Annotated in this window: 58 protein-coding genes and 2 tRNA genes (1 of these 60 only partly in view); 24 read left to right on the top strand and 36 right to left on the bottom strand. The window is 62.7% G+C overall.

Annotated elements, in window-relative coordinates; genetic code table 11:
• The 5 genes from AC5ZGW_RS25110 to AC5ZGW_RS25090 all read right to left on the bottom strand — a co-directional run.
• A protein-coding gene (locus tag AC5ZGW_RS25110) for a xanthine dehydrogenase family protein molybdopterin-binding subunit (protein WP_130225639.1) crosses the window boundary here: on the bottom strand, window positions 1–577 show its start. 1,700 nt of this gene lie to the left of the window's left edge; 577 of the gene's 2,277 nt are visible here — the first part of the coding sequence; the start codon lies at window positions 575–577; its stop codon lies off the left edge, out of view.
• Entirely contained in the window at window positions 574–1,062 is a 489-nt protein-coding gene (locus tag AC5ZGW_RS25105) for a (2Fe-2S)-binding protein (RefSeq protein WP_130225640.1), read from the bottom strand. Before AC5ZGW_RS25105 ends, AC5ZGW_RS25110 begins: the two co-directional genes overlap by 4 nt.
• Window positions 1,055–3,370, bottom strand: a complete 2,316-nt coding sequence (locus tag AC5ZGW_RS25100) for a xanthine dehydrogenase family protein molybdopterin-binding subunit (RefSeq protein ID WP_130225641.1) — start codon at window positions 3,368–3,370, stop codon at window positions 1,055–1,057. Before AC5ZGW_RS25100 ends, AC5ZGW_RS25105 begins: the two co-directional genes overlap by 8 nt.
• Entirely contained in the window at window positions 3,367–4,221 is an 855-nt protein-coding gene (locus tag AC5ZGW_RS25095; RefSeq protein ID WP_130225642.1) for an FAD binding domain-containing protein, read from the bottom strand. The genes AC5ZGW_RS25100 and AC5ZGW_RS25095 overlap by 4 nt, the downstream gene beginning before the upstream one ends.
• Window positions 4,222–4,387: 166 nt before the next feature.
• Window positions 4,388–5,062 (bottom strand): cysteine hydrolase family protein, encoded by a 675-nt coding sequence (locus AC5ZGW_RS25090; protein WP_130225643.1) that lies wholly within the window; start codon window positions 5,060–5,062, stop codon window positions 4,388–4,390.
• A 399-nt stretch (window positions 5,063–5,461) separates the two neighbouring features.
• On the opposite strand from AC5ZGW_RS25090, the gene AC5ZGW_RS25085 reads away from it, so the two are divergent.
• The 4 genes from AC5ZGW_RS25085 to AC5ZGW_RS25070 are packed head-to-tail and all read left to right on the top strand — an operon-like array spanning window position 5,462 to window position 10,096.
• Window positions 5,462–6,541, top strand: coding sequence for a BMP family ABC transporter substrate-binding protein (locus AC5ZGW_RS25085; protein WP_130225644.1), 1,080 nt, complete (start codon window positions 5,462–5,464; stop codon window positions 6,539–6,541).
• A gap of 16 nt (window positions 6,542–6,557) precedes the next feature.
• Window positions 6,558–8,060, top strand: coding sequence for an ABC transporter ATP-binding protein (locus tag AC5ZGW_RS25080; protein WP_130225645.1), 1,503 nt, complete (start codon window positions 6,558–6,560; stop codon window positions 8,058–8,060).
• Window positions 8,061–8,082: 22 nt separating this feature from the next.
• Window positions 8,083–9,150 carry an ABC transporter permease gene (locus tag AC5ZGW_RS25075; protein ID WP_463327882.1) on the top strand — a complete coding sequence of 356 codons (1,068 nt, stop codon included), beginning with the start codon at window positions 8,083–8,085 and terminating at the stop codon, window positions 9,148–9,150.
• Window positions 9,151–9,160: 10 nt separating this feature from the next.
• Entirely contained in the window at window positions 9,161–10,096 is a 936-nt protein-coding gene (locus tag AC5ZGW_RS25070) for an ABC transporter permease (RefSeq protein WP_207231011.1), read from the top strand.
• Between the two features lie 107 nt (window positions 10,097–10,203).
• Here the strand turns inward: AC5ZGW_RS25070 and cutA are convergent, their stop codons facing one another.
• From cutA to AC5ZGW_RS25045, 5 genes are all read right to left on the bottom strand, one after another.
• Window positions 10,204–12,597: an aerobic carbon-monoxide dehydrogenase large subunit gene (gene cutA / locus AC5ZGW_RS25065; protein ID WP_130225647.1), complete on the bottom strand. Its 2,394-nt coding sequence runs from the start codon at window positions 12,595–12,597 to the stop codon at window positions 10,204–10,206.
• Entirely contained in the window at window positions 12,597–13,124 is a 528-nt protein-coding gene (locus tag AC5ZGW_RS25060) for a (2Fe-2S)-binding protein (RefSeq protein WP_245474688.1), read from the bottom strand. Before AC5ZGW_RS25060 ends, cutA begins: the two co-directional genes overlap by 1 nt.
• Entirely contained in the window at window positions 13,124–14,002 is an 879-nt protein-coding gene (locus tag AC5ZGW_RS25055; protein ID WP_130225648.1) for an FAD binding domain-containing protein, read from the bottom strand. The genes AC5ZGW_RS25060 and AC5ZGW_RS25055 overlap by 1 nt, the downstream gene beginning before the upstream one ends.
• A 138-nt stretch (window positions 14,003–14,140) precedes the next feature.
• Window positions 14,141–14,905: an alpha/beta fold hydrolase gene (locus AC5ZGW_RS25050; RefSeq protein ID WP_130225649.1), complete on the bottom strand. Its 765-nt coding sequence runs from the start codon at window positions 14,903–14,905 to the stop codon at window positions 14,141–14,143.
• Between the two features lie 15 nt (window positions 14,906–14,920).
• Complete coding sequence (locus AC5ZGW_RS25045; protein ID WP_130225650.1) at window positions 14,921–15,892, bottom strand: isopenicillin N synthase family dioxygenase; 972 nt, start codon at window positions 15,890–15,892, stop codon at window positions 14,921–14,923.
• 355 nt (window positions 15,893–16,247) lie between these two features.
• Between AC5ZGW_RS25045 and AC5ZGW_RS25040 the strand changes: the two genes are divergently transcribed.
• The gene (locus AC5ZGW_RS25040; RefSeq protein ID WP_130225651.1) at window positions 16,248–16,625 is read left to right on the top strand and encodes a BA14K family protein; all 378 of its coding nucleotides are present in this window, start codon (window positions 16,248–16,250) and stop codon (window positions 16,623–16,625) included.
• Window positions 16,626–16,693: 68 nt separating this feature from the next.
• On the opposite strand, the gene AC5ZGW_RS25035 is transcribed toward AC5ZGW_RS25040, so the two are convergent.
• From AC5ZGW_RS25035 to AC5ZGW_RS25020, 4 genes are all read right to left on the bottom strand, one after another.
• The gene (locus AC5ZGW_RS25035) at window positions 16,694–16,906 is read right to left on the bottom strand and encodes a hypothetical protein (RefSeq protein WP_028163304.1); all 213 of its coding nucleotides are present in this window, start codon (window positions 16,904–16,906) and stop codon (window positions 16,694–16,696) included.
• Between the two features lie 206 nt (window positions 16,907–17,112).
• The gene (locus AC5ZGW_RS25030) at window positions 17,113–17,277 is read right to left on the bottom strand and encodes a hypothetical protein (protein ID WP_165435189.1); all 165 of its coding nucleotides are present in this window, start codon (window positions 17,275–17,277) and stop codon (window positions 17,113–17,115) included.
• 119 nt (window positions 17,278–17,396) lie between these two features.
• Window positions 17,397–17,570, bottom strand: coding sequence for a hypothetical protein (locus AC5ZGW_RS25025; protein ID WP_155255129.1), 174 nt, complete (start codon window positions 17,568–17,570; stop codon window positions 17,397–17,399).
• 66 nt (window positions 17,571–17,636) lie between these two features.
• Window positions 17,637–18,083: a baeRF12 domain-containing protein gene (locus AC5ZGW_RS25020; RefSeq protein ID WP_130225652.1), complete on the bottom strand. Its 447-nt coding sequence runs from the start codon at window positions 18,081–18,083 to the stop codon at window positions 17,637–17,639.
• Between AC5ZGW_RS25020 and AC5ZGW_RS25015 the strand changes: the two genes are divergently transcribed.
• Window positions 18,060–18,509 carry a hypothetical protein gene (locus tag AC5ZGW_RS25015; RefSeq protein WP_245474689.1) on the top strand — a complete coding sequence of 150 codons (450 nt, stop codon included), beginning with the start codon at window positions 18,060–18,062 and terminating at the stop codon, window positions 18,507–18,509. The two genes, AC5ZGW_RS25020 and AC5ZGW_RS25015, sit on opposite strands and share 24 nt — an antisense overlap.
• A gap of 37 nt (window positions 18,510–18,546) precedes the next feature.
• Here AC5ZGW_RS25015 and AC5ZGW_RS25010 read toward each other — a convergent pair whose 3' ends face one another.
• The 5 genes from AC5ZGW_RS25010 to AC5ZGW_RS24990 form a co-directional block, all read right to left on the bottom strand.
• On the bottom strand, window positions 18,547–19,497 hold the full coding sequence (locus tag AC5ZGW_RS25010; RefSeq protein ID WP_130225653.1) for a c-type cytochrome: 951 nt from the start codon (window positions 19,495–19,497) through the stop codon (window positions 18,547–18,549).
• Window positions 19,498–19,657: 160 nt separating this feature from the next.
• On the bottom strand, window positions 19,658–20,935 hold the full coding sequence (locus tag AC5ZGW_RS25005) for a cystathionine gamma-synthase family protein (RefSeq protein WP_130225654.1): 1,278 nt from the start codon (window positions 20,933–20,935) through the stop codon (window positions 19,658–19,660).
• Window positions 20,936–21,099: 164 nt separating this feature from the next.
• Window positions 21,100–21,870 carry an SDR family NAD(P)-dependent oxidoreductase gene (locus AC5ZGW_RS25000; protein ID WP_130225655.1) on the bottom strand — a complete coding sequence of 257 codons (771 nt, stop codon included), beginning with the start codon at window positions 21,868–21,870 and terminating at the stop codon, window positions 21,100–21,102.
• A 49-nt stretch (window positions 21,871–21,919) separates the two neighbouring features.
• Entirely contained in the window at window positions 21,920–23,413 is a 1,494-nt protein-coding gene (locus AC5ZGW_RS24995; RefSeq protein WP_207231012.1) for an aldehyde dehydrogenase, read from the bottom strand.
• A 121-nt stretch (window positions 23,414–23,534) separates the two neighbouring features.
• Entirely contained in the window at window positions 23,535–24,755 is a 1,221-nt protein-coding gene (locus tag AC5ZGW_RS24990) for an ABC transporter substrate-binding protein (RefSeq protein WP_130225657.1), read from the bottom strand.
• 287 nt (window positions 24,756–25,042) lie between these two features.
• Between AC5ZGW_RS24990 and AC5ZGW_RS24985 the strand changes: the two genes are divergently transcribed.
• A complete protein-coding gene (locus tag AC5ZGW_RS24985) occupies window positions 25,043–25,786 on the top strand; it encodes an IclR family transcriptional regulator (RefSeq protein ID WP_130225658.1) in 744 nt (247 codons plus the stop codon).
• 16 nt (window positions 25,787–25,802) lie between these two features.
• Here the strand turns inward: AC5ZGW_RS24985 and AC5ZGW_RS24980 are convergent, their stop codons facing one another.
• From AC5ZGW_RS24980 to AC5ZGW_RS24970, 3 genes are read right to left on the bottom strand one after another with little or no spacing between them, the layout of a single operon-like run.
• Window positions 25,803–27,035 (bottom strand): c-type cytochrome, encoded by a 1,233-nt coding sequence (locus AC5ZGW_RS24980; protein ID WP_130225659.1) that lies wholly within the window; start codon window positions 27,033–27,035, stop codon window positions 25,803–25,805.
• A complete protein-coding gene (locus tag AC5ZGW_RS24975) occupies window positions 27,028–28,806 on the bottom strand; it encodes a GMC family oxidoreductase (protein ID WP_130225660.1) in 1,779 nt (592 codons plus the stop codon). The genes AC5ZGW_RS24980 and AC5ZGW_RS24975 overlap by 8 nt, the downstream gene beginning before the upstream one ends.
• 10 nt (window positions 28,807–28,816) lie before the next feature.
• Window positions 28,817–29,545: a gluconate 2-dehydrogenase subunit 3 family protein gene (locus AC5ZGW_RS24970; RefSeq protein WP_130225661.1), complete on the bottom strand. Its 729-nt coding sequence runs from the start codon at window positions 29,543–29,545 to the stop codon at window positions 28,817–28,819.
• A 119-nt stretch (window positions 29,546–29,664) separates the two neighbouring features.
• Here AC5ZGW_RS24970 and AC5ZGW_RS24965 point away from each other — a divergent pair, with 119 nt between their 5' ends.
• The gene (locus AC5ZGW_RS24965) at window positions 29,665–29,886 is read left to right on the top strand and encodes a hypothetical protein (RefSeq protein ID WP_130225662.1); all 222 of its coding nucleotides are present in this window, start codon (window positions 29,665–29,667) and stop codon (window positions 29,884–29,886) included.
• A 124-nt stretch (window positions 29,887–30,010) separates the two neighbouring features.
• Here AC5ZGW_RS24965 and AC5ZGW_RS24960 read toward each other — a convergent pair whose 3' ends face one another.
• Window positions 30,011–30,508, bottom strand: coding sequence for a winged helix-turn-helix transcriptional regulator (locus AC5ZGW_RS24960; protein WP_130225663.1), 498 nt, complete (start codon window positions 30,506–30,508; stop codon window positions 30,011–30,013).
• A gap of 222 nt (window positions 30,509–30,730) precedes the next feature.
• On the opposite strand from AC5ZGW_RS24960, the gene AC5ZGW_RS24955 reads away from it, so the two are divergent.
• The 4 genes from AC5ZGW_RS24955 to AC5ZGW_RS24940 are packed head-to-tail and all read left to right on the top strand — an operon-like array spanning window position 30,731 to window position 35,115.
• Window positions 30,731–31,369 carry a hypothetical protein gene (locus tag AC5ZGW_RS24955; RefSeq protein ID WP_130225664.1) on the top strand — a complete coding sequence of 213 codons (639 nt, stop codon included), beginning with the start codon at window positions 30,731–30,733 and terminating at the stop codon, window positions 31,367–31,369.
• Between the two features lie 37 nt (window positions 31,370–31,406).
• Window positions 31,407–31,889, top strand: coding sequence for a (2Fe-2S)-binding protein (locus AC5ZGW_RS24950; RefSeq protein WP_130225665.1), 483 nt, complete (start codon window positions 31,407–31,409; stop codon window positions 31,887–31,889).
• A 5-nt stretch (window positions 31,890–31,894) separates the two neighbouring features.
• Window positions 31,895–34,264 (top strand): xanthine dehydrogenase family protein molybdopterin-binding subunit, encoded by a 2,370-nt coding sequence (locus AC5ZGW_RS24945; RefSeq protein WP_130225666.1) that lies wholly within the window; start codon window positions 31,895–31,897, stop codon window positions 34,262–34,264.
• Window positions 34,261–35,115 (top strand): FAD binding domain-containing protein, encoded by an 855-nt coding sequence (locus AC5ZGW_RS24940; protein WP_130225667.1) that lies wholly within the window; start codon window positions 34,261–34,263, stop codon window positions 35,113–35,115. Before AC5ZGW_RS24945 ends, AC5ZGW_RS24940 begins: the two co-directional genes overlap by 4 nt.
• Here AC5ZGW_RS24940 and AC5ZGW_RS24935 read toward each other — a convergent pair.
• The 5 genes from AC5ZGW_RS24935 to AC5ZGW_RS24915 all read right to left on the bottom strand — a co-directional run bounded on the left by AC5ZGW_RS24935 (window position 35,095) and on the right by AC5ZGW_RS24915 (window position 40,163).
• Window positions 35,095–35,598: a winged helix-turn-helix transcriptional regulator gene (locus tag AC5ZGW_RS24935; RefSeq protein ID WP_130225668.1), complete on the bottom strand. Its 504-nt coding sequence runs from the start codon at window positions 35,596–35,598 to the stop codon at window positions 35,095–35,097. The genes AC5ZGW_RS24940 and AC5ZGW_RS24935 overlap by 21 nt on opposite strands.
• 136 nt (window positions 35,599–35,734) lie before the next feature.
• Window positions 35,735–37,000 (bottom strand): CaiB/BaiF CoA transferase family protein, encoded by a 1,266-nt coding sequence (locus AC5ZGW_RS24930; protein ID WP_463327886.1) that lies wholly within the window; start codon window positions 36,998–37,000, stop codon window positions 35,735–35,737.
• Window position 37,001: 1 nt separating this feature from the next.
• Window positions 37,002–37,799, bottom strand: coding sequence for an enoyl-CoA hydratase/isomerase family protein (locus tag AC5ZGW_RS24925; protein ID WP_245475072.1), 798 nt, complete (start codon window positions 37,797–37,799; stop codon window positions 37,002–37,004).
• A 156-nt stretch (window positions 37,800–37,955) separates the two neighbouring features.
• A complete protein-coding gene (locus tag AC5ZGW_RS24920; protein WP_165435570.1) occupies window positions 37,956–38,858 on the bottom strand; it encodes a glycosyltransferase family 9 protein in 903 nt (300 codons plus the stop codon).
• 360 nt (window positions 38,859–39,218) lie between these two features.
• Window positions 39,219–40,163: a LysR family transcriptional regulator gene (locus AC5ZGW_RS24915; protein WP_130229863.1), complete on the bottom strand. Its 945-nt coding sequence runs from the start codon at window positions 40,161–40,163 to the stop codon at window positions 39,219–39,221.
• A 152-nt stretch (window positions 40,164–40,315) separates the two neighbouring features.
• On the opposite strand from AC5ZGW_RS24915, the gene AC5ZGW_RS24910 reads away from it, so the two are divergent.
• Both AC5ZGW_RS24910 and AC5ZGW_RS24905 read left to right on the top strand, forming a co-directional pair.
• On the top strand, window positions 40,316–41,419 hold the full coding sequence (locus tag AC5ZGW_RS24910) for an oxidoreductase (RefSeq protein WP_130229862.1): 1,104 nt from the start codon (window positions 40,316–40,318) through the stop codon (window positions 41,417–41,419).
• A 265-nt stretch (window positions 41,420–41,684) separates the two neighbouring features.
• Window positions 41,685–42,872, top strand: a complete 1,188-nt coding sequence (locus AC5ZGW_RS24905; RefSeq protein ID WP_165435569.1) for an amidohydrolase family protein — start codon at window positions 41,685–41,687, stop codon at window positions 42,870–42,872.
• Between the two features lie 194 nt (window positions 42,873–43,066).
• On the opposite strand, the gene AC5ZGW_RS24900 is transcribed toward AC5ZGW_RS24905, so the two are convergent.
• Window positions 43,067–43,152: transfer RNA gene (locus tag AC5ZGW_RS24900), tRNA-Tyr, on the bottom strand.
• Window positions 43,153–43,358: 206 nt separating this feature from the next.
• On the opposite strand from AC5ZGW_RS24900, the gene rlmB reads away from it, so the two are divergent.
• Window positions 43,359–44,183 (top strand): 23S rRNA (guanosine(2251)-2'-O)-methyltransferase RlmB, encoded by an 825-nt coding sequence (gene rlmB / locus AC5ZGW_RS24895; RefSeq protein ID WP_207231145.1) that lies wholly within the window; start codon window positions 43,359–43,361, stop codon window positions 44,181–44,183.
• An 88-nt stretch (window positions 44,184–44,271) separates the two neighbouring features.
• Here the strand turns inward: rlmB and AC5ZGW_RS24890 are convergent, their stop codons facing one another.
• From AC5ZGW_RS24890 to AC5ZGW_RS24880, 3 genes are all read right to left on the bottom strand, one after another.
• The gene (locus AC5ZGW_RS24890; protein ID WP_130229859.1) at window positions 44,272–44,712 is read right to left on the bottom strand and encodes a hypothetical protein; all 441 of its coding nucleotides are present in this window, start codon (window positions 44,710–44,712) and stop codon (window positions 44,272–44,274) included.
• Window positions 44,713–44,835: 123 nt separating this feature from the next.
• Window positions 44,836–45,312: a hypothetical protein gene (locus AC5ZGW_RS24885; protein ID WP_130229858.1), complete on the bottom strand. Its 477-nt coding sequence runs from the start codon at window positions 45,310–45,312 to the stop codon at window positions 44,836–44,838.
• Between the two features lie 160 nt (window positions 45,313–45,472).
• Window positions 45,473–46,168: a HoxN/HupN/NixA family nickel/cobalt transporter gene (locus tag AC5ZGW_RS24880; RefSeq protein WP_130229857.1), complete on the bottom strand. Its 696-nt coding sequence runs from the start codon at window positions 46,166–46,168 to the stop codon at window positions 45,473–45,475.
• A 216-nt stretch (window positions 46,169–46,384) separates the two neighbouring features.
• Here AC5ZGW_RS24880 and AC5ZGW_RS24875 point away from each other — a divergent pair, with 216 nt between their 5' ends.
• The 8 genes from AC5ZGW_RS24875 to AC5ZGW_RS24840 all read left to right on the top strand — a co-directional run bounded on the left by AC5ZGW_RS24875 (window position 46,385) and on the right by AC5ZGW_RS24840 (window position 50,698).
• A complete protein-coding gene (locus tag AC5ZGW_RS24875) occupies window positions 46,385–46,831 on the top strand; it encodes a hypothetical protein (RefSeq protein ID WP_130229856.1) in 447 nt (148 codons plus the stop codon).
• A gap of 123 nt (window positions 46,832–46,954) precedes the next feature.
• Window positions 46,955–47,029, top strand: a tRNA-Thr gene (locus tag AC5ZGW_RS24870).
• A 92-nt stretch (window positions 47,030–47,121) separates the two neighbouring features.
• Window positions 47,122–47,274, top strand: a complete 153-nt coding sequence (locus AC5ZGW_RS24865; RefSeq protein WP_165435568.1) for a hypothetical protein — start codon at window positions 47,122–47,124, stop codon at window positions 47,272–47,274.
• Window positions 47,275–47,318: 44 nt separating this feature from the next.
• A complete protein-coding gene (locus AC5ZGW_RS24860) occupies window positions 47,319–47,510 on the top strand; it encodes a hypothetical protein (RefSeq protein ID WP_130229855.1) in 192 nt (63 codons plus the stop codon).
• Between the two features lie 86 nt (window positions 47,511–47,596).
• A complete protein-coding gene (locus tag AC5ZGW_RS24855; protein WP_130229854.1) occupies window positions 47,597–48,802 on the top strand; it encodes an acyltransferase family protein in 1,206 nt (401 codons plus the stop codon).
• Window positions 48,756–49,466, top strand: a complete 711-nt coding sequence (locus AC5ZGW_RS24850) for an SGNH hydrolase domain-containing protein (protein ID WP_130229853.1) — start codon at window positions 48,756–48,758, stop codon at window positions 49,464–49,466. Before AC5ZGW_RS24855 ends, AC5ZGW_RS24850 begins: the two co-directional genes overlap by 47 nt.
• 153 nt (window positions 49,467–49,619) lie before the next feature.
• Window positions 49,620–50,045: a hypothetical protein gene (locus AC5ZGW_RS24845; protein ID WP_496113974.1), complete on the top strand. Its 426-nt coding sequence runs from the start codon at window positions 49,620–49,622 to the stop codon at window positions 50,043–50,045.
• 353 nt (window positions 50,046–50,398) lie between these two features.
• A complete protein-coding gene (locus AC5ZGW_RS24840; RefSeq protein WP_051396658.1) occupies window positions 50,399–50,698 on the top strand; it encodes a hypothetical protein in 300 nt (99 codons plus the stop codon).
• On the opposite strand, the gene AC5ZGW_RS24835 is transcribed toward AC5ZGW_RS24840, so the two are convergent.
• From AC5ZGW_RS24835 to AC5ZGW_RS24820, 4 genes are all read right to left on the bottom strand, one after another.
• Window positions 50,675–50,914 (bottom strand): hypothetical protein, encoded by a 240-nt coding sequence (locus tag AC5ZGW_RS24835; protein WP_028163280.1) that lies wholly within the window; start codon window positions 50,912–50,914, stop codon window positions 50,675–50,677. The two genes, AC5ZGW_RS24840 and AC5ZGW_RS24835, sit on opposite strands and share 24 nt — an antisense overlap.
• A gap of 151 nt (window positions 50,915–51,065) precedes the next feature.
• A complete protein-coding gene (locus tag AC5ZGW_RS24830; protein ID WP_130231596.1) occupies window positions 51,066–51,782 on the bottom strand; it encodes an outer membrane protein in 717 nt (238 codons plus the stop codon).
• 264 nt (window positions 51,783–52,046) lie between these two features.
• Entirely contained in the window at window positions 52,047–52,475 is a 429-nt protein-coding gene (locus AC5ZGW_RS24825; RefSeq protein WP_028163278.1) for a hypothetical protein, read from the bottom strand.
• Between the two features lie 211 nt (window positions 52,476–52,686).
• The gene (locus AC5ZGW_RS24820; protein WP_196237249.1) at window positions 52,687–52,965 is read right to left on the bottom strand and encodes a His-rich protein BRANT; all 279 of its coding nucleotides are present in this window, start codon (window positions 52,963–52,965) and stop codon (window positions 52,687–52,689) included.
• Window positions 52,966–53,262: 297 nt separating this feature from the next.
• Here AC5ZGW_RS24820 and AC5ZGW_RS24815 point away from each other — a divergent pair, with 297 nt between their 5' ends.
• Complete coding sequence (locus AC5ZGW_RS24815) at window positions 53,263–53,799, top strand: tetratricopeptide repeat protein (protein WP_130231594.1); 537 nt, start codon at window positions 53,263–53,265, stop codon at window positions 53,797–53,799.
• Window positions 53,800–54,447 lie beyond the last annotated feature (648 nt).

Here is a 54,447-nt window from a genome sequence, read left to right as displayed (position 1 = left end):
TCTCCATCGGCACACCGGTGTGGCGCCCGATCTTCACCTCCAGTTCGACGACTATGTGCGCGCCGGCAAAGGCCGCGTCGAGATCACCATAGCCGCGGCGGATCACCGCCGGCTCGGACATCAATCCGGGGTGAACATCGGGCATGAACGCCACGGGCTCGGCAGTGGCATCGAGCTGCGGCTCCAGTTCCTCGATATCGCAAAACACCAGATCGGCCGCATCCTCGGCGACATAGGGATCGACAGCAACGACCACGGCCACGGGCTCGCCGACATAACGCACATAGTCGCGCGCCAGCACGAATTGCCGGTAGGGCGCGAGCCGCTCCAGCCCCATCTGGCGGAAATCGATCGGCGGCAGGTGGTCGAGGTCGACGATGGTCCAGATCGCGACGACGCCCTCGAGCGCAGTGGCCTCTTCGGTCTCGACGCCGAGAATGCGGCCGAAAGCGACCGGCGAGCGCACCACGCGCATGTGAAGCTGGCTGGGCCAGTTGCAGTCGGCGGCGAACGCGCCCTGGCCCATCAGCAGCGGACGGTCCTCGATCCGCCGGAGCGAGCGGCCAACAAAGCTCATGCCCGCGTTCTCGCCCGCATTTCGCGCGCGGCCAGCCGCACCGCCTTGACGATGTTCTGATAGCCGGTGCAGCGGCAAAGATTCGATGACAGCACGTCCTTGATGTCGTCGTCGGACATATCCGGATTTTCCTGCAGCGCGCCGGCGGCGAGCATCAGGAAACCCGGGGTGCAGAAGCCGCATTGCAAACCGTGATTTTCCCAGAACGCCTGCTGCAGCGGATGCAGCGTCTCGCCGTCGGCCAGTCCCTCGACGGTCTGCACCGTCTTGCCCTCGGCCTGCACGCCGAACATCAGGCAGGAGCGGACCGGCTTGTCGTTCACCAGCACGGTGCAGGCACCGCAGACGCCGTGCTCGCAGCCGAGATGCGTGCCCGTCAATCCGCAATCGTCACGCAGGACGTCGGCAAGGCTCCGTCGCGGCTCGATCGATACCGCGTAAGTCTTGCCGTTCACGGCAAGGGTGATGTCGCGCTTGTCAGGCATAGCTCGCAACTCCAGCCTGGCGCAGCGCCTCGCGGACGCGCTGCGGGGTTGCAGGCAGTTCGAACAGTTCGATGCCGAAAGGCGCCAGCGCGTCGCAGATCGCGTTGACGATCGCCGCCGGCGCGCCGATCGCCCCGCCCTCGCCGACGCCCTTCGCCTTGGTCACGCTCTCGGGCGAGACGGTTTCCATGTGCATGATCTCGATCTCCGGAATCTCCGCCGCGGTCGGCGGCAGATAATCGGCAAAGGACGCGGTCAGGAGATTGCCGGTGTCGTCGTAGACGATCTCCTCGAACAGCGCATTCGCAATCCCCTGCGCGACGCCTCCGGTGATCTGGCCGTCGACGATCATCGGATTGATCAGGACGCCGGCGTCCTCGGCGACGAGAAAGCGCTCGATGCTGACGCCGCCGGTCTCGATGTCGACCTCGACAAAAGCGATGTGGCAGGCATTGGAGAATGTGCCGCCGGGATCGTAGACCGCGCTCTCATGCAGTCCGGGCAATAGCCCCTTGAAGCGATGGCTCTGGTGATAGGCAGCCCGCGCCAGCGCACCGATCTCCATGGCCTGGTTGGAATGGCTGACCCGTGCCCAACCGTCTTTCAACTCGATGTTGTCCGGTGACGTTTCCATCAGCGTTGCCGCGATCGTCTTGAGCTTCACCGCAACCTTCCCCGCCGCGAGCTTCGATGCGCCGCCGGCGATCACCATCGAACGGCTGGCGAAGGTGCCCCAGCCATAGGGCGTCGCGTCGGTATCGCCCGAGATGATCCGGATGCGCTGCGGCTCGATGCCGAGCTCGTCGGACACCAGTTGCGCGAGGCTGGTCTTCAGGCCCTGACCATGCGGCGACGAGCCGATGCGCAGTACGACATCGCCGGAAGGGTCCATGCTGCAATCGACGATCTCATAGCCGGGCACGATCTCCATGCCCCGCGCGGCATAAGCCGGCGTGCCGTAGCCGGTGCGTTCGCTGAACACGGAAAGGCCGACGCCGAGATAGCGTCCGCGCTCGCGCATCGCGGCCTGCCGTTCGCGGAACGCCGGCAGGTCGGCAGCATCGAGCGCCACCTCCATCGCCTGCAGATAGCTTCCTTCATCATAGACAAGGCCGGTCGGCGAGCGATGCGGGAACGTCTTGATCAGGTTGCGGCGGCGGATCTCGGCGGCATCGATGCCGAGCCGTTTCGCTGCGACATCCATCATCCGCTCCATGGAGAAGGTCAGCGTCGGCCGCGACACGCCGCGATACGGCGCCATCATGCAGGTGTTGGTGGTCACGCCGCGCGAGCGGACGCCGTATTCGGCGAAATCATATGGGCCCGGCAGTTCGGCAAAAGCCATCAATGGCTCGACGCCGCAGGTCACGGGATAGCAGGAGAACGCGCCGATGTTGGAACGCAAATCCGCATCCAGCCCAAGCAGCCTGCCGTCCCCGGCAAAGGCCCCGCGCAGGCTGAAGGCCTGATCGCGGCCATGGGCGGAGGCGAGCAGGTTTTCGCGGCGATCTTCGATCCAGGCGACGCTCCGCTTTAGCTTTCGCGCCAGCCACACCAGCACGACATATTCGGGGAATAGCGACATCTTCTGCCCGAAGCCGCCGCCGACATCTGGCGCGATCACGCGCAAATCCGACTCTGGCATGCCGAGCGTGTCGGCGATGCCGGTTCTGAGCATATGCGGCATCTGCACCGACGCGGTTAGCGTGACGCGTCCCGACGCGGCATCATATTCGGCGAGCCCGCCACGGTTCTCCATTGGCGCCGCCGATTGCCGGTGCGAGCGCACGTCCAGCGTGACGATCTCGGCGGCATCCGCAAAGGCCTTATCGAGTCCTTGCGTCCTCATGCGCCCTTCGACCAGCACATTGGATGCAGCTTCGGGATGCACCGGCGTTGCATCGGGGGCCAGCGCGGCCTCGAAATCGATGATCGCATCCGCGACGTCGATATCGACGAACACCTGCTCGGCGATATCTTCCGCTAGCGCCGGATCGTCGGCGACGACGACCGCGATCGCCTGCCCGCAGAAGCTGACGCGATCGACCGGCAGTATGGGCTGGCCGATCGCGACGTAATCGGGCCGATGCAGAATGGGGCGGATCGGCTTCACGTCGGCAAGGTCCCGCCCGGTGAAGATGATTCCATCCGATGGAATCTCAATATCGACGATCGTCCCGCGCGCCACCGGACTGCGCACGAAGCAGACGGCAGCCGCCTTGCTCGCACGATCGGCCACATAGCTGCCGCCGCCTTTCAATAGCGCCGGATCTTCCAGCCGTGGCAGCCGTCGGCCGATCCAGTTCATGCCAGCGCCTCGGTCAATGCGCGCTTGACAGAAGCGGCGATCAGATCGCGCCGATATTCGGGAGACGCATGAATGTCTCCGCTCGGCTCGATCATGCCGCGCGCCTCGCGGGCGATACTGTCGATGACATCAGAGGACGCGGACTTCCCGACAAGCTGATCTTCCAGCGCCCCAAGGCGGATCGCGCGATCGGCGACACCGCCGACGCCTAGCCGGGCCTCCCGGATCGTACTGCCTTCAACCCTGGCCGCCGCCACCGCCATCCCGAGCGCAAAGTCGCCGGCCCGTCGCGAGAACTCGTAGAAGCCCACGCGCCAATCCGGCGTCATGATTGGAAGGCGGATTTCGGTCAGGATTTCGTCGGGTTCGAGCGCGGTCGTGAACGTGCCGTGGAAGAAATCGCTTGCGGCAATCCCCCGTTCGCCGCGCGCGCTCCTTGCGACCATCTCGGCGCGAAGGGTCGTGGCGACCAGGCACCATTCCGAGGCGGGATCGGCGTGCGACAGGCTTCCCGCAAAGGTGCCGCGCTGGCGGATCGGATAATGCGCGATGTGACGCACGACCTTTGCCAGGAGCGCGCCGAGCGGCCCCTCGACCACCGGCCGATGGAACGCGGCGTGCCGCGTCAGCGCACCGATCTTCAACTGACCGGCGTCCGCGCGCAGGTGATCCAATTCGTCGAGGTCGTTGATATCGATGAGGATAGCGGGCCGCGCCAGGCGGAAATTCATCGCCGGAACCAGGCTCTGGCCGCCGGCCAGGATCTTGCAATCGTCCTTATGTGTCGCGAGCAGCGCAAGCGCTTCGCCGAGACTTGCCGGCCTGAGATAGTCGAACGCTGCAGCCTTCACATTTCAACCTTGCTCAATTTTATTTAGTCTGATTAACATGCCCCCATTGCGGTGTCTACTGTTCGGGACGGTTGTCTGCATGGGTTGGTCCAGGGCCGAGGGGCAAAAGCGCAGAGCGGCCGGCGGCCGCGCTTTCGCTTCTCCCGATGCGCCGGGTGGTTTCAACTCAACGGGCGCGCCATTCCGCAAGCAGGTCGGCGGCGTCAGTGACGACGCCAAGATGCAACGACACCATCTTCAGCGCGGCGTCTTCCATCTCCTCGTTGGTACCGCGCACGAGATCGCGCAGCACGACAACGCGATAGCTGAGATTGCTGGCGTCGAACGCTGCGTTGAGGATGCAACAATCTGTCATGCCCCCGTCGAGCACCACGGTGCGGACGTTCATCTGCCGCAGCAGGAAATCAAGATCGGTGGCGAAGAACGGCGACAGCCGTTTCTTGCCGGCGACGACGAGGTCTTGCGGCTCCACATGGGTGACGAATTCAGTCCAGCGCGAGCCTTCGATCGCGTGCGCATCGGAGTTGGGGATCGCGCCGACATAGAGCGGAAAGGTGCGCCGCCATGCCGACGGAATGCCGGCGATGTCGTCGACCCCGCCCTTGCGCAGCACCGACTTGACGTGGATCACCGGCACGCCGATCGCGCGCGCGGCGGCATGGAACTGATCGATCGGCACCACGATCTCTCGCGCGCGCGGCGCGGGACAAGGACAATCCGGCGTATCGGCGAGATGTCCCTGGTGCATGTCGACGGAGATGATCGCGGTCCGCGAGGCCTGCGTGAAATCCTCGAACCCCTGCGGCAGCTCGCGCTTCGCACCGTACACATAAGCCTTCATCATTTCTCCTATCGCCGAAGCAGTTTTCCGTTCCGCGCCAACGCACGCATCGATCACAGCGCATCGGCGCTCGCCAAGCAATATTCAAGCCGCGACGAGGCGCTCGCGCAAACGCGCCAACATCAATCACACACCAATTTTCGGTTGCGCCTTGCGCGTGACCAGATGCCGCCGGGCAACACACTGGAATGTGCGGGCCGAAAGCAAGCTCGCTTCGCTCATTCCTGCGCGCGACGGCACGCGGTCGCGCGGCGAAGAGAATGCAAGGGGGACTGCCCATCGATTGGCTCGACGGTGACTAAACAATTGGCGTGCTATTTTTTCCAACAATGCGAAGATTTTTTCGGAACCCGTCCTGAACGGTCGACAAATTTTCGCACATCGAGAGGATTTTGCGTGATGCGCTGGACTACAATCCCTGTTCTTGCCGCTGCCCTGACAGGCGGCGCGGCAGCCGCCTATGCCGCCGGGTTCACACTCCCGGCGCCGGCCAAGATTGCGTTCCTCTATTTCGCCGAGAAGAGCGATGGCGGCTGGACGCAAGCCTATGACGAGGCGCGCCCGAAGATCGAGAAGGACGTCGGCATGCAGATTCCCTTCGTCGAAAATGTGCCTGAAGTTGCAGGACAGATCACGCCGGCTGCGGAGCGTTTCATCCAGCGCGGCTACAATGTGATCATCGGCACCGCGTTCGGCTATTCCGACACCTTCAAGGAGCTGTCGCAGAAATATCCGAAAGTCGCGTTCCTCAACGGCTCCGGCACCACCAACGGCCCGAACCTCGAGTCCTTCTACGGCCGCACCTATGAGAGCCAGTATCTTTGCGGCATGATCGCGGGTGCGATGTCGAAGTCCGGCAAGCTCGGATTCGTCGCTGCGCATCCGATCGGCCCGGTGAACTGGACCATCAATGCCTATGAATTAGGCGCGCAGAAGATGAATCCGAAGGCCACTGTGACCGTGGTCTTCACCGGCGCCTGGAACGATCCGGTCAAGGAACGCGCCGCGGCGCAGGCGATGGCCGACCAGGGCATCGACGTGATCGGCCAGCACGTCGACACCCCGACGCCGCAGATCGTCGCGCAAGAGCGCGGCATCTACGGCACCGGCCATCACCGCGATCTCCGCGAGTTCGCGCCGAAGGCAACGCTGTGCTCCTCGGCCTGGACCTGGGAAAAATTCCTCGGGCCCGAACTGAAGAAGATCGCGGCGGGCAATTGGGAGCCCAATCCCTACGGCGCCTTCCCCGGCATCAAGGATGGCGGCACCGACATCGCCTGCTGCAACAGCGTTGTGCCGAAGGACGTCGTCGACAAGGTGATGGCCGAGCGCGACGCCATCATCGCCGGCAAGCAGATCTTCGCCGGTCCGATCAAGGACACGGCCGGCACCGTCCGCGTCGCCGAGGGCAAGTCGCTCGACGATGCCGGCTTCTGGAAGATGGACTGGTTCGTCCCTGGTGTCATCACTCAGAAATAGGCGAGCATAGCTTCTGATGAATGCGGCCCTGCAACTTGCCGGGATCAGGAAATCCTTTGACGGGGCTCTGGCTCTCGATGGCGCGTCCTTCGAGAGCCGCTCCGGCGAGGTCCATGCCCTGCTCGGCGAAAACGGCGCCGGCAAATCGTCGCTGATGAACGTCGCCGCCGGTCTCTACGCGCCGGATGCTGGATCGATCTCCATCAATGGTGCACCGATCTCGCTGAGCGGACCCGCTTCGGCCCGCTCTCACGGGATCGGCATGGTGCACCAACACTTCAAGCTGGTCAGACCTTTCACCGTGGCCGAGAACGTGCTGCTCGCCAATCCGAAGGCCCATTTTGCTTCCGGCCTGCGCGACATCCGCGACGCCATCAAGAAGCAGGTCGATGCGCTCAAATTCTCCATCGATCCCGATCGCCGCATCGACACCATGACGGTGGCCGAGCAGCAGCAGGCCGAGATCGTCAAGGTGCTGGTCGGCGGCGCCAGGATCCTGATCCTCGACGAGCCGACCGCGGTGCTGACCGACGCCGAAGCTATCGGCCTGCTCGAGATCGTGCAGCGGCTGGCCCGATCCGGCACCGCGGTCGTGCTGGTGACGCACAAGCTGCAGGACGTGAAGCGCTACGCCGATGTCGTGACCATCATGCGCGGCGGCAAGACAGTCGCGACCCTCGATCCGCGCCATTCGACCGCGGAAGAATTGACCGAGCTCACGGTGGGCCAGACCTCGGCGCTCCCGGAGCGAACGCCGCACCAGGGTGGTCCGACCCGGCTCAATGTCGGCGCCCTCACCTATACGCGCGCCGACGGCCGCACCATGCTGAACAACACGAGCTTCTATGTCCGCGCCGGCGAGATCTACGGCATCGCCGGCGTCAGCGGCAACGGCCAGGCCGAGCTTGCGGAAGCGCTGATCGGCGCGATCGAGCCCTCCTTGGGCGAGATCTGGGTCGATGGCGCCGGCGACATCAGTCGTGCCGGCCAGGCCAAGCGGCGCGAAGCTGCGATCGCCGTGATCCCCGCCGACCGCTATGCCTATGCGCTCGCCGGCAGCCTGCCGATCCAGGACAATCTCGCGGTGGCGCAGATCCGCTCCGGGCGCTACGGCAGCGTTGTCAGGCTCGATCGTGCCGCGATGCGCCGCGACGCCATCGCGGCGGTGAAGGACTACGATGTGCAGGGCGTGCGCAGCGTCAAGCAGAAGGCCTCGCTGCTGTCCGGCGGAAATGCGCAGAAGCTCGTTATCGCCCGCGAATTCAGCCGCGAGCCTGATGTCGTGGTCGCGCACAGCCCGAGCCGCGGGCTCGATGCGCGCGCCTGTGCCGCTGTGCACCAGCGCCTGATCGCGGCGCGCGAACGCGGCGCCGCCATCGTGCTGATCAGTGAGGACCTCGACGAGATATTAAGCCTCTCCGACCGCATCGGAGTGATGACCCGCGGCGCGATCGTCGCCGAATTCGAACGCCCTGCGGACCGCCAGGCGATTGGCCGGGCCATGGTCGACCATGCATGACATCTTGCGCCGAGCCGAACCATTGACCCCCGCACCCCCGCGCGGCCTCGGCCGCCTCACGCTCGACGTGCGCCAGAACCTGCCGGCATGGAAACAGGCGGTGTTCGTCGGATCATCGCTGATCCTCGGCCTCGCGATCTCGGTCGCGATCCTCGCGGTGGCCGGCATCCCGCCGCTGACGCTCGCGAGCGAACTTGCCGGCGTGCTCACGGCGGAGAACCTGCGCGGCGTCCTGATCCAGGCTGCGCCGCTGATCCTGGTCGGCTTAGGGGCCAGCCTCGCCTTCCGCATCGGCTTCTGGAATCTCGGCATTGAAGGCCAGATGATCTTCGGCGGCATCTTTGCCGCCGCGATCTCGATCTATGACATCGGCCCGCCGGCCACGCGGCTGATCCTGATGGGAATGGCTGCAGCGCTCGGCGGCGCGCTCTGGGTGCTGCTGGTCGTGTTCCTCAAGCTGCGCTTCCGGGTCAACGAGATCATCGCGACGCTGCTGCTCAATTACGTGGCGATATATTTCCTGTTCCACCTGCTCTACGGCGCCTGGCAGGACTCCAAAACCGCGTTTCCACAATCGACCCCGTTCCGTCCCTTCGAGCGGCTGACCGATATCGGTTATGGCGTCAACAGCGGATTATTGATCGCGATCGCGGGCGTGCTCGCGGCCGGCTGGATGATCCATCTCAGCCGCATCGGCTTCTACACCCGCTTCATCAGCGCCAATCCGAAAATGGCGAAAGTCGTCGGCGTTCCCGTACAGACGGCGACGATCTGGATCATCGCGATCTCCGGCGCCTGCTCAGGTCTTGCCGGCTTCGTCAATGTCGCCAGCCAGGAAGGCCGGCTCACGCAATCCTTCGCCAACGGCTACGTGTTCTCCGGCGTGCTGATCGCGTTCCTCTCGCGCAACGATCCGATCGTGGTCGCTGTCGTTGGCTTCCTGATCGCGGTGCTCTTCATCACCGGCCAGACGCTGCAGGTATTCTACCAGATCCCCTTCACCATGGTGCAGATGATCGAGGCGATCATCGTCATGGCGGTCGCGTCGTCGGAATTCCTGATCCGCCACCGCATCCGCTGGATACGTTGAGAGGACCACTGTGATTGATTTCCTCATCAACTGGCTGGCCAACGCTCCCGTCACGGCGGTCCCCTACGCGCTTGCGGCGCTCGGCCTGATCATCGCCGAGCGTTCCGGCGTATTGAACCTCACCGCGGAGGGCTTGATGCTGGTCGGCGCGCTCGCCGGCGCCGGCACCTGCCTCATGCTCGGCGGCTATCCGGCGGTGGCGCTGGTTGCCGCGATGGTGGCGGCGAGCGTGGTCTCGCTGCTGTTCGCGGTGCTGGTGGTGGTGCTGCGCATCAACCAGGTGATCGCGGGCCTGTCAGTCGTGTTCTTCTGCCAGGGCTTTACAGGCCTCGTCGGCACGCTGGCGAAATGGCAGAACAAGCAACTGACGGGGCTGGCTCCGCTGAAGATCTGGCCGCTCTCGGAAATCCCCGGCATCGGGCGGATATTGTTCCAGCAGGATCCGATCGTCTATCTCACCATCCTCATCTTCTTCGCCGTCAACTTCCTCTTGTTCCGTACCATGCTGGGCTTGCGGATTCGTTCCGTCGGCGAGAACCCGGGCGCTGCAGACGCCGCCGGCGTCAACGTCACGCTGCATCGGATCTTTGCGATCGTCGCCGGCTCCTCACTGATTGGCCTCGCCGGCGGCTACATCTCGGTCGTCAGCGTCAAGCTGTGGGTGACCGGGATGACCGGCGGCCGCGGCTGGATCGCGGTGGCGCTGGTCGTGTTCGCGCGCTGGGCGCCGTGGCCCGCGCTCGCAGGCGCGCTTCTGTTCGGCTGCATCGAGGCGCTGATCCCGCAGATCGCGGCGGCTGGCATCCGCGTGCCGCAATATCTGATGCTGATGACGCCATATCTTGCGACCATCGCCGTCATGATCTGGGTCGGCACCAAGGATTCCGGCATCACGCAGGAGCCCGGCGCGCTGGGCCAGCCGCATGTGCGCGAGGAGCGGCGGTAGCCGTCTCGCGCCTGTCTTTCCACGTCATTGCGAGCGTAGCGAAGCAATCCATGTCTCCACAAGCGGTGAGATGGATTGCTTCGCTGCGCTCGCAATGACGGCGGGCGTCAATATCCAGCAGTTTCCAGCGCGTGTGAGATCATGTTCGGCGACAGCGGCACGTGGTGAAACTTCAGCGTACCGAATGGACGCAGCGCGTCCTCCACGCCTGATGCGACGACAGCGCCGACCGCGATGCAGCCGGCCTCGCCGACGCCCTTGACGCCGAGCGGATTCAGCGGCGTCGGCGTCTCCAGGTGCAGGATCGAGACATTGGGAATCTCGGTCGCGTAAGGCACCAGGAAATCCATCAGGCTGGCATTGGCGAGATTGCCGTCGGCCTGGTAGTCGAGATGTTCATAGAGCGCACCGCCGATCCCCTGCGCGATGCCGCCGAGCACCTGCCCCTCCACGATCATCGGATTGATCATGTTGCCGCAATCGTGGATGCAGACGTACTTCCTGATCTTCACGGTGCACAGGCCCGGGTCGACCTCGATGATCGCGCCGTGCACGCCATAGGCCCAGGTGGATTGGGATGGACTGTAATAGTCGGTGGCCTCCAGTCCCGGCGCCTGGCCGTCCGCGAGCGGCGGCCCGTCATGCTTGCTCGCCGGCGCGAACTGCGTTGCCGCCTGCGCCGCCTTGTTGAAGGCGTAACGCAGCGGATTGCTCGCGGTCGCGATCGCCGCCAGCGGCGCAAAGCGGTTCGAGCCTTTCACCCAGGCCGCAGAATCGCGCAGCTCGATCTGGTCGGGGTCGACGTCGAGCATGTTGGCAGCGGCTTCGATCACCTTCTTGCGCACGGTGAGCGCGGTCTTGTGGATCGCGTTGCCGCTGACAACGGCGGCGCGGCTGGCAAAGGTCGCCACGCCCCAGTCGAACGCCTTGGTGTCGCCCTCGACCACGATAACGTCCTGCGGACTGACGCCGAGCTGATCGGCGACGATCTGCGCGAACACCGTGTCGTGCCCCTGCCCCTGCGTGCTGAGGCCGGTGTTGACGTAGACCTTGCCGGTGATCGGGTGGATCTTGACGTGGCCTCCCTCGTAAGGACCGAGCCCCGTGCCCTCGACGTAGCAGGCGAGCCCGAGCCCGAGATAACGTCCCTCGGCGCGCGCCTTCGCCTGCTCGGCGGCGAAACTTTCCGTGCCAAGCTCGGCTGCGGCCATCGCCAGCGCCTTGCCATACTGGCCGCTGTCGAGCGTCACCTTGAGCCCGTCGGCGAACAGCAGCCCCTCGCGCTCATAGGGAAATTCCTTCTCGGCGATCAAGTTGCGGCGGCGGATCTCGAAACGGTCGAGCCCGAGTTCCTCGGCGAGCTGATCCATCGCGCGCTCGATCGCAAAGCACGCCTGCGGCCGGCCGCAGCCGCGATAGGGCGTCACCTGCACCGTCGGCGTATAGACCGCCTTGAACTCCACGAAGATGTTGGGGATGCGGTACGGCCCCGCGATCGAGGTGGAGGCGACCTGCGCCACCGCGATGCCATAGGGAATGAAGGCGCCGGTGTCGTGCAGGAAGAAATCGCGAAGGCCGATCACTTCACCGGTCCTGAGCGCGGCGAGCTCGATCGTGTGGATCTGCGTCCGCTCCTGCGAGGAACCCAGGAAGTTCTCGCGGCGATCCTCGATATATTTCACGGGGCGCCCGAGCCGCATCGCCGCCATCGGCACCAGGAGTTCGTCCGGATAGAACAGCAGCACCTTCTGCCCGAAGCCGCCGCCGACGTCAGGCGCGATGACGCGGACCTTGTCCTCATCGAGCTCGAACACGGATGCAAGCCCGCCGCGCACCGAGATCGGCGCCTGTGTGCCGTCCCACACTGTGAGTTCACCGGATACCGCATCCCAGCGCGCCGCGACCGCGCGGCACTCCATCGGGGCCGCCGTCGAGCGATCGACTTGCACGGTGATCTTGGTAGTGTGCTCGGCACGGGCAAAGGCGTCGTCCGGATTGCCGCTGATCTGGATGAAATGCGCCGCCAGATTGTTCGGCACGTCGGCATGCACAAGCGGCGTGTCGTCGGTCAGCGCCTTCGCCAGGTCCATCTCGACTGGCAGTGGTTCGTACTCGACCTCGATCAGTGCTGCAGCATCTTCGGCGGTATAGCGATCGACGGCGACCACCATTGCCACGGTCTGCCCGACATAGTGGACATCGCCGCGCGCTAGCGGACGCTGGGTCTTCGGATTCTTCATCGAGGGATGCGGAATCAATAGCGGCATCTCGACATCGAGAGTGCCGATATCGTCGCTGGTATAGATAGCCGCGACGCCCGGATGGCACTTCGCTGCCGATGCGTCGATGGAGACGATCCGCGCCCGCGCATGCGGGCTGCGCAGGAAAGCGACGTGCAGCGCGTCCGGCAGCGGAATGTCGTCGACGAAGGCCCCCTCGCCCCGCAGCAGCTTGGGATCGATGTTGCGCTCGACGCGCGCTCCGAACTGGCGTGTCGACATCAGGCCCGTCCGAGCAGCTCAGCGGCACGGCGCACCGCGGCGATGATGTTGAGATAGCCAGTGCAACGGCAGAGATTGCCCGAGAGCAAATCCCTGATGCCTTCGTCGGTGAGATCAAGCTTTCCCGGCTCCTCGAAGCGGGCGACGATGTTCATCACCATGCCGGGCGTGCAATAGCCGCATTGCAGGCCATGGCACTCCTTGAACGCCTGCTGCACCGGATGCAGCGTGCCGTCAGCCGATGCGACCGACTCGATGGTGCGGATATCGTAACCATTCGCCTGCACCGCCAACGTCAGGCAGGAGCGGCCGGCCCTGCCGTTAAGGAGCACCGTGCAGCAGCCGCAGACGCCGTGCTCACAGCCGACATGGGTGCCGGTCAGCCTCAGCTCGTGCCGCAGGAAGTCGCTCAGCAGCAAGCGGACGCTGACGCTGCGACTGACGGCCTCGCCGTTGACCGTCATCGACACGTCGACCTCGGCATCGGCGGAGCGGTCCGGAATCGCGGCCTTCATCGTTCGCGCCATCAGGCGGTCTCCATCTGCGTGGCACGTTGCGCGGCTGTCGTCACGATCCTGCGGATCAGCGTGCCGAGCGCCCTGCGGCGATAGGTTTGGGACACATGTATCTCGTCGGGCTGTGTCACGGCCGCACCGGAGGCCGCCACCGCGGCGTCGAGATCGGACGCACCGAGCGCGGTGCCTGTGAGGATATTCTCCGCCTCCTTCAAGCGCACTGGCGTATCCGCGATGCCGCACGCCGCAAGCTGCACGCGCGACGCATGGCCGCGATCGTCAAGCGACAGCACGCAGCCGACGCCGGCAATTGCGTAGTCGCCGTGACGCCGGGTCACCTCGTCGAAGGCCCATCCGGCGCCTTTCGGCAGCACCGGAAAGCGCGCCTCGGTGATGATCTCGTCCCGCTCTCGGGCCGTGGTGAGGAACGACTGAAAGAAATCCTCGGCCGCAATCTCGCGCCACCCCGACGGCCCCTGCGCGATCACGGAGCCGCCGAGCAGCACCAGCAGCATCGGCATTTCGGCGGAGGGATCGGCGTGGCAAAGGCTGCCAACCAGCGTGCCGCGGTTGCGGATCGGCACATGGGCAACATGCTGCATGACCTCAGCGACCAGCGGATTGACGCCCGCGACGCCCGCATCGAGTTCGAATTCGCGGTGGCGGGTCATCGCCTTCACGACAATGACGTCGGCGCCGACCTCGATGCCGCGGAGATCAGCCACATGCTGGATATCCACCAGCGTGGATGGATTAGCGGCACGAAAATTCATCGCGGGCAACAATGTCTGCCCGCCGGCGAGCACGACCGCGTCGGGATCGCCGGCCAGAATGCTGATTACCGCTTCGATTGATGCTGGCGCCTGATAGCCAAAGATGGAGGGCTTCATCTGATCTCTTCAGCTCGCCAAAACTGCGGTCAGGATAGGTGGCGCGAAAATGCTGTCAACGAAGTGAAATGAGCACCATTTGCCCACAAATGAAGCATCGATCTGGCCCCCGCGATTGAATCGCGGTCGCGAGATCAGTCACAGCGTGCGGGCGTGCGCGGCAACCGCCTTCATAAATAGTGCAACGAGCTCATCCGGCTGCGAGAGCTGCGGCGCGTGGTCGCTGTCGAGGCCGTAGACTTCGAGGCACGGCGACAATTCCTGCATCTTCCGCTGCAGTGGCAGGTGCACCGAGCGATCCTCGCGCGCCTCGATATAGACGCGCGGCACGGTGCCGAAGCGCTCGCCCGACAGCTTCAGTTGCGAGCGGCGGCCGCCTTCAGGCTGCGGCGTCAGGCGACGCGCGGCGGCCTCCGCCAACTCGCGATCCGCCTTCTGGTAGAACACCTCGACCGCGGAGGCCGGATCGATACGCGACAAGAGACCTGCCTCATCATAGGTGACACGCGCATGCGCGCCGCGCATCCATGGCTCCAGATAGCGCTCGTAGAACTGCAGCACGGACATCCCGTCAGGCAGCATGAACGCACAGAGGAAGATCGCGAGCGCGATCCGTTCCGGGCGCAATTCGCAGGCCTGCGCGGCCGCGGTGCCGCCCATGCTGTGCCCGACCATGATGATCGGACCTTCGGTCGTGTCGATGATGTCGACAACATGCGCGGCGTAGCGCTCGAGATTGACCTCCTCGGGCGGTAGCGGGTTGTGGCCGTTGCCCGGCAGGTCGACGGCAACAGCCTCGTGCCCGAGCGCCTTCAGGCGCGGGACGATGGTCTCCCAGGCCCAGGCGCCCTGCCAGGCGCCGTGGATCAGGATGAAGGTGTAGCGCGGGGTTGGAGCGGTCATGGCGGCGACGACAGACTACTTGTAGGTCCGCTTGTACATCGCGCGCATATGCTCCTCGACCGTTACAGGGGGGTATTTCGGCTGTTCATCCGGTGCAAGGCAGGTCGGGATGCATTCGACCTTGTGGGCGTAATTGCCGGTGTAGAAGAACGGCACCGAATAGCGCTCGTGGCCTGATACGTTGACCACGCGATGCAGCGTCGAGCGGTATTTGTCGTTGGTCCAGCGCGCGATCATGTCGCCGAGATTGACGACATAGGTGCCGGGCACCGGGTCGGCGTGGATCCAGCCGCCGGTGGCCTGGTCCCAGACCTGCAGGCCGCCGATATCGCCCTGGCGCAACAGCGTCAGCCCGCCGAAATCGGTGTGCGCGCCGGCGCCCTTCTGATCCGGATTGCCGCCAGCAGGCTGCGGCGGATAGTGCAGCAGCCGCACAGTCGCCATCGCGTCAGTGCAATAGCCTTTGAAATAATCCTCAGGAAGATCGAGCGACAGCGCGATGCCGCCCATCATGCGGGCCGACAGATCCAGCATCACGTTGAGATAGGCTTCCATCACCGGCTTGAAGTTCGGCCGCGACGATGGCCACTGGTTGGCGCCATGATTGAACATGCCGGCGAGCACGCGCGGATCATCAGGCGCATGCTCAGGCCCGACATAATAGCCCTCCTTCAGATCGGGCGGCGCACCGGGCTCCAACGTCTGGCCCTGCAGCGGCTCGTAACCGCGATTGGCCTTCGAGCGTGACTTGTCAACCTCGGCCTTTGTCTCGGGCGATAGATCGAAGAACGCAGCAGCCTCGGCGAAGACGTCGGCGACGAGCTTTTCATCGACGTCATGGTTCGAGATATAAAAGAAGCCGTTGTACAGACAGGCGGCGCGCAGCTTGGCGGCAACCGCTTTGCGATCCGACAGGTTTGGCGACGACAGGCCGGAGATATCGATCACCGGCAGACTGGACTGCGAAACCCGTGCCGCTTCGAGCATGTTGGTTACCCTCCTTCGCGCGGCCGCCTCACGACCATGAAGCGCTTCCCTCGTCCGCTTCTAGGTAGCGCGGCGAGCGCGATCACGCGCGCTGAAAGTTTCGGCAAAAATTGGCGCTTTCGGCTCAAAAAAGCATCCGAAGGCGAATCGGATTACACGACAGAGATGCAACGGAGCCCTTCATATTCGCACGTGAGGGCCGACTGATCTTGTGATGACCGCAGGGGCGGAATCTTGTAGTGGGAGTTAACGCTTCGCTGGCTCTCTGTCGTCGCGAGCGGGAAGTCCCCGGGAACCGTTCGGCAGCACGGCCGTTGTGTTCCCAACCAAACAAGAAAAGGAGCAAGCCGTGAACATGCGTAGGATTTTCTTGATGGCCGCCGCCACAGCGCTGACGATATCGGCATCCCTACCTGTTCGAGCCGCGCCCATGACGACGTCCCCCGTGGCACAAGAGTCTTCGGTACAGCAGGTGCAATACCGTCGCTACCATGGTGGTCCCGGATACCGCCACTACGGTTACCGCGGCGGGTATGGACATGGACGTGGATACGGAACCGGCGCCGCGGTGCTTGGCGGACTCGCCGCCGGCGCCATCATCGGCGGTGCCATTGCATCCAGCCAGGCACAGGCGGCAAACGCCCAAGCTTACTGCGCGCAGCGCTTCCGCTCCTATGATCCCGCCTCAGGCACCTATCTCGGCACCGACGGCTACCGTCATCCCTGCCCGTAACGAGTCCTAGCCGAGCGCAAGCGTCATTCCAGGATGCGTGCGCAGCACGCAGCCCGGTATCTCCCTGCCTACGACGGAAAGTCGGCCGGCTTCACCTCCAGCCGATCGGCGTGCAGGGTCCAATCACGAACCCCGTGTATCTCGCAGAATTTCTGCTTGGCGGCGTCTACTGCTTGCGCGTCGTCCGGCACGTCGAGATCCACCGTGCATTGGCAGACATCGCCGACCTGGCCGTTCTCACCGAGCACATTTTTGTAGAATCGGGCAATGAAGCGCGCCATCCGCGTAGCTCCTCTTTTCCTCTGCTAGCTGAACCAGCCCGCGAGGCCCCGCGTTGATCTCGCGCAAGTCGAATAGGCGATGAGCTGATTTGAAATTGCAACGCAGATCTCCACCCAAGAGCGGAACCATCGGACGCGGTCTTCCATGCCCAAACTTTCCGCAGCAGCGCCAAAGCGCGATGTGATTTTCGGAAAATTGCGTTGGATCAGGACGGTTTGCGATCCGCTCGGGTGGAACGCAGCAGCCCCTCCTTCGCTTCCTCATCCGCCAACAGCTTGAGAACGACGTCGCGCTCCGCCTCGCTGATGTGCGGATCGTTCAGCTTCTTCCTGAACAGCGCGAGATTCTGATTGTGAATGAATTTCTCCACGGGACCAACCTCCATCCGCGGAATTCGAGCATCACAACAATTGTTGCGTCTTACCGCATGGAGGTCTGAGAGACCAGACGATTTCGAGCGACGCTTAGCCACACTGCATCACATGCACATCACTCCTCGAATGCCGGCGAGGCCGGCGCATCAGGGGAATCGCGTTCGACCGGCTCATTCTCGCCGAGCGGCTCATCGCGCTCGACATCAACCTGATCCTGATCGATCAAGCCGGGCGCTTCATCGGCCTGATCAGCCGGTTCGGCGCCCCGCTTCCGAGGAACAGCGGACATCATTGTCTCCCGCAGAGACGCGTGAGAACACGTTATGCGTCAAGATCGGCGGGCATCGCCCGCGGATCATCCAACCAGATGCCTTTCGATTTCGCCGACAGGATGCTTGGTGAGATCCTTGTCGAACTCGGCCAGGATATGCCGTTTCACGTCAGCATGAAAGGCAACTCGAAGCTCTGCCAGGGTTCGCGGCGGGGCCACGACGACGAGGGCCTTTGCCTTGCCGCTGCGGATGACCTGCTCGGCGGCGGCCGCCACCTGTCGCGCGAACCGATGCTCTTCGAGATCATGCCAGTCTACCGGCTCGACCGTACTTCGCTGCCCCGAACCGGGCTTCCTCGTGCGTCCGGGCCGCTCGCTGCCCTGATCATGGGTCGAGGAATTTTGCTGCTCAAAGACCTGCTCGGTCTTCAGATTGGGGAATTTCTCATCGCCTTCGTTGCGGAGGAACAGCGCTTTCCGCCCGTCGCCCACGAATACGATGGCGTCATGCGGAATCTTGAGTTTAGCCATGATGAACCTCCGGTACCTGTCTTCAATCTGCCGAACGGCGCGGAACGAGGCCGTAGCCGCGCACAATTCAACAACGACGACAGGCTATCTCGGAGCTTTTCTCCGCCGTTTGTTCTGGATCAAACCATCCGGATAGATCGCGCGCCATATGACGGTACCGGCCGTGGGGGCATTTCGCCTCCGCGGGCCCAAAACCTTGCGTTAGATCAAATCGTCCGATTCCAGATCTTCGACAAAGAGCGGATGAGACATTTCATCTTCGTCTGCCCCAATACCCATCTCAACGTTCAGCACAGCCTGGACGAGGATGATAATACCGATCAGAACGAATTCACGGCGGTAAGCTGCCCTGCCTGCACGCGACTGCATTTTCTCAGCCGCAAGACCGGCCAACTACTGGGCGCGGATTCAACCCCGAAAAGCTAGCCGTCATTCTAAGGATGCGAGCGCCGCACGGAATTGTTCAGGCTGCGGGCAGATGCGTCAGATACTCATAGACAGCGCGAAGGTCTTCATCTTCCATCCTGCCGATCGGCTGCCACGGCATCCGATTGCCGAGGGTGTGACCGTTCGGATCGACACCAGTGCGCATGGTGGCGACGAATTCCTGGAATTTCCACTCCTTGACGACATTGAGATCGGGCCCTAGCGGGGCGAGCTGGCCGGGTTTGCCACCGGTCAGATCTTTGCCATGGCATTCGCGGCAGTCCTGATACGAGATGAGATATTCGCCGTATCGTGACGTGGGGCCTTTTGGTGGCGCGGTCACATGGTCTGTTGAGACGGGCTTGCCTGCTGGCAGCATGCCAGCGCCCAACATCGCGATGCCCAGCATCGTGAGACGATCGGCCGGATTTCTCGTCTTTTCTCCTGCAGCAGGCAGACTGCGGAGATAGGCAATCACCGCTTTGGTGTCCGCGTCGCTCAGCTTTCCGGCGTTGGTGTAGGACATGATGACCAGCCAATCCCCTTCGGGAGCGACCCCGTTGCGAATGGCGCGGAAAATATCGCCGTCCGACCACCGGCTTAATTGCCCGACCGGTGTGAGGTTGGCGGCTATAAACGAACCGATCGGCAACGAGATATCCTTACCGAGATCCGCGCCGCCGGTGAGCGTGTCGGTCCTGGTATGGCAGCCGCTGCAAAAGCTGTCCGCGATCGTCTGGCCGCGCCGGATTTGCTCCGCGGTCCCTGCAACCTTCACGTCCACGCTTGGCGCGCTGCGCGCGTGCAGCTTGAACAGCCCGATGGTCAGCAGCACGCTGATCGAGAAAGCAATGACGGAAGCCAAAGCCGCCAAACCTGCTCCGCCCCATTTGACAATTGGTTTCTTCGATCGCCAGTTACGAATACCTGAGCATGCCAGCAATCCCGCTATGACGATCAACGCCGCAGGCTCGAGCCATTCGAACATTCTGTATTGCCCCCAAATCAATGCGTTCGACGATGAAATGTCGACCGCTGCAGACGCTATGGGGCGCGCGATACGAAATAATTTCGAGACCGGCCTATCGCGTTACAGGTGTAACGTGCACGGCATCGCGGTTGAGCCAGCGCCTCCCGTTGCGTCGCACCTATGCCGCGATCAAAGCTTGCGCGATATCCGCGATCAGATCGGAAGGATGCTCGATGCCAACAGACAACCGGATCGTGGAGTCGAGCACGCCTATCCTTTGACGGATGTCGGACGGGACGCCCGAGTGGGTCATGGTTGCGGGATGGCTTGCAAGCGACTCGGTGCCGCCCAGGCTCACCGCCAGTTTCAGGATTTTTAGCGCATTCAGGAATTTGAAAGCAGCCGTCTGGCCGCCGACAATATCGAATGAAAACGTGGAGCCTGCTCCGCTGCATTGCCTCGCGAACAGACGGCCGGCCGCGGAATCCTCGGCGTGGTGGGCAAGATAATGGACGCGCTCCACTTTGGGATGATCGCGCAGATAATCCGCCACAAGGTGCGCATTTCTGTCAGCCTTTTCCATCCGCAGGCTCAGGGTTTCGAGCGACCGGCTGATCATCCAGCAGGAATGGGCATCCAGTTGGGTGCCGATGGCGCCTCGCAACGCCCTGATGTCCTTCATCAGGGCCTTTGAGCCGAGCGCAGCACCGGCGATCAGGTCGGAATGGCCTCCGACATATTTGGTCAGCGAGTACAGGGAGAGATCAGCACCATGCTCGATCGGCCGCTGAAACAACGGCCCGAGCAGCGTATTGTCGCATGCGACGATCGGCGTGTGGCCCTGGACCTCGCCGATCAGCTCGGCGATACGGCGGATCATCGCGATATCGACCAGGCCATTGGTGGGATTTGCCGGGGTTTCGATGAAGATCATCGTCACTCGGCCCCTGCGCATGGCGTCCTCCGCCGCGTGCCTGACCGCGGCCTCATCGAGGCCATCGGCGAAGCCCACGGCACCGATGGAGAGCTTCGCAAGCGTGTTCGCAAACAGCGTTTCCGTCCCGCCATACAGCGGTTGGGAATGCAGGATCACATCGCCAGGGCGTGCGAAGGCCAGGATCGTCGTCGAAATCGCCGCCATGCCGGACGAGAACAGCGCGCAGTTCTCGGTGCGCTCATAGACGGCGAGCCTGTCCTCCACGATCTCACTGTTGGGATGATTGAACCGCGAGTAGACCAGGCCCGCGCCCATCCCCTCCGGCGGTTCGCGCCGGCCCGCGACGAAATCGAAGAAGTCCTTGCCGTCTTCCGCCGTCTTGAAGACGAAGGTCGAGGTCAGGAAGACCGGGGGTTTGACGGCTCCCTCCGACAATTGCGGATCATAGCCGTAGTTCAGCATCAGCGTTTCCGGGTGCAGGGTGTGGTTGCCAATGCGCGTCTTCGTCGGTTTCACCATGGCTCGCTCCTTTGGGGGAACACCTTACCCGGCGCCTGTCTACGGCGGTATGAAGTCTCCTATGGCTATAACGCCAGAATGGCCAGATCGAGCCCGTCGATGCGGGCATAATTCGGCGGATGGCACAATCGAAAGCCATCCGCCCTCGTTCTGATCATCAGAACTCAGCGAGCCGTGAATCCGCCATCGATCGGAAGCGCAACGCCGGTCACGAACGAAGCTTCATCCGATGCCAGCCAAAGTGCCGCATGCGCGACTTCCTCCGCCTTGCAGAGCCGTCCCATCGGCACGGACGCGAGCAGGCGCGCCTGATTGGCGGCGGCCTCGGCAGGATCACCCGAACGCCCCGTGAATCCAGTCTTCATGGGCGTATCTGCAAGCCCGGGGCAAACGGCGTTGACGCGCACATTGTCCGCGGCAAAGCGTTGCGCCAACGACTTGGTCAGCCCGACCACCGCGAATTTCGCCGCTGAATAGACCGGGCTGAACATCGAGCCGACCAGTCCCGAGACGGATGCCGTGAAGATCAGCGATCCACCGCCCCGCTTGCGCATATGCCCAATCACTTCGCCCGCTGCCAAGGTGGCGGACGTGACGTTGAGCGCCATCGCGGCTTCATAGGCCGCCAGATCGAGATTCTCCACGCCGGCCGGGCCGGGAATTCCGGCATGAGCCCACATCACGTCGATGCCGCCCAATAGCGCCGCCGCATCGTTCACCGACCGTCGCGTTTCTTCCGGCCGTGACAGATCCGCCTGAAGCGTTTCGATGGTGTAGCCCTTGGCACGCATGTCCGCGGAGAGCTGTGCCAGCGCATCGCGGTTGATATCGACGGCGACGACCTTGGCCCCTTCCCTCAGGAAGACCTCGACACCGGCACGTCCCATCCCGGATGCGGCGGCCGTTACCACCGCGAGCTTGTTTGCCAAACGCATGATCGTCTTCTCTTCTTGTTGGATTTAACGAGAGGTGCTGTGCTTGATTTTAGTTGGCATAGGCGTTCGGAAAACGCCCGGTCGTGCTGACCACCGTGGTGCGGGTTTCGAGATAGGAATCGAGCGCTTCGATACCGTTCTCTCGGCCCCACCCGCTGCCCTTGAAACCGCCATAAGGCGTCGACCAGCGAATGAAGCGATAGGTGTTCACCCACACCATGCCGGCGCGAATCCGGCTGGAGACGCGATGGCCGCGTCCGATGTCCTGGGTCCAGAGGCCGGCCGTCAGTCCGTATGCCGTGTCGTTCGCGATCGCGATCGCCTGCTCCTCATCGTCGAACGGAATCAGCGCGGCCACGGGGCCAAAAATCTCCTCGCGGGCGATCCGCATCTCGTTGGAGACGTTGGCAAAGACAGTTGGCTGGACGAAGTAGCCGTCGCCATGCACGCCGCCGCTCAGCCGGCTTCCGCCGGTCACCAGTTCAGCGCCGTCGGCCCGTCCGATATCGATATAGGACAGTGTCTTGGCGAGTTGCTCCTCGTGCGCCTGGGGGCCCATATGCGTGGCTTCATCCAGCGGAGGACCGACCCGCACCTGAGCCGCGCGGCGCGCAAATTCTGCGACGACCTGATCGTAGATCGGCCTCTGAACCAGGACCCGCGAGCCGAGCGCACAGCTCTGTCCGCACAGCGTCCATGCGGAATTGGTGGCCGCGTTCAGCGCCTGTTCGAGATCGGCGTCAGCGAAAATGATATGGGGCGACTTGCCGCCAAGCTCGAAAGTGAAGCGCTTCATCGTGTCGGCGCCCGCACGCAGAATGACCTTCGCCGTCGCGCCCTCGCCGGTGAATGCGATCTTGTCGACGCCCGGATGGGTGACGAGCCGCTCACCAGCGCCATCCTTCCCATATCCGGGAACGATGTTGACTACCCCAGGCGGAAACCCGGCTTCGTCAAACAATTTTCCGAGTTCAAGCGAGGTGACCGGCGTCTGCTCTGCCGGCTTCAACACGACAGTGCAACCTGCCGCGAGTGCCGGACCGAGCTTCCATGCCGCAGCCATGAGCGGCACGTTCCATGGCGTAATCGCGCCGACCACGCCGACCGGCACGCGGGTCGTAAATGCGTGCACGCTGTCGTCGAATGGAATGGTGCGGCCGGCATGCTTGTCCGCCAATGATGCCCACCAGTGATAGCCATAGGTGTGGCCGCCAATATCGGCACGTGACTCCCGCAGCGCGCGGCCGGAATCCGTTGTTTCCAGAACCGCAAGATCAGCGGCGCGCTTCGCATAGAGGTCAGCGAACTTGCGCAGCAGTGCGGCGCGCTCGTGCCCGGGCATGCGCCCCCAAGGACCGTTCAGTGCTTGTCGCGCCGCCGCGACGGCGCGGTCGATATCACCGGGGCCGCCGAAGGCGACGCGAGCCCAGGGGCGTCCCGTAGATGGATCGATGCTTTCGAGAAAACCGCCGTCTTCAGGCGCGCCCCACGAGCCGCCAATATAGAGATGATCGTAGCGGATGAGACGATCGGATTTCAGCACGGATTGATCCTCCACAGGTCAACGCAAAATCTCGGAGCAGCCCCGCCATGCGGCTCGCCGCAAGGCAGGCGCGGCTCTCGCTTGAATTTCCGGCTCGCTCGCGTTCGACCGAGCCGGACACTCACTTCACAAGGGGGCAACCGCCGTCCTTGAGCGGACGGAATGCCGCTTCGGCAGGAATGGTCGAAACGATCTTGTAGTAGTCGTAGGGCTTCTTCGATTCGCTGGGCGTCTTGACCTGGATCAGCATCATGTCGTGAAGAACGCGACCGTCCTCGCGCAGCGACGTCTTTCCGAACAGAGGATCGTCAAACGTGCCCAGCTCGCGCATCGCCTTGACGACGGCGGCGCCATCACGCGGCGATCCCACCTTTGCGACGGCGGTCAGATAGGCCAGCGTCGCGGAATATGCTCCAGCCTGGTTCATCGACGGATAGCGCCCGTTGTTCCGAGCCGCGAAGCGCTCGCCAAAGCTCCTCGTCTTGTCGTTCAGGTCCCAATAGAACGCGGTGGTCAGTTGGAGGCCTTGCGCCGTCTTCAGGCCAAGCGAGTGAATGTCCGAGATGAACAGCAGCATCCCTGCGAGCTTCTGCCCGCCCTCAATGATGCCGAATTCGGAGGCCTGCTTGATCGCCTTGATCGTATCGCCACCGGCATTGGCGAGCGCGATGATCTCGGCGCGCGACGCCTGCGCCTGAAGCAGGAAGGACGCGAAGTCGTTCGAATCAGTCGGGTGCTTGACGCTGCCGACGACCTTGCCACCGTTCGCGTTGACGACGGCGCTCGCATCGCGCTCCAGCGAATGCCCGAGGGCAAAGTCGGCCGTGACGAAGAACCAGGTCTTGCCGCCGGCCTTGGTGATGGCATCGGCGGTACCGTGCGACAACGCCCAGGTATCGTAGGTCCAGTGCACCGAATTCGGCGTGCAGGACTTGCCAGTCAGATCCGACGTGCCCGATGCGGTGAACAGCGCGACTTTGTTCAACTCCTGAACGAGGGGTGCGACGGCCAGCGAGATCGCGCTCGTCGGCAGGTCAACGACCGCATCGACATTCTCCGTGTCGAACCATTTGCGGGCGATGCCGCGCGCCACGTCCGGCTTGTTCAGCGCGTCGCCGCTGACAACCTCGATCTTGAACTTCTCCGAACCCGGCAGCTTGTTGAAATCCTCGACCGCCATCTTGGTCGCTTCGGCGGCCCCCATGCCCCCGATGTCCGAGAAGATGCCGGACATGTCGGCGAGCACGCCGAGCTTGACACTGGTCTGAGCCAAGGCGGCCGAGGCGGTCACCATGCAAACCGACGCCACCGCCGATGCAACCAAATTCCTGAATGCAGCCATGAAAGGTCCTCCCCCGTGGGCTTTCGCTGATGGTGGCAGCCCCAGCCTTCAACGAAATTCTTTATTGTGAATTCACAAGACACGTATATGAATTTCAAGTCAAGGCGTTTCGATCCGACCTCTGAGCCGAAGTCCACAGGACGCGCTGGCTCAAATTCCGGGACGAGCTTCCGGCTGAGCGGATGATGCTATGACCGTGGAGTCGCCAATCAGCGGCTGAGTAAGCGGGAGTTGTTGTTCGACGTGACGGAGCAACCAACCTTCGCGGAGAAAGATGCGGGTTTCGTATGTTGGTCAGGCAGGCTGCTAACGTTCTCGAGCTGCTGGAGTACTTTGCGCGCCGCAAACGACCGGCGACGCTGGCCGAGATCTCGGACGATCTGGGCTGGCCGCGCTCCAGCACCTTCAATCTTGTCGGCACGATTGTCGACAAGGGATGGCTCTACGAGACGCGAGCGCGAAGCGGCTACTATCCAAGCCCGCGCTGGCTGACGCTGGCGCGCGCCGTTGCGGACGCGGCGCCGCTTCCAGAAGTCGCCTATGCACTCGTGGCAGAAATTGCCAAGGAGACCGGAGAGACCACGGCGATCGCGGCCCTAGCGGGCACCTCTGCGATCTTCCTGCATGTCGAGGAATCCGGGCATTCGGTGCGCTACTTCGCTCAAGTGGGCGACCGGGTGCCGGTGTATGCAAGCTCGGTGGGAAGGGCCATCCTGGCGCAGCATTCTCCCGAAGAACGGCGGGCCATCTATCGCAAGATCAAGTTCGAGCCGTTTTCCGAAACCACGCCCGTGAGCGCCGACGCGGTGGAGGCTGAACTCGAGATCGCGGCCAAGCGCGGGTACCACCAGAGTTCGTCGGAGTACATTCCCGATCTGGCAGGCGTCGCGCTTTCCCTTCCGCTCAGTTCACGACAGCTCTCGATCGTCGTTGCCGGACCGACGTCTCGGTGCCTGGAACGAAGAGCACTGACGGCAGCAACGATGCAGCAAGCATTGCGCCGCTTCGCGTCCGAGCTGGAAAGTAATTGAGATTTACGGCCAAGGCTCAGTTCGTCCTGGCTTCGAGCGCCTCGCGTTCTCGCTTCACCTGGTCCTCGCTGACCGGCGCGGCCTTGCCCCAGTGGTTGCGGACATAGCTGGCGACAGCCGCGACCTGCACGTCGTTAAGCTGCCAGCCGAATGCCGGCATTACAGGGCCGGTCGGTTCGCGATCCGTCGCCACGCTCTGCGCGCCCTGCAGAATCACCCGCAACACTGTCGTGGGATCGCCCGTGTTGACGGTTGCGGCTTGCGAGAGATTCGGGATCAGGTTCGGAACTCCGGTGCCATCCGACTTATGGCATGCTGAACAGAGATCCTGATAGATCGCGCCGCCGGCCGCGAGCACTTTCTGGTCAGCAGACGAGTTGTCCGCCACGGGCTTTGGCCCGGTCACGTCCTTCAGGTAGGTCGCCATGGCCTTGACGTCCTCGTCGCTCAGCCTCGACGTCGAGAGGTCTACGACCTCGCCCATCAATCCCGCAGCCGCCGCAAAACGGTTATGGCCGGTCTTCAGATATTGCGCGAGATCTTCGACGGACCAGGTTGCAAGCGGCCCCTCCCCGCTGGTGATATCCGGCGCGACCCAGCCCTGCAGCGTGTAGCCCTGCAATAGCGCCGATGTCTTGTCGCCACCCAACCAGGTCTTGGGCGTGTGGCAGGCGCCGCAATGCCCTGGTCCCTGCACGAGATAGGCGCCTCGATTCCATTCCTTAGATTTCGAGGCATCCTCGCGAAACTCTCCCGGCGTGAAGTAGAGCTTGTCCCAGGCCATCATCGCCGTCCGGATATTCAAGGGGAATGGCAGCTTGTTGGAGACAACTGCGTTGTGAACGGGAGCGACGGTCGAGAGATAAGCGCGGATGTCCTTGACGTCCTCGCGCGACATCCGCGTGAAATACGGAAACGGCATGGCCGGATAGAGCCGCTTGCCGTCCCGGCGTATCCCTCGCCGTACCGCCGCGTCGAACTCCTCGTCGCTCCACGCGCCGATCCCGGTGTCCCGATCAGGCGTGATGTTTGGGGAAACCAGCACGCCGAACGGCGTCTCGATCGCTCGCCCACCGCTGAAGGGACGATCGCTTCCCGGGACCGTGTGGCAGCTTCCGCAGTCGGCGGCATTGAGGAGGTAGCGGCCGCGCTCCACCGCTGCGAAATCCTGCAAGCTCGCGCTTGTGGCCGCGGACCCGCCAACGACGAGCGCGATGCTCGCAAGCACGAACCGCAGCCTTCTAGCCATCGATCAACTGTCCCGGTTTCTTGAGATATTTTCCGCGGATCGCATCTGCTGCCCAGTAAGTCAGCGCCGCGACCGTGTCCGTCGGATTGTAGCCGGCGTTTTGCGGAAAGGCGCTCGCGCCCAGCACGAACAGGTTCGGCACGTCCCAGCTCTGCAAATAGCGGTTCAGCGCGCTGGTGCCGGGATCGGTGCCCATAATCGCACCGCCACACAGATGCGTCGTCTGGTACTTGGTGATGTCGTAGGGTGCCTTACGATATTCCTTCTGGACCTGCCGCGCGCCCATTGCCTGGAAGATTTCGGCGAACTTGTCGGTCAAGAACTTGTTCTGCTTGATCTCGTTGTCGTGGAAATCCATGGTGATTCGCGCCAGCGGTCGGCCGAAGCGATCCTTGTAGGTCGGATCGAGATCGACATAAACGTCGCGATAGCTGTACATGCTGCCATGCACGCCGGTTCCAGGCTTGAGCGCGCTGAGATAGTTCTCCTTCACTGCCTTCTTCCATTGCGCGCCCCATCGCGGCGTTCCCGGCGGCACCGGAGTGGTCTCGATCGGCCGACCGTTGGTCTGCACCTGCCCCATATAGCCGCCGCCGACGAAGCCATGCGGCCCGTGATCGAAATTGTCGCCGTTGAACTCGTCGATGCACATTCCGATCGCGCCGGAGGCGATGAAAGGATTGAAGATGAATTTGGCAGGGTCGAAGAAGCTGACGACGTCGGAGATCGTCTGGTGCGTGAAGTTGCGGCCGATCACGCCGGTGTTGGCTGCCGGATCGTAAGGCTTGCCGATCCCGGACAAGAGAAGCAGCTGCACATTGAAGATGGTGTAGGCCGATAGCACCACAAGATCGGCCGGCTGCTCCCATTCATTGCCGGTGGTATCGACAAAGGTGACACCGGTTGCGCGTTTGCCCGAACCGTCAAGGCTTATCCGCGTCACCTCGCTGTTGTCGCGCGCCGAAAAATTCGGCTTACGCATCAGCGCGGGCAGGATCGTGGTCTGCGGGGAGGCTTTCGAATAGTTGCCGCAGCCGAACCATTCGCAGAAACCGCAATACGTGCAGGGACCAAGCCGCACGCCGAGCGGGTTCTGATAGGGGCGCGACATGTTACCCGATGGCTGTGGGAATGGCTTGTAACCGAGGTCGCGGGCGGCCTTGGCAAACAGCGTGTAGCTGAACGGTTGGTCTTGCGGCGGATTTGGATAGGGCCTCGAGCGCGGCCCTTCGAAAGGATTGCCGCCGTCGATGATCTTGCCTTTGATGTTGCCGGCCTGGCCTGACGTGCCGCAGAGATACTCGAACCGGTCGTAATGCGGCTCGAGCTCGTCATAGGTCACACCCCAGTCCTGGATCGTCATGTCTTCGGGCAGGAAGCTCGCGCCATAGCGTTCCGTCAGATGCGTGCGCAATACGAAATCCGACGGCAGGAAACGCCAGGTCTCCGCGTTCCAGTGCACGCCTCCGCCGCCGACCCCGTTGGGCGGCATGAACGCACCCCAGCTACGGATCGGCAGCGCCGTCTGATTCATCTTGTTGCGGAAGGTGAAGGTGGTCTGGTCGGGACGCAGGAAGAGTTCGTGTCGAATCCGGAACCGCAGTTCGTCCGCCGCATAGCCCGGCGGAAAATCGGTGGCGGTGTTGCGCCAGGGTCCGCGCTCGATCGCAACCACATCGAGGCCTGCATCGGCAAGCTCGTAGGCCATGATCGACCCGGTCCAACCGAGGCCGACGATCACGACATCCTTTGGCGGCAGTTTGCGGGCCATTGTTCGGCGCTCACGATTTTGCAGGGGTCCAGTCGGCGCGGCCGGCGATACTCACGGGCGGGTACGGATAACGCTCGTTGTGCCGCATCACCCAGTCGCGATAGTCGTAACGGATGCCCGGAAAGCCGATCATCTTCCATCCGACCATGTCGCGATTGCCGCCGTGGATCGGATCGGCGAAAAAACCTTCCGGTACGTCCTTCAATAGCGCATCGAAGAATCCCTGCGCGTCGACGCCGTCGAATTTTGCATCGCCCGCCTCGATCTTCTTCAGCAGTTCATCCTGCTCGTTGATGTTCAATTCGGCAAAAGCCCTGCCGCCGTGGTTCGATCGGCAGAAGGCGTCGAGCCCCGCCAGCCCCTTGCGATAGAGCTGCGCGTGCGAAAGCTCCGATTGCGGCCCCTGCTCCTTGATGCCCTTCACATGCGGGCCGAGCGTGTACAATCCCTCGTTCGATCCATAGGGCCCCTTGAGTTGCCGATCGATGAAGACGGCGCAGCCGGCATCCTTTCCGCCTGGCGTTTCCGGATCTGGCGGAATGATCCGATCGACGATTGCTTCCATCGCGCGGGCCTCGTCGGCGGTGAAGAATTGCCAGGGTCCTGGCCGCTCGATCTCCGGCGCCGAGTTCGGAAATGGCGCCCAAGGCACATGATCGCGGATGACGGTCGCGCGTGTCAGCGACGTGGTGCCGACAAGCCAGGCTGCGAGCGAAAATAAGAACGATCGCCGTCGCATGGGAGGTCCCATCGAGCTACCTCGGCCAACGTCGGCGCCGTTCGCCGGTTCCTAATTCTTTGGTAGGAACGTCGCTCCCGCCGCGGCGTTACGCCGGAAAACACCGAAAGGAGCACGCAATGACACGCATGCCACGCATGCTATGTCTTGCCATCACGATCGCGATCCTTGGTGCCGCTCCGGCGATGAGCCAGACCAAGGAGCAGCAGGCTCGGGAATCGACCGGTATGGCGAACTCCCAAAAGCAGCTCGGCGGGCTGAAGAAGGACCGAGAGATCAGCCATCAGATCTTCCGTGCGCAGACGCGGCACCATTATCATACGATGGCCCGGCATACCTGATGTTTACCTGAGGTGACCATCCACGAGCAATACGCTGAAAATGCGACTTGCTCAGCGTCACCAAGGATAGGCTGTGAGATGCCGGAGCGTTGGTCGCCGTGAGCGCAACGAATGAAGCTGGCTATCACCGCGATCCATTGAACTTCGTCAGCCGCCAGCGCACGAGATCGTCGGCGCCCGGACCGGCCTGCGGCCGTACATCCCGCAGGCGGACAACTTCACCTGATTTTTCGTCGACAAGAGCAAGCTTGACCGCCCGCCCGCTGCTCTGATTGATGAATTTCAGCGGCGGACCTTTGTCGCCAGCGATCTGCCATTTGTCGCCGACCTGCGCAAGTGCCTGGATCACGAGAATAATGTCCGCTCCCTTTCGCGTCAGAACGTATTCATAGCGGTCGGGCCCGGTCTGATACAGCCGCCGCTCAATCAGCTCATTCTCCTCGAGATGCTTGAGACGATCGGACAGCGTGGCGTGGGTGACGCCGGTCGACTTGCGCAGGTCATCGTAGCGGCGCAGCCCAAGACCGAGGTCCCGCAGGATCAGCATTGCCCAGCGGTCGCCGACGGCGTCCAGAACGCCGGCAATCGAGCACACCATTCCCTCGAAACTCTTCGAGCGCATTCGTCATACCCCCTCGCAAATCGCTCTAATAATTAGAGTAATTTCGATGTGCGCACAACCCTTGCAAATCTCTTGCTTTCTGCTCACTCTTATCATTAGAGTTAAAGGTCTCATTAGAACTCTTGGATCGGAAGGAAACAGCTATGGCAGATCTCCGCGATCTCGTTCTGGATGCCCATGGCGCAGCGCAATGGAAACGGTTTCGCGGCATTGAGGGGCGACATGTCGATCGTTGGTTCGCTCTGGGCCGGAAAAGGCTGGCCTGAGGTGCTGAAGGACGTTCGCGTCACGGTCGATATCCCCGGCCAGCAGCTCAGCTACGAGCCATTCACCGCCGACGGCCTGCGCAGCTTCTATCGGCCCGATCTGGTTGCAATCGATACTGTCGAGGGCAAACGCCTGAGAGAGCGGAGCAGTCCGCGCGCTTCTTTTGCCGACCACACCCCAGCCACCCCATGGGACGATCTGCACCTCGCCTATTTCAGCGGCTATGCGATGTGGAACTATCTCAACACGCCCTTCATGTTCGCATTGCCGGGCTTTTCGACCGAGGAGATCGAGCCTTGGAACGAGAGCGGAGAGACGTGGCGCCGGCTCAAAGTGACCTTCCCCAGCTCAGTTGCGACACACTCTCACCAACAAGTCTTCTATGTCCGCGCCGATGGGCTCATTTCGAGGCTCGATTATTTCGCTGATGTGATCGGCGGCGTTCCGACCGCCCACTACGTGTCCGACTATCGCGACTTCGACGGCATCAAGATCCCGGCCAAGCGTCGAGCCTATCGCCGCAATGCAGACGGCACTCCCATGACAAACGGGATCGGCGTCGCCATCGACATCGCCGCCGTCAGGTTCTTCTAACGAGATACGCGGTCGCCGGACCGCGACGGGAGGATATATGGTCGAAGCGGAAAAACGTCACACGGTGACGATCGAGATCAACGGCATCCGCCGTACGCTCGAGGTCGAAAGCCGTAAGCTGCCGGTCCACTTGATCAGGGACGATCTCGGCCTGACTGGCACGCATATCGGCTGCGACACCTCGCAATGCGGCGCCTGCACCGTCGAGATCGATGGACAGGCGACAAAATCATGCACCGTGCTCGCCGTCATGGCTGACGGCGCCTCGATCACGACGATCGAGGGCGTGTCGCCGGCGGGATCGCCCCTGGATCCGGTGCAGACCGCCTTCCATGAGCATCACGCGCTGCAGTGCGGCTTCTGCACGTCGGGAATGATCATGAGCGTGCGCCAGTTGCTGCGCGCTCATCCCGATCCAAGTGAAGACGACATCCGCCACGGCATAGCCGGCAACATCTGCCGCTGCACCGGCTATCACAACATCGTCCGCGCCGTTGAGTCCCTCGTTGCAAAGGGCTGATCGCCATGAACGCAACCGTGCTCCCCTACATCGGCCAGCCGCTGAAGCGCCGCGAGGATTTCAAATTCCTCACCGGCAAGGGCCGCTATGTCGACGATATCAGGCTGCCCGGCATGCTCCATATGGCGATCGCGCGATCGCCGCATGCGCATGCCATCATGAAGAACGTCGACCTTGGCGCGGCCAAGGCAGCGCCGGGCGTTCGCCTTGCCCTCTCCGGTCAGGATCTTCAGGGCAAGATCGGTCCGATTGTTCCGAACTGGGTCATGCCCGGCACCAAGGTGCCGTTTCGCCCGGTTGTCGCCATCGATCGCGTGCGTTTCGTCGGTGAATGCGTCGCGCTGGTGGTGGCGGAGACGCAAGCGCAAGCCTATGACGCCGTCGGCCTGATCGACGTCGATTATCAGGTGCTGCCTGCGGTCATCGACGAAGAAGCCGCGATCGCCGCCGACGCGCCGCAGCTTCATGACAACGTGCCCGGCAACATCACGACCGTGTACAAGGTGCGCGGCGGGCACTATGCCACGGCCGTCCGCGGAGCCGATCAGGTTCTCAAGCTGCGCCTCGTCAACAACCGCCTGATTCCGACCTGCATGGAAACGCGCAGCGTGGTCGCCGCGCCCGAGCCCGACGGCACATTGACGGTGTACATGCCAAGCCAGGTCCCGCAGATGCATCGGCGCTGGATCGCCGAGACCGTCGGCATTCCGGAACACCTATTGCGCGTCGTCGCGCCCGATATCGGCGGCGGCTTTGGTGCCAAGATGCATCTTTATCCGGAGGAGCTGCTCTGTCCGCATCTCGCGCGCGAACTCGGCGTACCAGTGAAATGGTGGGAAAGCCGTTCCGAGAGCCATCAATCGACCAACCATGGCCGCGCCCACACTGAAAATATCGAGGTGGCGATCAAAAATGACGGCATCATTCTCGGACTGAAAGTCGAAACGCTCGGGAATGTCGGAGCCTATCTCTCCAACATGGCGAGCGGTGGGCCGACCGTTAACACCGTCAATTTCGGCACCGGCAATTATAGAATCGCGAACTACGAGGCGACGTCGCGCGTCGTCGTCACCAACACCGTGCCCGTCGATGCCTATCGTGGCTATGGCCGGCCGGAGGGCGCCTATATCGCCGAGCGCGCCATCGACGCCGTGGCGCGTCATCTGAATCTGGATCAGGTCGAGATCAGGCGGAAGAATTTCATTCAGCTCGCCGATTTTCCCTACCGGCCCTATGGAGGCATGGCCGTGATCTACGATAGCGGCAATTATCAGGGCCTTCTCGACAAGGCCCTCGCCGCTTTCAACTACGACGCTCGCCGGAACGAACGCGACACCTTGCGCCGCGACGGCATCTACCGCGGCATCGGCGTTGCCGCGTACACGCATATGTGTGGCATGGCGCCGTCGCGGCGTCTTGCGCTGATCGGATTCGATCGCGGCGGCTGGGAGAGCGCGCGGGTTGCGATCGATTCCAGCGGCCGCGCCACGGTGTATTCGGGTTCGATGAGCCAGGGCCATGGCCACGTCACCTCGCTGTCGCAGATCGCCGCCGACGTGCTGCAAATCGCGATCGAGAACATCGACGTGATTCAGGGCGATACCCGCCAGGTGCAGGCTGGCCACGGCACCTTCAACTCGCGTTCGATGGCAGTGGGCGGATCGAGCCTGCATGTCTGCTCGGAGCGCATCGTCGCGAAAGCAAAGAAGATCGCCGCGGGCATGCTGGAGGTCGACGAGAAGGACGTCGCCTATGCCGCGGGCCAGTTCAGTGTGCCCGGCACCGACATCGCACCTCTGGCCTTCGGCAAGGTCGCGCGCATGGCCTATGTCGGACACAAGCTCCCCGATGGGGTCACGCCTGGCCTCGACGAAACCGTCTTCTACGATCCGACCGGAATGAGCGCGCCGTCCGGCGTCCATCTTGCCTATGTCGAGGTCGATCCCGAGACCGGGATCGTCGACATCATCGACTATGTCGCGGTCGACGACGTCGGCACGTTGATCAATCCGCTGCTGGCGGCGGGCCAGATCCACGGTGGCGTCGTGCAGGGCATTGCCCAGGCACTCTATGAAGAGGTCAGCTACGATCCTGACAGCGGACAGCTCCTGACCGGCTCGCTGCTCGACTACGCCGTGCCGCGTGCCGAGCATGTGCCCAGCATCACCTCGCTGTTCCAGGAGACCCCCTCCCCGACCAATCCGATCGGCGTCAAAGGCATCGGCGAAAGCGGCTCGATTGCGGCGCCGCCCTGCATGGTTCACGCCGTGCTCGACGCGTTGTCGCCCTTCGGCATCAGCCACCTCGATATGCCGCTGACGCCGCCGCGCATCTGGGCGGCGGTCCAGAGCGCGCGCAACGGAGCAGGCCAATGATCCCTGCGCCCTTCGACTATGTTCGCGCGGGCTCGCTCGCCGAGGCGATCGATCTCCTGCGCCGTGATCCAGACGGCACGAAGCTGGTCGCCGGAGGCCACACGCTGATCCCGACGCTGAAGCTTCGGCTTGCTTCGCCAGCGCTGCTCGTCGATATCCGCGGCGTCGCGGAAATGAAAGGAATCCTGGTCGGCGAGGACACCATCAGCATTGGCGCGCTGACGACACATGCCGAACTGCTTGCATCCAACGCGCTACACCAGGTGCTTCCGATCTTCCGTCAGGCGGCCAATTTGATTGCCGATCCGCAGGTGCGCAACCGCGGCACTATTGGTGGATCACTCGCCAATGCCGATCCCGCAGCCGATTGGCCGGCCATCGTGATCGCGCTGAAGGCGGAACTGGAGGTCGCAAGCGCCAGCGGATCAAGACGCGTAGCGGCGAATGACTTTTTTGTCGATATCTTCTCCACGGCGCTGGAGCCCGACGAGGTGCTGGTCGCCATCCATATTCCGCGCCCGGCGGCGGATACGCGCTTCAGCTATCGGAAAATCCGGCATCCTGCGAGCGGCTATGCCGTCGTCGGTGTGGCTGCCGGCGTGCGCGTCAACGTCGGCGTCGCCGCAGACGTCTCGATCGGCGTCACCGGCGCGGCGGGGCACGCATTTGCGGGAGATGTCGCGGCAAAATTCCTGGCTGGCAAGGCATTGTCACAAGGAAATATCGGAGAGGCCGCGAGGCTCCAGAGCGCAGCGACCGAGTGCCTGTCGGACCGCTACGCATCGGCCGAGTATCGCGCCAGCCTGGTCAGAACGGAAATAACGCGCGCGCTACTTGCTCTTGCTGCGTGAGGCGCGTTGGGGCGGTTCGGTCGTCTTCCCGGCCGAGGCCGCGCCGCCGAACCGCTTGCGGTTGAACGGCACGGCGCCGGCTCCCGGGACCACCTCGATGTCTTCGAGACGCAGCGGCTTGCCGCCGGCCGTCCGCAGTTCCGGATACTCGATCGGATGTCCGGCGCGGCGCTCACGAAAAACCACCTGCGGCCCCTCCGGCTCTGCGAGCCAACTGTCCCCCCATTTCTTGAGTGCAAGATAGGCGGGGAAAAAGTCGCGCCCTTTGTCGGTCAGAACATATTCGTATCGGCCGGCGTGCTCGGGCAACGGCACACGAGCCATGACGCCTGCCTCGACAAGTTTCTTCAGCCGACTGCTCAGGATATTGGGCGCCACGCCGACATAGTACTCGAATTCGTCGAACCGCTTCACACCATAATAGGCCTCTCGCAGGATCAGGATCGTCCAGCGATCGCCGACGATTTCCATGGCTCGCGCCATGGAACATTCCTTGTTTGCGAGACGGCTTTGCTTGACGCCGGACATAGCTCTCTTCAGCTCCGAACTCGAGCCCGTACCATATTGGGGCGAGTTCGCGTATGTCCAGTGTCAGCGTAGCTTGCCTGTTTTCGGTGGATCAGGCCGCCTGACCCGGCTCGGTCTGCGGCTTGACGGCGGTCTCAGGCTCAAGTGCGCGCCGATGTGTCACCAGTACGCCGGCTTCGCTCAAGCGCTTCAATTCAGCTTCGCTGACGCCGAGTTCGCCGAACACCGCGGCATTATGCTCACCTTGAAAGGCTGGAGTGCCGATCGGCGTCAGCTCTTCGGCCGAAAAGCGCCAGGGACGTCCAGGCAGGCGATACTGACCACCGCTGCGGTCGGAGACGTATTGCACGGCTCCCCAATAGTCGCTCCATTCCGATGCCGTCAGTTCCTTGATCGAGCGGATCTCGCCCATCGCGATCTTGGCTTCATCGAACTGGGCGTCCAAGGTCGCCATATCCGGGAAGGTCAGTATCCACGACTGGATGATCTGGTGAAGCGCACCGAAATTCAGCCGGCGCGCGGCCGCGCTGGAGAATCGCGGATCGTCCATCAGGTCCGCTCGGCGCATCGCGCGCAACCACGACGGAAAGGTCCGGCTTCCGACAATGCTGGTCGCGACCGTGAAGTGCTCGCCTTGCGGCCCGGTAAAGAACGAGCAATCGGTGGCACCAAGCACGGCGGGTTCGGCGCCGATATCATCGTCGGAAAGATCGACATGCGCCCGTTCGTTGACCGCGAGCAGCGTCGCAGCCATCGCGACATCGATGTACTGGCCGCGTCCGGACTTCTGGCGGCTGTTGAGCGCTGCCAGGATGGCGATCACAGCCTGCAGTCCGGCATAGACATCGGCGTGCGATAGACTGTCCGTGCGCGGCTCAGTCAGCGCACTCCCATAATGACGAACGCTGTTCTCGGTGAAACCTGCCTCGGCCTGCACCGTCGGCGCGTATGCCATCCGACTCCGCCACGGTCCTCCCTGGCCATAGCCGGTGATCGAGGCATAGATCAATCGCGGATTTCGCTTTGACAGAGTCTCATAGTCGAGACCGAAGAAACCCAGCGTGCCCGCACGGAAATTCTCGACGACGACATCGGCCGTGTCGCAGAGCTTCAGCGCCAGCTCATAGGCACCGGGCACATTGAGATTGATGCTGACATTGCGCTTGCCGGCATTCTGCTGCGCGTAATAGCCCGACATGCCGTCGCTCGATGGAAATGCAAAGCGCGAGACATCCGGGCTTGGCGGCTCGATCTTGATGACCTCGGCACCAAGATCCTGCAACGTCCGTGCGCATAACGGGCCGGCGAGCACACGGGAGAAGTCGACAACACGGATTCCGCTTAAAGGGCCGCTCATGTCAGCGCCCCGCGAATTTTGCGAGGCCCGGGCCATTCTTGCGGAATGACGCGAGACCGGTCTTCAGGTCTTCCGAGGTCCAGATCGGCGCCTGCACCCTCGCCATCGCCTCATCGGCAGCAGCGACACCTTCATTGACCGCGATGTACGCGAGTTGCTTGGTGGCCGCATGCGCCACGGTCGGACCCTGCGCGAATTCTTCCGCAAGCGTCATCGTGGTCTGCTCCAGCGACTCCTCCGGAACCGTCAGATTGATCAGCCCCCACTTCTCCAGCGTCGGCGCGTCGTAGCGCCGCGCCAGCATCGACATCTCCTTGGCGCGCTGAGCTCCGATACGCTGCACCTGCCGCTGGATTCCGCCGAGCAGAGGATGCAGCCCGAGCGTCGCCTCGACCGATCCGATCTTTGCCGAAGAGGCGGCGATGATGTAGTCGCAGGAGAGCGCAAGCTCGAGTCCGCCGCCAAGGCAGACGCCGTGAACGCTGGCGATCAGCGGAATTGGCAACAACTCCATGAAACGCAGGAACTCGACGCCGTTGAGCCGCCTGTTTTCGCTGGCCTGATCAGCGGCACCCGCGGCGACCCGCTTGTCGAAGATATCCAGATCCGCGCCGGCAGAGAAATGGCGCAGTCCGCTGCGGATCACGATAGCGCGGCTGCCGACCCTCTGGGCCGCCTCCACCTGCTCGACAAGCGCATTGATGAGCTTTGGGCCGAGCAGGTTGTACGGCCGATAAACCATGGTCAAAACGGAGATGTTGCCGCGCTCTTCGCGCGTCACGAGCACGTCCTCGGACAAAATTGCCTCCTGTGTGTCGGCGCTGCTTCGCAATGGCCGTATTCTCGTTTCGGAGAACACTACATCATGACTTGCATTTTGCAAGTCACGAGTCGTTGTCCGATGACGGCCTTGGCGCGCGGGCGCTCCAGCAGGAGGCAACTCATAGATGGAGTTCTATGATCCACCGCCTCCGAATGAGCGTTGCGCCTCGTCTAACGCGCGATCCAGCCACCCAAGATCATCTCCGTTGGGAAACCAGCTCGACCTCGCCAGCGCATAGTCGTCCGGTCCGCGGGCGAATTCGATGCCACGCGGCAACCGAGACGACAACTCGAACGACAGGGTGCGAGGATAGTCACGCACGCGCCATTCGGGACGATGGGTCGGAAAGAACGCCAGGCACGCTACGCCGAAGGCATCGGCCAGATGCACCATCCCGGTGTCAGTCGAAATAATCCATCGCGCGTGACGCACAATGCCGCACAGTTCGTCGAGCGTGGCACAGGGCTCCAAATGAACGACTTTGCGGCTGAGTGCATCGGGGACGGTCCCTTGCGTCACGACGGGCCCGACCGCAAGCGCGCGTCGGAGAACATGCGCGTGGACCTCGTCCGGCATTTCGCGCAGTCGCATTGACGCCTTCGGGCAGACCAAGACATAGCCGCTTGGCAAGGCAGGTCGCGCCGGTCTGACCCGCGATGCCAGCCAGCTATTTCGTCGCCAGCCTGCCGGCACCTGCTCCGCCGCTACGCCGAGGCGTTGCAGGAAGAAATCGATCATCGCCCTGCACTGGAACTCCGGATCGAACGCAAAGTCGCGAATGTCGATGACGCGAGTAACTGCGTCACCAAGATCGATCGGCCGCGCAAACTCGGGAGAAAGCGTTCGAATATCGGCGAAGTCAGCGGCGGCGTGGACAGCTTCGACCATCTTGGAGAGACCAGGAAGCCGAAACAGTAGCGGCCGCGGTGGTACGACGCCGACCCGGATCGCCAACTGGAGTGCCTGCAGGCCGACGATCGCGTCGCCAAGCGCGCGTCCGAATCCGTTCAGAATCCCGACGGTGGCCGATGCCATCATTCAAACCCAAACGCTCAGAATCGCGCTGTCGCCGATATTCTCCGCCTGGCCCGCAGGCTGCTCCGGACCATGGTTCGAAGCTGTTACGCGATCGTGTCGTGAATCATTCAATCGGGTTGCGACTGTAACCAGTAGAGAGCGCGGGCTGAGCGACGCTAGCTGACTATTGGAAGACCATCTCAGTCTGCAGCCTTCACTCGCTGCCTGAGCGGATCGATATTTTCTTGAAGCATCGTCGTTGCAACAAACGCCACCGTCTGACAGCGCCGGATAGCTGCATCTTGTGTCAGCGCAGTTGCGGCTGCGTCATCAACATTTTGTGTGCCCGACCATGACCAATGGTACGCGTAAGCTCTGCTAGCCGAGATTCCGCAGCTCATTGAAGGTGTCGCCAATGCGGGCTCCTACCGAGCGAGTTCGTGCCGAGAGTTCGATGAAACGGCTCTTGAGGGCGCGTATGCATTCGTGAACTCGCGGTGGTGTGTGCTTGCGGGAGGGATATACGGCCCAGACACCAAGTTCGTCAGGGAGGGTGCGGTCCAGGTCGATCTGTTGGAGATCGCCATTGGACAGCCCCTTCCAGACATCCCAGTAACTCAGCATTGCGATGCCCAAGCCTTCGATACAGGCGGAGCGAACAGCGTCAACACTGTTGGCTGAAAACGATCCGTCGATCCGGACACGATGTAGTTCGCCAGCGATCTGAAACGGCCAGGTCTCCATAGCGTGCAGTTTCAGGCAAGTGTGGCAGGCCAGATCGTCGATCGATGACGGCTTCCCGTGACGCGCGATGTAGGAAGGTGCCGCACATACGACACGCGGATTGTACGCCAGGTGCGCGGCGATCATGTCTGAAGACACGAGAGGCGATACCCGAACGGCAAGATCCAGACCAGTTGCGGCGAGATCCATGACACCGTCCGTCAAAGTGACGTCGGCCCGAAGAAGTGGGTTGTCGGCAAGCAGGCTCGTTACTACGGGGACCACGATCGAGCGGCCGATCAGACTAGGAGCGGTCATCTTCAGCATCCCGCTCACGCCGCGTTCCCCGGATCCTATCGACGCCAGCGCCGTCTCCCTGGCTTCCAGCAAGGCGTTCGCATGCGGAAGAAAGGCCTCGCCGTCCGGCGTGAGAGCGAGAGAGCGCGTGGTGCGATGAAAGAGGCGAACACCTAGTTCAGCCTCCAGCGCCGCTAGCCTTCGGCTAACCAGCATCGGCGTTCCGCCCACCTGTCGCGCCGCGGCAGAAAGACTGCCGGCGGCCGCTATCGTGCGGAACAGGGCGACGTTTGCTAGGTCCATACTGTAACACTAATCGATAAAGTGATTATCGACCAGCTCGGCTTCTGCGCTTTCTCGGCCTGAGCTATTTCCGTGTGCAGAGCTGGTTCGCCGTCAAAAGATGGGCCGCAGCTCATTTGGCGTCACGTCCGCGCCGGATGGAGACCTGCACAATGTACGCTGATAGCGAGGCGCTTTTCGCGCCTGTTGATATAAACGGCAGCACTGTCAAGAACCGCATTTCCGTTGCACCGATGACGCGCGTCAGTGCCACGGAGGACGGCCGAGCTACCGAAACCATGTCCCGCTACTATGAGCGGTTCGCGCGGGGCGGTTTCGGGATGGTCATCACAGAAGGCATCTACACCGATCAGGCCTTCTCGCAGGGTTATATCCATCAGCCCGGCATCACTGATGATGAACAGGCCAATGCCTGGAAGCCGGTCGTAAGGGGCATCAAGACGCACGGCGTGCTGGCGGTCGCCCAACTCATGCACGCCGGGGCAATCAGCCAAAGCAATTGCTTTCGCGAAAATCCGGTCGGGCCGTCCGCAATCCAGCCCAAGGGCCAACAGATGCAGTTCTACCACGGCAACGGCGCCTACGCTGTGCCCGCCGCGCTCACGGAAGAGCAAATCACCGACACCATCGCTGGTTTCGGCGCCTCGGCTGCGCGGGCAATCGAGGTGGCCGGATTCGACGCCGTGGAAATCCATGGCGCCAACGGCTATCTGCTCGACCAATTCTTGACGGACTATGCCAATGAACGAACGGATCGCTGGGGCGGCGCCATCGAAAATCGCGTGCGGCTGATCGTCGAAACCTTCAGGAAGGTTCGGGCGAAGGTCGGGGCCGCGGTGCCGGTCGGGGTCCGTATATCCCAAGGCAAGGTGAACGACCACTTTCATAAATGGGCCGGTGCCGAGCGCGACGCCGAAGTCATCTTCGGCAGCCTCGCCGATGCCGGAGCTGACTTCATCCATGTGACCGAGTTCGAAGCGTGGAAGCCCGCTTTCGGCGAGCAAGGCCCGTCCTTGATGCACCTCGCCAAGCGCTACGCCTCAAAGGCGACAATTTTAGCCAATGGCAGCTTGCATAATATTGGGCAGGCAATGGCAGCACTAGACCATGGCGCCGATATCGTGACGATCGGCCGGGGTGCCCTCGCGAACCCGGACATGCCGAACCGTCTGTCGATGCGCCGCGCGCTCAACGAGTTCAATCCCGCGATCCTCGCACCTATAGCGAACATCAAAGCGAGCGAGCTCGCGATGTAGGTATCTGTCGCCTCCCTGGACTGACCGAGGAGGGCTCTCTGGTTGGTGGATGGCCTAGGTGAGGCTGTCGGCTTTCCGCCATTCTTTCCGTTCCCCATCCACACCATCAAGGAGGCAGCAAATGGCCAAACGCAACATTCTATTCCAGGGCGCGACCATCCTGACCATGGATGAGCGCGTCCCTAACCTCACCACTGGCGACATCCTCGTTCGTGGCGATCACATCGAAGAGATCGCTCCGAATATCCAGGTCGACGAAGCGGAGGTGATCGATGCCAAGGGATGCATTATCCTGCCCGGGTTCATCGATGCCCACCACCATGTGTGGCTGGGGGTGCAACGTCGGGTAATGCCCGATTGCGCCGACCTCTTCGCTTACATCGACCTCGTTGCCGAGAAGATTGGCTCGAAATATCGGCCGCTCGACACCTATCTGAGCACCAAACTGACCGCCCTGGCGTCGTTGGACGCTGGCATCACGACCCTCCTCGACGCCGCGCATAATACCCGCGGCCCTGAGCATAGCGACGCTTCACTCGACGCGCTTCGCGATAGCGGCATCCGCGCGCTGCACATGGTTGGCGCTCCGATGGACAAGCAATTCACCGACGGCCATCTGCCAGGGGACCTGAAGCGCCTCGCCAAGAGATGGAACCATGCATATGGCCTCGTGCAGGTCGGCTATTTCGGACATCTCAAGTTCAAGCTGGACGAGTTCGAAGTCGCCCGGAGGCTGGATATGCGCGTGCTCTTCGAGATGGTCGGCGATTACAACAAACTTCCCCCTGAATTCGCGAAACCTGGTCTGCTTGGGCCGCACACCATTTTCAATCACTGCGCACGGCTCCCGCAGGACACATGGAAGGTATTCGCCGAGGCCGGCGTCAACGTGACGGTCAACCCGCGTTCAGACGTATTGTTCGGCTTCGACGACGAGCGCTTCGCCTATCAAGAGGCGATCGACCACGGCTTTAAGCCCGGGTTGGGCATCGACGTGGAAACCACCTACGGCAGCGACATGTTCGGCGAGATGCATGCCCTCTTCCATCAGCAGCGTGCCGCGATGCGCTACCGTGTGCTGCGCGGCGAGCCGAACGTTCCAGCGCCGATCACAGTCGAGGCCGTGTTGCAGGCCGCCACCGTCAATGGCGCGCGCGTCACCGGTCTCGAACACGCGATTGGCACGCTCGCACCCGGCAAAAAGGCCGATCTGATCATGGTGCGTACCGACAGCATCGCGGTCTTTCCGGTCACCAACGCCGTTGCGGCGGTCGTGCAGGCGGTCGAGCGTTCCGATATCGACACCGTCATGGTGGCTGGCTCCTTCCGCAAGCGCGGCGGCAAGCTGGTCGACGTTGACGTCCCCAAACTGCGCCGCGACGTCGAGGCCTCGCGCCAGTGGCTCGCGGAGGTCAGCGGCCACCATCCCGACCTGTTCAAGACGACAGCCTGATCGCCCACGTCTGCGGCGGCGCGGCGGATAGACCGCGCCGCCGGGCGCTTTCGCCGAGAGGCTACGCCGTCCGAGAACGCGAATAACGACGACCTTGGAAAAATGATGATCGAGACACTCGACCAAGAAGCGAGGATAGAATGCCCAAGGGAATTTTCTGCAGCTTCGGCGTTGATCGTCAGGCCTTAACATGATGGTGGGGGAGGCAGGACTCGAACCTGCGAAGCCATGCGGCGGCTGATTTACAGTCAGCTCCCTTTGCCACTCGGGACACTCCCCCGTCCCAACAGCGTCGGACGCCACCCGCCCTTGGTGGCAGCGGACAGGTCAATCGGTGACGCTGGTGACCGTGGGACCCGTCGGGGTGCACGGCCGGCGCGTTTATGTGCGAAGGGAGGTGGCAAAGTCAACCAAGGGAAGCCGTTAATCGGCATCCTTTTGCCGGCAAAATTGCCATTGTCCGGAACCCGTGACACAACGCCCCTGATGAGCGATCGTGACCGCAAGCCCCCGTTCCGCCGCGGCGGGGCTAAACCATTCGAAAAAGGGCGAAAATCGGCCGGGCGGCCGGTTTGGCGCAGCCGTGATTCGGATGCCGACGGCCCGGTGATTCTCTACGGCTGGCATACGGTTTCGCTGGCGTTGGCCAATCCGGAGCGCCGGATTCGCAAGCTGTTCGTAACCGAGAATGCGGCCCGACGGCTCGCCGAGGAAGGGATTGACACCCGGGTGCCCCCGGAGCTCGTCCGCCCCAGCACCATCGACCAGCGTCTCGGGCCGGATGCGGTGCATCAGGGGCTGCTGGTGGAGGCCGATCCCCTGCCCTCGCCCGATATCGATACGCTCGAGCCCGAGGGCATCGTGCTGGTGCTCGACCAGATCACCGACCCGCACAATGTCGGCGCCATCCTGCGCTCGGCCGCGGCCTTCGCGGTGAGGGCGATCGTCACCACCGCCCGCCACAGCCCCGAGGCGACCGGCGTGCTCGCGAAATCGGCCTCCGGCGCGCTGGAGCTGGTGCCGCTGGTCACCGTGCAGAACCTCGCCCGCGCGCTGACCGCATTGAACGAGCGCGGCTTCCTGACCGTCGGTCTCGACAGTCAGGGGAGCGAGGATCTCAGCCAGGTCGCGCTACGGCAGCCGCTCGCGCTGGTGCTCGGTGCCGAGGGCAAGGGATTGAGACAGCTGACGCGGGAGACCTGCAGCGTGGTGGCGCGGCTCGACATGCCCGGCGAGATCAAGAGCCTCAACGTCTCGAACGCCGCTGTGCTCGCGCTCTATATCGGCGCAAGCCGGCTTGGCCTGATGTAGAGCGTCTTCGAGCGAAGTAGCTCGAGGCAAATGAAAGCGCCCGCTCGCACGAGGCGAGCGGGCGCCAATTTCAAGAGCGCCTATCAGATCAGTAGTAGCGGCGCAGCACGCGCTGACCCTGGTAATATTGCGAGTGGCCGTAGCGATAGTGCGAACGATAGTAGCGCGGACGCAACGGACGATAGTACGAGACTCCGCTCTCGCGATAGGTCGGAACCGGCGCCCAGTTACCCGGGCCGGTATAGGTCGGCCCCTGGTTGACATAGTAGTATTGCTGCTCCGGATCCGGGAGCCGCTGGGTGACCCAGCCATAGCCAACGCCACAGCCGCCGCAGCCGGAAGTGTAGTTGTAGCTCACGACCGGTGCGGAATAGACCGGCGCGGCGTAGACCGGCGGCGCGCAGGGGCTGGCATAATAGCCATAAGAGCCGCACGGTGAGCACGAGCCGTACCCGTACCCGCACGCCATTGCGGGTGCCGCGGCCATGACCGCGACTGCCGCGACCATTCCTGAAATCATCTGACGCATTACTCTACTCTCTCCTGTTGGTGTGTTCTTATTGGCTCATCTCTTTGTTTGAGCATGATCTCCGCGCAAACGCTTAGCGTTTGTCGCGAGGGAAAACCGGTTTCCACTTTTCCGGATCATGCCCTAGCGCGGAATTCTCGGCGGCCGGCGGCGATGGTCGCCTGGGGACTGGTCATACTGCGGCGCATAGATGATGGGCGGCGCATCGACCGGCGGATTGGACTGCGCCGGCAGCGGCATCGACTGCGCGGACCAGGATTGGTGATAGCTTTCGGCCGGCTTCGGCAGGCGCCGGTTCGACGGCGGCTCGATCTCCAGTCGCCCATAGCCCGGCATGTGGCCGAGGCTCGGATAATAATGGCCGACATTGGGCTCGGGATCGATGTAACGCCCACCATAGATGGTCGGCTGCACGTGGACGTTCTTGCCAAGACCCCATTCGCCTTCGATCACGGCATAGGAAACGTCGATGCCGTTGATGATGATCGGCACGCCCCGCCGATAGGGAACGACGATATCGAAGCCGCCGCCGGAGCCGCCACCGGCAAAGGCCGTTGACGTCATCGCCAAAAGAATCCCTGCTGTAATGCCAACGCGCATTGGTTGCCTTCCTGTCTCGTTCAGCAACCTAATCGAATGCGCGCAGCCAAAGGTTAAAGCGACAGGCCAAACTGCCGGTAAGCCTAACGCGTGAGCATGCCGGCTCGCTCAATTGCGGGCGATCGTGGTCAGCATTTGTTAACGCCGTATGCGCGGGCGCTTACACCAGCAGTGTTTCGACGATGGTGTTGATACCGATCGCGATGGTCACGAGCCCGACCGCGCCTTGCAGGCCGCGATTGGCCCAGGTGAGCCAGCGCGCGGAGGCCGCGATCGGCACTGCAATCACCGTGGACAGCGCGCCCATGCCGATCATCGAGCCAATCCCGAACAGCGCGACATAGCCCAGTCCGACGATCGGGCTTGCGGCCTGCGACACCGCAAGCACCAGCAGCGCCGCAGAGCCGGCCATGCCGTGCATCAGGCCGACCAGCAGCGTGCGCCAGCGAAAGCCGTGCGCGTGGACATGCGTCGCGGCACGATGCGGCGTCGTCTCGCCGGCATGGCTGTGGGCGTGGAAATGCACCGTGCCGTCGCCGTGGCCATGGCGGTGGAAATGGATGCGGTCGCGCCACAGACGCCACAGCACGTGGACGCCGAGCCCGACCAGCATGATGCCGACGGCCCCTTCGATCGGCTGCGCCACTGTCTCCGGGATCGCGTGTCCGAGCAGGATGGCGGCACCCGCGAAGCAGAACAGCGTCAGCGTGTGGCCGAGTCCCCAGGTCAGCCCGTGCCTGACGATGTCGCCGATATGGGTCCGGCGCGCGGCGATGCTGGAGACGGCCGCGATATGGTCGGGCTCGAGCGCGTGCTGCATGCCCAACAGAAAACCAAGTCCCAGGATTCCAAACATTCCGCCCCGTCCGCTCGATGCCCCTATTTGACACGAAGTGGCAGCCCTTGTCAGGCCACTCCTTCCACAATCGGCGGCGTATCAACGTCCGCGAGTACCACTCTCTTGATGCGCTTGCTGCGATCACTTGGGTTTGAAATCGTGTGAACAGGATCGTTGGAACAGGCCCGCCGCGCGGCCGCTTGGTGTCGATTGCGACTTCAAGGAGAATCTCACATGAGACCACTCGCTATCGTCGGCACCGCCGCGCTGCTCGCTTCCGCCCTGGCCGCTCCCGCCGGGGCGCAACAGGTGATCTACAATCCCGGCTATTGCGCTCAGTTCTATCCGAACGCCAATTGCCAGAACCAAGGACCGGGAAATCCCTATACCGGCAGCTACCAGCAGCGTCGCGCCGCCGCCTATCAGTACAACAATGGCTGGAACAACAGCTACGCCCACTGGGACGATCGCGGCAGCTTCTGGCCGGGCAACGTGGCCGCCGGGGTTGTCGGAGGCGCCGTCGGCACGGCGGCGGCGGTTGCCACTGCGCCATTTGCCGGTTTCGATAACGGCTACCGAGGCGGCTACTACACCCAGAGCTACGCCGAGCGTAACGGCCTCGTCTGCACGCCCGGGACCTGGTTCCGCGGCGAGGATGGCCGCCGCCATCCCTGCCAGTAACCCAATCGACCAGTTGGGGAAAAGGTGGCCGCCCGGCCGCCTTTTTCCTGCACAGGTCTCGCCTGGCTGCCCTCAGGTTCTGGCCCTCCGCTCCCAAGTCTGATATGCGAGCGGCCGAAATCGGCCGGCTTAGCTCAGCGGTAGAGCAGCGGTTTTGTAAACCGAAGGTCGGGGGTTCAATCCCCTCAGCCGGCACCATCCGTTTCATCAAAGCGCCGTGTTTTGGGCCAAAATCGTTTCAATTATTTCCGTTGTCGGAGCGCGTATTTCAGCCGAACAGGATTTTAAGAATGGCTTATTTCATCTACGCCCGCGACGGCACCGGGCAGATCATCCTAAGACGCGAGAGCGAGGATGCCGCGCTGAAGAAGGCGCACGAACTCAAGGAGATGGGCTGGTTCGACGTCGAGATTCGACAGGACAAGAAGCCTGCCGCTGCCTGATGAACCTTTGCGGTTGGTGCCGGACATACGTTCGAGGTGCCCACATGTCCGACACGCAGCACTACCGGTTTCAATCCGAGCAAGCGAAGCGGCTGGCCTATCAGGTCGTCGATGCAGACGTTCGCGAAAAACTGCTCGAAATGGCCGATGAATATGACCGCTACGCCGACCTGATCGAAGCAAAGGCCGCCGAACGGCCGGCCGAGACGACCGCAACACCACTTCCCGCGAGCTAGGCGGGCCACAAACATTTGATACGTGATGAAGCGGGCCGCTGCCCGCTCTGGCGGCGTCGCCGTGGACCGGGTACATCATCCGCACAATGGCGCATCACGAAACGGCTTATCGGCCCGATATTGACGGGCTGAGGGCAATCTCCATTCTGCTGGTCGTCGGTTATCATGCTCAGCCTTGGCTGGTGCCGGGCGGCTTCATCGGCGTTGACGTCTTCTTCGTCATCTCCGGCTTCCTGATCACGCGGATCATCCTGACGAGGGTCGATGCCGGCACCTTCTCGTTCGCCGATTTCTATGCGCGGCGCGTTCGCCGCATCTTTCCAGCCCTCGTCATCGTGCTCACCGCGACCTATCTGGTCGGATGGTTCGCGCTGCTGCCCGATCAATTCACCCTGCTTGGCGAGAACATTGCCGCCGGCGTCGCCTTTGCGGCCAATCTGTTCCAGCTCAGGCAGACCGGGTATTTCGCACCTGCCGCCGCGGACAATCCGCTGCTGCATCTGTGGTCGCTGGGCGTCGAAGAGCAGTTCTATATCTTCTGGCCGCCGCTGATCCTTCTTCTCTCCGCAACCGCAATCCGCGGCCGATGGATCGCGGTCATCGCGCTGGCGTCGTTTGCGTTCAGCCTGAGCATCTTCTTCGGCTACGAGACCGTCGCGTTCTACTCACCGCTCACACGCGCCTGGGAGTTGCTCGCGGGCGGACTTCTTGCCCACCTGGTGCTCGTACGGAAGAGCGTTAGCTGGGACAAGCGGATCGGCGAGTATCTTGCTCTGTTGGGCCTTGCCGCGATCCTTGGCCCGGCGCTGCTGTTGGATCGCGCCAGCGCATTCCCAGGCCTCTACGCCCTGCTGCCGGTGCTCGGCGCGGTACTCCTGATCGCCACGCCAAATTCGGCGGTGAACAAGATGCTGCTGTCGAACCGGCCAATGGTATGGATCGGCCTGATCAGCTATCCGCTCTATCTCTGGCACTGGCCGGTCCTGTCCTATCTCGGCATTCTGCGCAACGGCGTGCCGAACGTGATGGAGATCTGGGCGGCGGTCGCCGTCTCCGTGATTCTTTCCTGGCTGACATTCCGCTTTGTCGAAATTCCGCTTCGCCACTACGACCGGGCAGTCAAGAGACTAGCGCTCGGTCTCGCGCTCGTCGGCCTTGCCGGTATCGTGACCATCGCCGCGGCCGGATTCGATTTTCGTTTTCCTGTGGAGGTGCAGGCGATCGCGCGGACCCAGGCGAAGGACAATGCGGGATTTAGCGAACAGGTGTTTCCTGGAAGCGCCGGGCGCTGAATTCAACGCAGACTGCATCGAGCAGGGAACGCTGCCGCTCGTATTTTTGTGGGGAGATTCGACCGCGGCCGCGCTCTATCCGGGCTTGAAGGAAGCAGAGGCTGCGAGCGGATCGTTCCGCCTGGCGAGGTTCAGCGCGCCGGGCTGCGCGCCGATCCTGGATTCGGGCGCGAACGCACGCTGCGACGAAGTCCATCGCACCGCCTTCGGCCTACTTCAGTCCGCGCATCCGGACGTCGTGCTGCTCCATGCGATGTGGGGCACGAACAACGATCTCGGCAAGCTGCACGAAACGATCGCGCGGCTGCGCGCCAGCAAGGTCCGGCGCATCGTCATCCTGGGTCCACTGCCGGTCTGGAAGCGAACGCTTCCCCATACGCTCGTCAATCACTACCGGATTTGGCACGAGATTCCGGAGCGGATCGCGGCGGGCGTATCAGGCTTGGACAACGATCAGCGGATGGAGGCTTTCAGCAAAGCCGAAGGGATCGAGTACATCTCTGCCTGGCATACGCTATGCAATGCTGCGGGCTGTCTGACGGGGATCGGGACCGATGCCAACCAGGTGCTGATAACCGATATCGTGCACCTCTCCGACGCCGGCTCGAAGTTTCTCATCAGAGCGATCGGCAAGGAATTGCTGCCGTCTCCACCGCGCCCGTGAGGACTTGCCATCACCCTGTTATGGTAAACGATCTCTTCCGATTGACGCGGTGTTACTCTTTTGTCACCTCGGTGGAAATTGGGACTGCCATAACTTGGGATGCTTGATTCCGAAGGCAACCTTTGCTGCAGTCGAGTAAGGCCGAGGTGTGCCATGAAATGGATGAAGGAACGCGATCTCCTGATCGCTCAGACAATGGCGTTCGTGCAATCGGTGACCGGCAAGAAGCCCGACGCCGAGTTGTTGTCGCCGGCCACCGAGACGACCGTCCGCGCGACCATAACCACCGCCGTGGTTAACGTCGAAGCCGTGCTCGCCGAACCTCCGCCGCTCCCGCTCGCCGTCCCGCCCAAGCCGGCTCAGACGATGCCTGCTCAGGCAATGCCCCCTGAAGCAAGGCCGTCTCAGGCGAAGCCGCCTCGGATCGCGGGTCTCGACCTCCCCGCCGATTTCCAGTCCGAAATCCGTGCCCGGGTGGCAAGCTTCCGCGCCCACCAGGAGCGGTTTACCCGGGAGCGCGAGGAATACTGCCGTGCCACCATGGCCAAGGTCCGCGCCACTCTGAGCGAGGGTACCTAGCCGCCTCGCTCCGCCGAATAGAATAGTCCCACAGGCTGTCCCGCCAGGTCTTTGCGGTCAGAGCCAGGCCCATACCAGCAGCATATTGGCCACAGAGGCGACCAACAGCGCCGCGGTGAGCGTGACATGCACGCGTTCGCTGGATGTGTGCAGAACCGTTGTCATGGCCTGGAGCATCCGGCGATTCTAGCACCGGAGTCTTGCGGATTCTTTTTTGGGGGATTCACCACTTATTAGGGACTCAAGACGGGGTGACGGACGCCCTCACCCGGGCGTGAAACAAGACGGTTGGCGGTGCTGAAACCCGGGGGCGGGGTTGGCGTTGACTGCCTTTGCGGAGCCACGAGCTAAGAATGCCGTACGCGCTATTTTCCAACGATGCCAAGCTGAGCAAGGCCTATCCGACCGAGGCGGATGTCTGGAAGGTCGCTCGGAAGAGCGGCCTGGTCGTCGATGTCGCCACGGACGAGGACAAGGCCGCCCCGCGTCCGGTCCTGGACAATGATTACGAGATCAGGCCCTGCCAGGCGGAACCGAACGAAGACCCCGCCAAGAACAAAGCCGATGCCGAACGCGAGGCGCGGAGCGAGCCGCAGCTCTCGCCGCCCGAGCCGCCGCAGGAAAAAGCCTTACGGCGTCGCGCTCACCAGTGAGGCCTGCTCCGAGGCCAGCGTCACGCACGCCTTACGCCTGTGCAGTCCCCTGATCGCGCCGGTGACCTTGAGCACCTTCCCGACCCCGCAGGCCGGATCCTGGACAAAGGCGACCTCGTAGGGGGCGAGAATCAGCGGTTCGGATTTCAGCACGGTCTGGGCAAGGCATGGCGATATCGCCGCAGAAAAAATCAACGCTAACGCAAAAGCACGCATGTTCGTGTGTCCACCTCGCCCGGCGGCCGGCATAATAAACCATTGAGCGTGAAAGTTCCGTGCACCGCAAAAAATATTTTCTGCGGCGCCGGTAGCCCCGCAGCAAAAGGGCCGGCGGAAAGCCGGCCCTCGCCCCCGCGGAAACCCGCGGTCAGTATTTGGAAGCGACCGGCCCGCCCCAGCCGAAGCGGTAGTTCACGCCGACCTTGACCGTATGCTCGTCGTCCCGGAAGCGGGAGCCGACGATCTCGGCCGGACCGGAGGTGAAGGTCGTGTGGCCGAAATTGTAATACTGGTACTCGGCCTTGGCCGACCAGTTCGGCGCGAACATGTATTCGAGGCCTGCGCCAACCGTGTAGCCGTCCTTGCGGTTGCCGTCAGTCGTGAAGGGCTGCGGCACGCCAGCGAAGGCGACGCCGATATTGCTATTCTCACGCCAGGCGTAACCGCCCTTGGCGTAGAGCAGCGCCGGACCCCAGGTGTAGCCGAGCCGGCCGGTGACCGAGCCGAGCTGGTCGGTATTGCCCGTCACCACCGTTCCAGCGGGGAACACGAAGCCATTATTGCTGTTGCCCGGCAGCCAGCTGTATTGCGCCTCGACGCCCACCACCCAGTTCGGCGCGAATTGATAGTCAAAACCGCCCTGCACGCCGCCCAGGAAGCGCGCGTCGCTGCCGAGCAGATTGTTGCCGTCGGTGAAGCCGCCGCCGATATGGCCGCCGATATAGAAACCGGTCCAATTGTAAACCAACGCCGGCGCCGTATAGGCCGGCGGTGCCTTGGTATAGGGCCGTGCCGGCATGTCAGCCGCGAAAGCGGGGCCGGCGAATGCGGCCATGGCGACTGCGCCAAGCAAAAACTTCTTCATGGTACTTCCCCGTTCACTCCACGACGCGACATCAAACCAAACAACGTGACTTCAATTAGGTTGCTTTGGGGCACCGCCAGAGCATCACGTGTTCGTCACAGTGACAGCGCCGCAACACCCGCGGGTTCCATTGCATGGAAGAATTTTCCCTCCCGTTAATCCGGAGCCGGCCACCAGAACGGATGTCGGATCTGACTAAGCAGAGGTTCACCCCTCGCCGAAAAGTGATCCCATCCCGGTAACCCTGCGGCCACCGAGCCGCCGCTACCGCGACATCTTCTCCAGCTCAGGAAATGGCGCGTAGGTCGCGCTGGCGCAAGGCTCGGTAGCATTTTCCATCATGCGGTCGAGCCGGCCATCGACGTACACGATCGCGCGCTCCCGCGTCGGCCGATAGGCGCCGTCCGAGTCGCGGGCGCTGAAGCGCAGGCAGGTGACGTAGCGCTGCCGCCCACCGACCGTCCGCTGCACCGGCTCGGCCATGGCCGCGTCCCGTACGCCGGTGGGGTCGTTGAGATAGGTGTGCATGAACGCCAGGGTCTCGGCGCGGTAATTCTTCGGATACGGCTGGTCGGCGACACCGCGGTCATCGGTGAAGCTGATCGACCTGTTGTCGTCGCTGCTGAATGCGGAGCACGCCCCGAGCGCGATCGGCAACAGCAGGATTGCCGTAAGTCTTGCTGTCTTCGCCAAGTTCCTTTCGCCCCAAAGTCGACTGCGTCGGTCCCGGCAGTTTCTTAGACCGGCCAGCGGCGAAAGGGAATTCGCATCTAGGCGTCGCCTCAATGCACCATCCCACGGCCATTGGGGATGCAATGGCCGTGGGTGGGCCTGATATCCGCCGGCGCGGTGGGGCAATGTGGATCAAAACCGCGGCGGACGGACCAGTCGTGGAAGTCAGGATTCAGCCGCGCTTGGCGGGCCGCACGATGGGCTTGACCGCGACCTTCGGCGTGACATGCGTCTTGATCACACCGATGTGCTTGTGGTGGCCATGATGGCGGACGTAGCGCTGGTGCTTATGATGATGGCGCACCATCTTGGCGTTGGCATGCAGCGCCTTCGACTTCGTCAGTTCGGACTTGATCACCGGCGCCTGGGTCGTCTTGCCATAGTTGCCGGCAAACGCGGGCGCCGCCATCACGGAAACCGCAAGCAGCGCCGCGGAAATGGTCTTGAGCATGGTTGTCTCCTCTTCCAGGGATCGCTGAGACTTCCGGTCGGATGGCCGGGCTCGCCGATCAGTGATGACGACCTTAAGTCGGCGGCGCTGAACCCACGCTGAAACGCGCGGACGGAATTCGTTCATCTCCATGACATCCTGTTCATGTCCGCGACTGCGTTAAGTCCTGACCGGCGTCACGTCTGCGAGGCGTGAGTTTCAAAATGGCGTGCCGAAGCGGGAATGTTTCCGAGCACTGGGTGTTCAAGGAAACGGGCCGCGGTATAGGATCGCCGGGCTGACCATCAGGAGAGAGGCATGCAGAAATTCGCGATCAGGCTGTTGACGCTCGCCATGTTGTCGCTGACGCTTGCGGCAGCGCCCGTCGTTACCGCGGTCTTTGCCGCGCCGGATAACGATCCGCCCCCGCCGCCGCCCAAGGGCAAGAAGAAGTCGGAGATTCGTCCGAACGTCGAACAGGCCGCCTTCGAGAATGGCTATCACGCCGCCTATGCCACGATCTACGACCGCCACGATTATGCGAACGCGATCGAGCAACTGAAGGCCCTGCACCGCGACGACACCGCCGCGGTCGCCAACCTGATCGGTTATTCCTATCGCAAGCTCGGCGACTACAAGCTGTCGCAGGTCTGGTACGAGCGCGCGCTGAAGGCCGATCCGAACCACGTCAAGACCTGGCAGTATTACGGTCTGTGGCAGGTCGAACAGGGCAACCGCGACCAGGCACAGTATCATCTCAACCGCATCGCCCAGCTCGCAGGCACCAACAGCGAGGAATACCGCTCGCTCGCCGCCGCGCTGGAAAAGCCGCCCGGCACCGGGCTGGTGTATTGAGGCGGTAGTTGCCGTGTGACGGGCAACGGCGCACGCGCCGTGCCCTTCAGTTTCTGTCGCGCTTCACACCGGTGTCGTGCCTGCCGGGGCATCGCGCAGCGATGAGCCCGGAATCCATCGAGCCGCGGGTGCAGGTGGAGAAATGGATTCCGGGCTCGCGCTACGCGCGCCCCGGAATGACGACGGTGGGGCTTGTGGCGAAACAGCTTCGCCAAAAATAAACGCCACCGAGCGCAATGAGTATTGCTTGGTGGCGTTGGTCGTCACTGGGCCCTGAAATCCCCAGCACTGAATTGGTCAGTGCCGCACGTCATCAGGTTCAATCACGACTCTCAAAAACGTGAGTTTTGCATCAGCTAAATGATGCGCGTCATACGACAGAAGCGCTGCCGATCACGCGAGACGGCAACTTCAAGTAAGCTGCAAAATATTGTCACGTCCCTTGCGCGATGAATGCGACGACCCTCATCCCGAGGAGCCGCGCAAGCGGCGTCTCGAGGCATGGCGCGGGTGAGATCGAGGCCTCATGGTTCGAGACGCGCGAAGACGCGCTCGTCACCATGAGGGTCTCCTAGGCTGTGTGGACTCTTGGGATTCTCAAATCAGACGGAACGTGATTCAAGGCTTTCTTTTAGGAGGAAGCCTTGG

This window comes from Bradyrhizobium sp. Crot121 (genome assembly GCF_059512385.1).
This window is presented reverse-complemented; position numbering and strand designations above follow the sequence as displayed.

What these genes read in the sequence shown, in the direction of transcription:
- AC5ZGW_RS25105 (WP_130225640.1), bottom strand. Translation starts at nt 1,062, where the DNA reads ATGCCTGACAAGCGCGACATCACCCTTGCCGTGAACGGCAAGACTTAC.
- AC5ZGW_RS25100 (WP_130225641.1), bottom strand. Translation starts at nt 3,370, where the DNA reads ATGAACTGGATCGGCCGACGGCTGCCACGGCTGGAAGATCCGGCGCTA.
- AC5ZGW_RS25090 (WP_130225643.1), bottom strand. Translation starts at nt 5,062, where the DNA reads ATGAAGGCTTATGTGTACGGTGCGAAGCGCGAGCTGCCGCAGGGGTTC.
- AC5ZGW_RS25085 (WP_130225644.1), top strand. Translation starts at nt 5,462, where the DNA reads ATGCGCTGGACTACAATCCCTGTTCTTGCCGCTGCCCTGACAGGCGGC.
- AC5ZGW_RS25080 (WP_130225645.1), top strand. Translation starts at nt 6,558, where the DNA reads ATGAATGCGGCCCTGCAACTTGCCGGGATCAGGAAATCCTTTGACGGG.
- cutA (WP_130225647.1), bottom strand. Translation starts at nt 12,597, where the DNA reads ATGTCGACACGCCAGTTCGGAGCGCGCGTCGAGCGCAACATCGATCCC.
- AC5ZGW_RS25060 (WP_245474688.1), bottom strand. Translation starts at nt 13,124, where the DNA reads ATGGCGCGAACGATGAAGGCCGCGATTCCGGACCGCTCCGCCGATGCC.
- AC5ZGW_RS25055 (WP_130225648.1), bottom strand. Translation starts at nt 14,002, where the DNA reads ATGAAGCCCTCCATCTTTGGCTATCAGGCGCCAGCATCAATCGAAGCG.
- AC5ZGW_RS25050 (WP_130225649.1), bottom strand. Translation starts at nt 14,905, where the DNA reads ATGACCGCTCCAACCCCGCGCTACACCTTCATCCTGATCCACGGCGCC.
- AC5ZGW_RS25045 (WP_130225650.1), bottom strand. Translation starts at nt 15,892, where the DNA reads ATGCTCGAAGCGGCACGGGTTTCGCAGTCCAGTCTGCCGGTGATCGAT.
- AC5ZGW_RS25040 (WP_130225651.1), top strand. Translation starts at nt 16,248, where the DNA reads ATGCGTAGGATTTTCTTGATGGCCGCCGCCACAGCGCTGACGATATCG.
- AC5ZGW_RS25035 (WP_028163304.1), bottom strand. Translation starts at nt 16,906, where the DNA reads ATGGCGCGCTTCATTGCCCGATTCTACAAAAATGTGCTCGGTGAGAAC.
- AC5ZGW_RS25025 (WP_155255129.1), bottom strand. Translation starts at nt 17,570, where the DNA reads ATGTCCGCTGTTCCTCGGAAGCGGGGCGCCGAACCGGCTGATCAGGCC.
- AC5ZGW_RS25015 (WP_245474689.1), top strand. Translation starts at nt 18,060, where the DNA reads ATGCGGAATCTTGAGTTTAGCCATGATGAACCTCCGGTACCTGTCTTC.
- AC5ZGW_RS25020 (WP_130225652.1), bottom strand. Translation starts at nt 18,083, where the DNA reads ATGGCTAAACTCAAGATTCCGCATGACGCCATCGTATTCGTGGGCGAC.
- AC5ZGW_RS25010 (WP_130225653.1), bottom strand. Translation starts at nt 19,497, where the DNA reads ATGTTCGAATGGCTCGAGCCTGCGGCGTTGATCGTCATAGCGGGATTG.
- AC5ZGW_RS25005 (WP_130225654.1), bottom strand. Translation starts at nt 20,935, where the DNA reads ATGGTGAAACCGACGAAGACGCGCATTGGCAACCACACCCTGCACCCG.
- AC5ZGW_RS25000 (WP_130225655.1), bottom strand. Translation starts at nt 21,870, where the DNA reads ATGCGTTTGGCAAACAAGCTCGCGGTGGTAACGGCCGCCGCATCCGGG.
- AC5ZGW_RS24990 (WP_130225657.1), bottom strand. Translation starts at nt 24,755, where the DNA reads ATGGCTGCATTCAGGAATTTGGTTGCATCGGCGGTGGCGTCGGTTTGC.
- AC5ZGW_RS24985 (WP_130225658.1), top strand. Translation starts at nt 25,043, where the DNA reads ATGTTGGTCAGGCAGGCTGCTAACGTTCTCGAGCTGCTGGAGTACTTT.
- AC5ZGW_RS24980 (WP_130225659.1), bottom strand. Translation starts at nt 27,035, where the DNA reads ATGGCTAGAAGGCTGCGGTTCGTGCTTGCGAGCATCGCGCTCGTCGTT.
- AC5ZGW_RS24975 (WP_130225660.1), bottom strand. Translation starts at nt 28,806, where the DNA reads ATGGCCCGCAAACTGCCGCCAAAGGATGTCGTGATCGTCGGCCTCGGT.
- AC5ZGW_RS24970 (WP_130225661.1), bottom strand. Translation starts at nt 29,545, where the DNA reads ATGCGACGGCGATCGTTCTTATTTTCGCTCGCAGCCTGGCTTGTCGGC.
- AC5ZGW_RS24965 (WP_130225662.1), top strand. Translation starts at nt 29,665, where the DNA reads ATGACACGCATGCCACGCATGCTATGTCTTGCCATCACGATCGCGATC.
- AC5ZGW_RS24960 (WP_130225663.1), bottom strand. Translation starts at nt 30,508, where the DNA reads ATGCGCTCGAAGAGTTTCGAGGGAATGGTGTGCTCGATTGCCGGCGTT.
- AC5ZGW_RS24955 (WP_130225664.1), top strand. Translation starts at nt 30,731, where the DNA reads ATGTCGATCGTTGGTTCGCTCTGGGCCGGAAAAGGCTGGCCTGAGGTG.
- AC5ZGW_RS24950 (WP_130225665.1), top strand. Translation starts at nt 31,407, where the DNA reads ATGGTCGAAGCGGAAAAACGTCACACGGTGACGATCGAGATCAACGGC.
- AC5ZGW_RS24945 (WP_130225666.1), top strand. Translation starts at nt 31,895, where the DNA reads ATGAACGCAACCGTGCTCCCCTACATCGGCCAGCCGCTGAAGCGCCGC.
- AC5ZGW_RS24940 (WP_130225667.1), top strand. Translation starts at nt 34,261, where the DNA reads ATGATCCCTGCGCCCTTCGACTATGTTCGCGCGGGCTCGCTCGCCGAG.
- AC5ZGW_RS24935 (WP_130225668.1), bottom strand. Translation starts at nt 35,598, where the DNA reads ATGGCGCGAGCCATGGAAATCGTCGGCGATCGCTGGACGATCCTGATC.
- AC5ZGW_RS24930 (WP_463327886.1), bottom strand. Translation starts at nt 37,000, where the DNA reads ATGAGCGGCCCTTTAAGCGGAATCCGTGTTGTCGACTTCTCCCGTGTG.
- AC5ZGW_RS24920 (WP_165435570.1), bottom strand. Translation starts at nt 38,858, where the DNA reads ATGGCATCGGCCACCGTCGGGATTCTGAACGGATTCGGACGCGCGCTT.
- AC5ZGW_RS24915 (WP_130229863.1), bottom strand. Translation starts at nt 40,163, where the DNA reads ATGGACCTAGCAAACGTCGCCCTGTTCCGCACGATAGCGGCCGCCGGC.
- AC5ZGW_RS24910 (WP_130229862.1), top strand. Translation starts at nt 40,316, where the DNA reads ATGTACGCTGATAGCGAGGCGCTTTTCGCGCCTGTTGATATAAACGGC.
- rlmB (WP_207231145.1), top strand. Translation starts at nt 43,359, where the DNA reads ATGAGCGATCGTGACCGCAAGCCCCCGTTCCGCCGCGGCGGGGCTAAA.
- AC5ZGW_RS24890 (WP_130229859.1), bottom strand. Translation starts at nt 44,712, where the DNA reads ATGCGTCAGATGATTTCAGGAATGGTCGCGGCAGTCGCGGTCATGGCC.
- AC5ZGW_RS24885 (WP_130229858.1), bottom strand. Translation starts at nt 45,312, where the DNA reads ATGCGCGTTGGCATTACAGCAGGGATTCTTTTGGCGATGACGTCAACG.
- AC5ZGW_RS24880 (WP_130229857.1), bottom strand. Translation starts at nt 46,168, where the DNA reads ATGTTTGGAATCCTGGGACTTGGTTTTCTGTTGGGCATGCAGCACGCG.
- AC5ZGW_RS24875 (WP_130229856.1), top strand. Translation starts at nt 46,385, where the DNA reads ATGAGACCACTCGCTATCGTCGGCACCGCCGCGCTGCTCGCTTCCGCC.
- AC5ZGW_RS24865 (WP_165435568.1), top strand. Translation starts at nt 47,122, where the DNA reads ATGGCTTATTTCATCTACGCCCGCGACGGCACCGGGCAGATCATCCTA.
- AC5ZGW_RS24860 (WP_130229855.1), top strand. Translation starts at nt 47,319, where the DNA reads ATGTCCGACACGCAGCACTACCGGTTTCAATCCGAGCAAGCGAAGCGG.
- AC5ZGW_RS24855 (WP_130229854.1), top strand. Translation starts at nt 47,597, where the DNA reads ATGGCGCATCACGAAACGGCTTATCGGCCCGATATTGACGGGCTGAGG.
- AC5ZGW_RS24850 (WP_130229853.1), top strand. Translation starts at nt 48,756, where the DNA reads ATGCGGGATTTAGCGAACAGGTGTTTCCTGGAAGCGCCGGGCGCTGAA.
- AC5ZGW_RS24845 (WP_496113974.1), top strand. Translation starts at nt 49,620, where the DNA reads ATGAAATGGATGAAGGAACGCGATCTCCTGATCGCTCAGACAATGGCG.
- AC5ZGW_RS24840 (WP_051396658.1), top strand. Translation starts at nt 50,399, where the DNA reads ATGCCGTACGCGCTATTTTCCAACGATGCCAAGCTGAGCAAGGCCTAT.
- AC5ZGW_RS24835 (WP_028163280.1), bottom strand. Translation starts at nt 50,914, where the DNA reads ATGCGTGCTTTTGCGTTAGCGTTGATTTTTTCTGCGGCGATATCGCCA.
- AC5ZGW_RS24830 (WP_130231596.1), bottom strand. Translation starts at nt 51,782, where the DNA reads ATGAAGAAGTTTTTGCTTGGCGCAGTCGCCATGGCCGCATTCGCCGGC.
- AC5ZGW_RS24820 (WP_196237249.1), bottom strand. Translation starts at nt 52,965, where the DNA reads ATGCTCAAGACCATTTCCGCGGCGCTGCTTGCGGTTTCCGTGATGGCG.
- AC5ZGW_RS24815 (WP_130231594.1), top strand. Translation starts at nt 53,263, where the DNA reads ATGCAGAAATTCGCGATCAGGCTGTTGACGCTCGCCATGTTGTCGCTG.